General features: G+C 72.2%; 56 protein-coding genes and 1 pseudogene (1 of these 57 running past the window's edge). 25 read left to right on the top strand and 32 right to left on the bottom strand.

Features of this window, described 5'->3' with window-relative positions; all coding sequences use genetic code 11:
• Together ACWC5O_RS08005 and ACWC5O_RS08000 are read right to left on the bottom strand one after the other, a co-directional pair.
• Window positions 1-1272, bottom strand: partial view of an NPCBM/NEW2 domain-containing protein gene (locus ACWC5O_RS08005; protein ID WP_450585919.1) — the 5' portion only. It extends 753 nt beyond the left edge of the window; the window shows 1272 of its 2025 coding nt (coding positions 1-1272); it begins with the start codon at window positions 1270-1272; its stop codon lies beyond the left edge, outside the window.
• Window positions 1273-1481: 209 nt separating this feature from the next.
• Entirely contained in the window at window positions 1482-1835 is a 354-nt protein-coding gene (locus tag ACWC5O_RS08000) for a hypothetical protein (protein WP_450585921.1), read from the bottom strand.
• Window positions 1836-2110: 275 nt separating this feature from the next.
• On the opposite strand from ACWC5O_RS08000, the gene ACWC5O_RS07995 reads away from it, so the two are divergent.
• Together ACWC5O_RS07995 and ACWC5O_RS07990 are read left to right on the top strand one after the other, a co-directional pair.
• Window positions 2111-2302 (top strand): hypothetical protein, encoded by a 192-nt coding sequence (locus ACWC5O_RS07995; RefSeq protein WP_450585923.1) that lies wholly within the window; start codon window positions 2111-2113, stop codon window positions 2300-2302.
• Between the two features lie 143 nt (window positions 2303-2445).
• Window positions 2446-3501 carry an NUDIX hydrolase gene (locus tag ACWC5O_RS07990; protein ID WP_450585924.1) on the top strand — a complete coding sequence of 352 codons (1056 nt, stop codon included), beginning with the start codon at window positions 2446-2448 and terminating at the stop codon, window positions 3499-3501.
• A gap of 150 nt (window positions 3502-3651) precedes the next feature.
• On the opposite strand, the gene ACWC5O_RS07985 is transcribed toward ACWC5O_RS07990, so the two are convergent.
• The 3 genes from ACWC5O_RS07985 to ACWC5O_RS07975 all read right to left on the bottom strand — a co-directional run bounded on the left by ACWC5O_RS07985 (window position 3652) and on the right by ACWC5O_RS07975 (window position 7108).
• Window positions 3652-4698, bottom strand: coding sequence for a protein kinase family protein (locus ACWC5O_RS07985; protein ID WP_450585925.1), 1047 nt, complete (start codon window positions 4696-4698; stop codon window positions 3652-3654).
• A 10-nt stretch (window positions 4699-4708) separates the two neighbouring features.
• Window positions 4709-5425 (bottom strand): MBL fold metallo-hydrolase, encoded by a 717-nt coding sequence (locus ACWC5O_RS07980; RefSeq protein ID WP_450585927.1) that lies wholly within the window; start codon window positions 5423-5425, stop codon window positions 4709-4711.
• Between the two features lie 327 nt (window positions 5426-5752).
• Window positions 5753-7108 carry a M20/M25/M40 family metallo-hydrolase gene (locus ACWC5O_RS07975; RefSeq protein ID WP_450585929.1) on the bottom strand — a complete coding sequence of 452 codons (1356 nt, stop codon included), beginning with the start codon at window positions 7106-7108 and terminating at the stop codon, window positions 5753-5755.
• A 131-nt stretch (window positions 7109-7239) separates the two neighbouring features.
• On the opposite strand from ACWC5O_RS07975, the gene ACWC5O_RS07970 reads away from it, so the two are divergent.
• On the top strand, window positions 7240-8481 hold the full coding sequence (locus ACWC5O_RS07970) for a geranylgeranyl reductase family protein (protein WP_450585930.1): 1242 nt from the start codon (window positions 7240-7242) through the stop codon (window positions 8479-8481).
• On the opposite strand, the gene ACWC5O_RS07965 is transcribed toward ACWC5O_RS07970, so the two are convergent.
• Window positions 8471-8926 (bottom strand): nitroreductase family deazaflavin-dependent oxidoreductase, encoded by a 456-nt coding sequence (locus tag ACWC5O_RS07965; protein ID WP_450585932.1) that lies wholly within the window; start codon window positions 8924-8926, stop codon window positions 8471-8473. The genes ACWC5O_RS07970 and ACWC5O_RS07965 overlap by 11 nt on opposite strands.
• A gap of 149 nt (window positions 8927-9075) precedes the next feature.
• Here ACWC5O_RS07965 and ACWC5O_RS07960 point away from each other — a divergent pair, with 149 nt between their 5' ends.
• Window positions 9076-9765 (top strand): TetR/AcrR family transcriptional regulator, encoded by a 690-nt coding sequence (locus ACWC5O_RS07960; RefSeq protein WP_450585934.1) that lies wholly within the window; start codon window positions 9076-9078, stop codon window positions 9763-9765.
• Between the two features lie 33 nt (window positions 9766-9798).
• On the opposite strand, the gene ACWC5O_RS07955 is transcribed toward ACWC5O_RS07960, so the two are convergent.
• Complete coding sequence (locus ACWC5O_RS07955) at window positions 9799-10836, bottom strand: medium chain dehydrogenase/reductase family protein (RefSeq protein WP_450585936.1); 1038 nt, start codon at window positions 10834-10836, stop codon at window positions 9799-9801.
• A gap of 182 nt (window positions 10837-11018) precedes the next feature.
• Between ACWC5O_RS07955 and ACWC5O_RS07950 the strand changes: the two genes are divergently transcribed.
• The 3 genes from ACWC5O_RS07950 (at window position 11019) to ACWC5O_RS07940 (ending at window position 13635) form a co-directional block, all read left to right on the top strand.
• Window positions 11019-11669, top strand: coding sequence for a TetR/AcrR family transcriptional regulator (locus tag ACWC5O_RS07950; protein WP_450585938.1), 651 nt, complete (start codon window positions 11019-11021; stop codon window positions 11667-11669).
• An 83-nt stretch (window positions 11670-11752) separates the two neighbouring features.
• A complete protein-coding gene (locus ACWC5O_RS07945) occupies window positions 11753-12973 on the top strand; it encodes a sensor histidine kinase (RefSeq protein WP_450585940.1) in 1221 nt (406 codons plus the stop codon).
• Window positions 12970-13635: a response regulator gene (locus tag ACWC5O_RS07940; protein ID WP_450585941.1), complete on the top strand. Its 666-nt coding sequence runs from the start codon at window positions 12970-12972 to the stop codon at window positions 13633-13635. The genes ACWC5O_RS07945 and ACWC5O_RS07940 overlap by 4 nt, the downstream gene beginning before the upstream one ends.
• Here the strand turns inward: ACWC5O_RS07940 and ACWC5O_RS07935 are convergent.
• Together ACWC5O_RS07935 and ACWC5O_RS07930 are read right to left on the bottom strand one after the other, a co-directional pair.
• Window positions 13596-13880 (bottom strand): DUF6332 family protein, encoded by a 285-nt coding sequence (locus ACWC5O_RS07935; RefSeq protein WP_450585943.1) that lies wholly within the window; start codon window positions 13878-13880, stop codon window positions 13596-13598. The two genes, ACWC5O_RS07940 and ACWC5O_RS07935, sit on opposite strands and share 40 nt — an antisense overlap.
• 73 nt (window positions 13881-13953) lie before the next feature.
• The gene (locus ACWC5O_RS07930; RefSeq protein ID WP_450585945.1) at window positions 13954-15444 is read right to left on the bottom strand and encodes an MFS transporter; all 1491 of its coding nucleotides are present in this window, start codon (window positions 15442-15444) and stop codon (window positions 13954-13956) included.
• Between the two features lie 85 nt (window positions 15445-15529).
• Between ACWC5O_RS07930 and ACWC5O_RS07925 the strand changes: the two genes are divergently transcribed.
• Window positions 15530-15928 carry a MarR family winged helix-turn-helix transcriptional regulator gene (locus ACWC5O_RS07925; RefSeq protein WP_450585946.1) on the top strand — a complete coding sequence of 133 codons (399 nt, stop codon included), beginning with the start codon at window positions 15530-15532 and terminating at the stop codon, window positions 15926-15928.
• Window positions 15929-16277: 349 nt separating this feature from the next.
• Here ACWC5O_RS07925 and ACWC5O_RS07920 read toward each other — a convergent pair whose 3' ends face one another.
• Window positions 16278-16502 (bottom strand): hypothetical protein, encoded by a 225-nt coding sequence (locus ACWC5O_RS07920; protein ID WP_450585948.1) that lies wholly within the window; start codon window positions 16500-16502, stop codon window positions 16278-16280.
• 402 nt (window positions 16503-16904) lie between these two features.
• Here ACWC5O_RS07920 and ACWC5O_RS07915 point away from each other — a divergent pair.
• Window positions 16905-17111: pseudogene (locus ACWC5O_RS07915) on the top strand (IS5 family transposase); the annotation flags it as partial.
• Window positions 17011-17355: a hypothetical protein gene (locus ACWC5O_RS07910; RefSeq protein WP_450780941.1), complete on the top strand. Its 345-nt coding sequence runs from the start codon at window positions 17011-17013 to the stop codon at window positions 17353-17355. The pseudogene ACWC5O_RS07915 and the gene ACWC5O_RS07910, both read left to right, overlap by 101 nt.
• A gap of 75 nt (window positions 17356-17430) precedes the next feature.
• Here ACWC5O_RS07910 and ACWC5O_RS07905 read toward each other — a convergent pair whose 3' ends face one another.
• From ACWC5O_RS07905 to helR, 4 genes are all read right to left on the bottom strand, one after another.
• Window positions 17431-17562, bottom strand: coding sequence for a hypothetical protein (locus ACWC5O_RS07905; protein ID WP_450585950.1), 132 nt, complete (start codon window positions 17560-17562; stop codon window positions 17431-17433).
• A gap of 95 nt (window positions 17563-17657) precedes the next feature.
• Window positions 17658-17900: a hypothetical protein gene (locus ACWC5O_RS07900; RefSeq protein ID WP_450585951.1), complete on the bottom strand. Its 243-nt coding sequence runs from the start codon at window positions 17898-17900 to the stop codon at window positions 17658-17660.
• Window positions 17901-18090: 190 nt separating this feature from the next.
• Window positions 18091-18333, bottom strand: coding sequence for a S1 RNA-binding domain-containing protein (locus ACWC5O_RS07895; RefSeq protein WP_450585952.1), 243 nt, complete (start codon window positions 18331-18333; stop codon window positions 18091-18093).
• Window positions 18334-18663: 330 nt separating this feature from the next.
• Entirely contained in the window at window positions 18664-20868 is a 2205-nt protein-coding gene (gene helR / locus ACWC5O_RS07890) for an RNA polymerase recycling motor ATPase HelR (protein ID WP_450585954.1), read from the bottom strand.
• A gap of 254 nt (window positions 20869-21122) precedes the next feature.
• Here helR and ACWC5O_RS07885 point away from each other — a divergent pair, with 254 nt between their 5' ends.
• The gene (locus ACWC5O_RS07885; RefSeq protein WP_450585956.1) at window positions 21123-21839 is read left to right on the top strand and encodes a DUF899 domain-containing protein; all 717 of its coding nucleotides are present in this window, start codon (window positions 21123-21125) and stop codon (window positions 21837-21839) included.
• Window positions 21840-22093: 254 nt separating this feature from the next.
• A complete protein-coding gene (locus ACWC5O_RS07880; RefSeq protein ID WP_450585958.1) occupies window positions 22094-22489 on the top strand; it encodes a luciferase domain-containing protein in 396 nt (131 codons plus the stop codon).
• Between the two features lies 1 nt (window position 22490).
• Here ACWC5O_RS07880 and ACWC5O_RS07875 read toward each other — a convergent pair whose 3' ends face one another.
• Window positions 22491-23270: a DeoR/GlpR family DNA-binding transcription regulator gene (locus ACWC5O_RS07875; RefSeq protein WP_450585960.1), complete on the bottom strand. Its 780-nt coding sequence runs from the start codon at window positions 23268-23270 to the stop codon at window positions 22491-22493.
• A gap of 123 nt (window positions 23271-23393) precedes the next feature.
• Between ACWC5O_RS07875 and ACWC5O_RS07870 the strand changes: the two genes are divergently transcribed.
• Entirely contained in the window at window positions 23394-24275 is an 882-nt protein-coding gene (locus ACWC5O_RS07870; RefSeq protein WP_450585962.1) for an SIS domain-containing protein, read from the top strand.
• A 26-nt stretch (window positions 24276-24301) separates the two neighbouring features.
• Window positions 24302-25198 carry a class II fructose-bisphosphate aldolase gene (locus tag ACWC5O_RS07865; RefSeq protein WP_450585963.1) on the top strand — a complete coding sequence of 299 codons (897 nt, stop codon included), beginning with the start codon at window positions 24302-24304 and terminating at the stop codon, window positions 25196-25198.
• Here ACWC5O_RS07865 and ACWC5O_RS07860 read toward each other — a convergent pair.
• Window positions 25185-26321, bottom strand: coding sequence for a methyltransferase (locus tag ACWC5O_RS07860; RefSeq protein ID WP_450586014.1), 1137 nt, complete (start codon window positions 26319-26321; stop codon window positions 25185-25187). The two genes, ACWC5O_RS07865 and ACWC5O_RS07860, sit on opposite strands and share 14 nt — an antisense overlap.
• A 78-nt stretch (window positions 26322-26399) precedes the next feature.
• On the opposite strand from ACWC5O_RS07860, the gene ACWC5O_RS07855 reads away from it, so the two are divergent.
• Window positions 26400-27050 carry an alpha-ketoglutarate-dependent dioxygenase AlkB family protein gene (locus ACWC5O_RS07855; RefSeq protein ID WP_450585964.1) on the top strand — a complete coding sequence of 217 codons (651 nt, stop codon included), beginning with the start codon at window positions 26400-26402 and terminating at the stop codon, window positions 27048-27050.
• A gap of 47 nt (window positions 27051-27097) precedes the next feature.
• Complete coding sequence (locus ACWC5O_RS07850) at window positions 27098-28345, top strand: ROK family protein (protein ID WP_450585966.1); 1248 nt, start codon at window positions 27098-27100, stop codon at window positions 28343-28345.
• A gap of 17 nt (window positions 28346-28362) precedes the next feature.
• Here ACWC5O_RS07850 and ACWC5O_RS07845 read toward each other — a convergent pair whose 3' ends face one another.
• Window positions 28363-29028, bottom strand: coding sequence for a serine/arginine repetitive matrix protein 2 (locus tag ACWC5O_RS07845; RefSeq protein WP_450585967.1), 666 nt, complete (start codon window positions 29026-29028; stop codon window positions 28363-28365).
• A 187-nt stretch (window positions 29029-29215) separates the two neighbouring features.
• Between ACWC5O_RS07845 and ACWC5O_RS07840 the strand changes: the two genes are divergently transcribed.
• Complete coding sequence (locus tag ACWC5O_RS07840; protein ID WP_450585969.1) at window positions 29216-30511, top strand: phosphatase PAP2 family protein; 1296 nt, start codon at window positions 29216-29218, stop codon at window positions 30509-30511.
• Between the two features lie 10 nt (window positions 30512-30521).
• Here the strand turns inward: ACWC5O_RS07840 and ACWC5O_RS07835 are convergent, their stop codons facing one another.
• The 5 genes from ACWC5O_RS07835 to ACWC5O_RS07815 form a co-directional block, all read right to left on the bottom strand.
• Complete coding sequence (locus tag ACWC5O_RS07835; RefSeq protein WP_450585971.1) at window positions 30522-30716, bottom strand: DUF1272 domain-containing protein; 195 nt, start codon at window positions 30714-30716, stop codon at window positions 30522-30524.
• A gap of 109 nt (window positions 30717-30825) precedes the next feature.
• The gene (locus tag ACWC5O_RS07830; RefSeq protein ID WP_450585972.1) at window positions 30826-31734 is read right to left on the bottom strand and encodes a phosphotriesterase family protein; all 909 of its coding nucleotides are present in this window, start codon (window positions 31732-31734) and stop codon (window positions 30826-30828) included.
• Complete coding sequence (locus ACWC5O_RS07825; RefSeq protein ID WP_450585974.1) at window positions 31731-32315, bottom strand: DUF4865 family protein; 585 nt, start codon at window positions 32313-32315, stop codon at window positions 31731-31733. Before ACWC5O_RS07825 ends, ACWC5O_RS07830 begins: the two co-directional genes overlap by 4 nt.
• A 40-nt stretch (window positions 32316-32355) precedes the next feature.
• A complete protein-coding gene (locus ACWC5O_RS07820) occupies window positions 32356-32745 on the bottom strand; it encodes a (R)-mandelonitrile lyase (protein WP_450585976.1) in 390 nt (129 codons plus the stop codon).
• 17 nt (window positions 32746-32762) lie between these two features.
• Window positions 32763-33326, bottom strand: coding sequence for a TetR/AcrR family transcriptional regulator (locus ACWC5O_RS07815; RefSeq protein ID WP_389177918.1), 564 nt, complete (start codon window positions 33324-33326; stop codon window positions 32763-32765).
• A 180-nt stretch (window positions 33327-33506) separates the two neighbouring features.
• Here ACWC5O_RS07815 and ACWC5O_RS07810 point away from each other — a divergent pair, with 180 nt between their 5' ends.
• From ACWC5O_RS07810 to ACWC5O_RS07800, 3 genes are read left to right on the top strand one after another with little or no spacing between them, the layout of a single operon-like run.
• On the top strand, window positions 33507-33797 hold the full coding sequence (locus ACWC5O_RS07810; protein WP_450585978.1) for an SHOCT domain-containing protein: 291 nt from the start codon (window positions 33507-33509) through the stop codon (window positions 33795-33797).
• Window positions 33794-34540 carry an ABC transporter ATP-binding protein gene (locus ACWC5O_RS07805; protein WP_450585980.1) on the top strand — a complete coding sequence of 249 codons (747 nt, stop codon included), beginning with the start codon at window positions 33794-33796 and terminating at the stop codon, window positions 34538-34540. Before ACWC5O_RS07810 ends, ACWC5O_RS07805 begins: the two co-directional genes overlap by 4 nt.
• A complete protein-coding gene (locus ACWC5O_RS07800) occupies window positions 34537-37098 on the top strand; it encodes an ABC transporter permease (protein ID WP_450585982.1) in 2562 nt (853 codons plus the stop codon). Before ACWC5O_RS07805 ends, ACWC5O_RS07800 begins: the two co-directional genes overlap by 4 nt.
• 71 nt (window positions 37099-37169) lie before the next feature.
• On the opposite strand, the gene ACWC5O_RS07795 is transcribed toward ACWC5O_RS07800, so the two are convergent.
• Together ACWC5O_RS07795 and ACWC5O_RS07790 are read right to left on the bottom strand one after the other, a co-directional pair.
• Window positions 37170-37748: an ATP-binding protein gene (locus ACWC5O_RS07795; protein ID WP_450585984.1), complete on the bottom strand. Its 579-nt coding sequence runs from the start codon at window positions 37746-37748 to the stop codon at window positions 37170-37172.
• Between the two features lie 227 nt (window positions 37749-37975).
• A complete protein-coding gene (locus ACWC5O_RS07790) occupies window positions 37976-38299 on the bottom strand; it encodes a hypothetical protein (RefSeq protein WP_145880253.1) in 324 nt (107 codons plus the stop codon).
• Between the two features lie 375 nt (window positions 38300-38674).
• Here ACWC5O_RS07790 and ACWC5O_RS07785 point away from each other — a divergent pair, with 375 nt between their 5' ends.
• Window positions 38675-39799, top strand: a complete 1125-nt coding sequence (locus tag ACWC5O_RS07785; protein ID WP_450585986.1) for a PLP-dependent cysteine synthase family protein — start codon at window positions 38675-38677, stop codon at window positions 39797-39799.
• A gap of 20 nt (window positions 39800-39819) precedes the next feature.
• Here ACWC5O_RS07785 and ACWC5O_RS07780 read toward each other — a convergent pair whose 3' ends face one another.
• The 3 genes from ACWC5O_RS07780 to ACWC5O_RS07770 all read right to left on the bottom strand — a co-directional run bounded on the left by ACWC5O_RS07780 (window position 39820) and on the right by ACWC5O_RS07770 (window position 42321).
• Window positions 39820-40794, bottom strand: a complete 975-nt coding sequence (locus ACWC5O_RS07780) for an alpha/beta hydrolase (protein WP_450585988.1) — start codon at window positions 40792-40794, stop codon at window positions 39820-39822.
• Window positions 40795-40948: 154 nt separating this feature from the next.
• On the bottom strand, window positions 40949-41413 hold the full coding sequence (locus ACWC5O_RS07775; protein ID WP_450585989.1) for an SRPBCC family protein: 465 nt from the start codon (window positions 41411-41413) through the stop codon (window positions 40949-40951).
• A 71-nt stretch (window positions 41414-41484) separates the two neighbouring features.
• On the bottom strand, window positions 41485-42321 hold the full coding sequence (locus tag ACWC5O_RS07770; protein WP_450585990.1) for a DeoR/GlpR family DNA-binding transcription regulator: 837 nt from the start codon (window positions 42319-42321) through the stop codon (window positions 41485-41487).
• Window positions 42322-42625: 304 nt separating this feature from the next.
• Here ACWC5O_RS07770 and ACWC5O_RS07765 point away from each other — a divergent pair, with 304 nt between their 5' ends.
• Window positions 42626-44959, top strand: coding sequence for a hypothetical protein (locus tag ACWC5O_RS07765; protein WP_450585991.1), 2334 nt, complete (start codon window positions 42626-42628; stop codon window positions 44957-44959).
• Between the two features lie 4 nt (window positions 44960-44963).
• On the opposite strand, the gene ACWC5O_RS07760 is transcribed toward ACWC5O_RS07765, so the two are convergent.
• The 4 genes from ACWC5O_RS07760 to ACWC5O_RS07745 all read right to left on the bottom strand — a co-directional run bounded on the left by ACWC5O_RS07760 (window position 44964) and on the right by ACWC5O_RS07745 (window position 49592).
• Window positions 44964-47402 (bottom strand): right-handed parallel beta-helix repeat-containing protein, encoded by a 2439-nt coding sequence (locus tag ACWC5O_RS07760; protein WP_450585993.1) that lies wholly within the window; start codon window positions 47400-47402, stop codon window positions 44964-44966.
• A gap of 112 nt (window positions 47403-47514) precedes the next feature.
• Window positions 47515-48120, bottom strand: a complete 606-nt coding sequence (locus ACWC5O_RS07755) for an Rv1733c family protein (RefSeq protein ID WP_450585994.1) — start codon at window positions 48118-48120, stop codon at window positions 47515-47517.
• Between the two features lie 169 nt (window positions 48121-48289).
• Window positions 48290-49114, bottom strand: coding sequence for an MOSC domain-containing protein (locus ACWC5O_RS07750; protein WP_450585996.1), 825 nt, complete (start codon window positions 49112-49114; stop codon window positions 48290-48292).
• 43 nt (window positions 49115-49157) lie between these two features.
• Window positions 49158-49592, bottom strand: coding sequence for a DUF6643 family protein (locus ACWC5O_RS07745; RefSeq protein ID WP_450585998.1), 435 nt, complete (start codon window positions 49590-49592; stop codon window positions 49158-49160).
• A gap of 296 nt (window positions 49593-49888) precedes the next feature.
• On the opposite strand from ACWC5O_RS07745, the gene ACWC5O_RS07740 reads away from it, so the two are divergent.
• Entirely contained in the window at window positions 49889-51184 is a 1296-nt protein-coding gene (locus ACWC5O_RS07740; RefSeq protein ID WP_450586000.1) for a TerD family protein, read from the top strand.
• Between the two features lie 8 nt (window positions 51185-51192).
• Here ACWC5O_RS07740 and ACWC5O_RS07735 read toward each other — a convergent pair whose 3' ends face one another.
• On the bottom strand, window positions 51193-52368 hold the full coding sequence (locus tag ACWC5O_RS07735) for a glycosyltransferase (protein ID WP_450586001.1): 1176 nt from the start codon (window positions 52366-52368) through the stop codon (window positions 51193-51195).
• A 57-nt stretch (window positions 52369-52425) separates the two neighbouring features.
• On the opposite strand from ACWC5O_RS07735, the gene ACWC5O_RS07730 reads away from it, so the two are divergent.
• Entirely contained in the window at window positions 52426-53220 is a 795-nt protein-coding gene (locus ACWC5O_RS07730) for a glutamate racemase (RefSeq protein ID WP_450586003.1), read from the top strand.
• Window positions 53221-53314: 94 nt separating this feature from the next.
• On the top strand, window positions 53315-53860 hold the full coding sequence (locus tag ACWC5O_RS07725; RefSeq protein ID WP_450586005.1) for a hypothetical protein: 546 nt from the start codon (window positions 53315-53317) through the stop codon (window positions 53858-53860).
• The last annotated feature ends 379 nt before the right edge of the window (window positions 53861-54239 follow it).

The following is a 54239-nucleotide window of genomic DNA, read 5'->3' as shown; positions in this document are numbered from 1 at the left end:
GTCCAGGCCGAGTTCCACGGCGGGCGGGTTGGCGGCCCAGTCGGGGTCGGCCGCCACCCGCAGCAGGACCGTGCCGTGGGCCGGGACGGTGGCCGCGAGGGTGCCCACGGTGTTGTAGCTGCGGTGCTGCCACAGGTCGCGCAGGGTGTAGGCGGGGGCGTCGGGCAGGCCGACGGCGGCCGCGGTGGTGGCGATCCGCTGGGCGGAGCCGGACTCGTTGAACAGAGCGACCGCCCGGCTGCCGTCCTTCATCTCCTTGGCGATCACCCAGCGTCCGCCCGTGGAGGAGACGACCGTGCCCTGCTTGCCCAGCGGGTCCTGGTCGACGGCGATGACCTCCTTGTTGTCCAGGATGCCGAAGGTCGATGGCGAGGCCTTGCGCAGGTCGGTGCCGATGAGCAGGGGTGCGGCCATGACGGACCAGAGGGAGAAGTGCGAGCGGTACTCGGTGTCCGTCATTCCGCCGTTGCCGACCTCCAGCATGTCGGGATCGTTCCAGTGGCCGGGCCCGGCGTACGGCGCGAGCGGCAGGTTCTGCTTGAGGATCGACACCATCGAACCCCAGCTGTCGCTGATGTCACCGGTGGTCCGCCACAGGTGGCCGACGTCCGACGCCCACTCCCAGGGCTTGTTCTCGCCCCATTCGCAGATGCTGTAGACGATGGGCCGGCCGGTGGCCTTGAGGGCGTCACGCATGGTCCGGTAGCGCAGCTTGGCGTCGACGCCCAGGTTGTTGCAGTTGTCGTACTTGAGGTAGTCGACGCCCCAGTCGGCGAACTGCCGCGCGTCGCTGTACTCGTGGCCGAGCGCACCCGGAAAGCCCGCGCTGTTGCAGGTCTTGATGCCGGCGCTGGTGTAGATGCCGAGCTTGAGTCCCTTGCCGTGGACGTAGTCGGCGACGGCCTTGATCCCGTTCGGGAAGCGGGCCGGGTCCGGCACCAGCTTGCCGTTGGCGTCCCGGTTCGGCAGGGCCCAGCAGTCGTCGAGGTTCACGTACCGGTAGCCCGCGTCCTTCAGGCCCTTGTCCACGAAGAGGTCCGCGATCCCCTTGACCATGGCCTCGTTGAAGTCGGCACGGCAGTGCGTGGAGTTCCAGTTGTTGAAGCCCATGGGCGGGGTGAGGGCGAGGCCGTCGGCCAGGGAGGGTGCGGCGACGGGGTGCCGGGCGGGGGCCGCGACGGCGGGGGTGGCCAGGCCCGCCGTGCACAGCAGCCCTGCGGTGAGCGCTCCGGCCACTCTTCGGCGGGTGGTGCGGGTGTGAGGGTGACGCATCGTTGACGTTCCTCCGACTCGCGCAAGGTGGAATGACGGCATGTACGTGTCATCGGTGCGCGCTTACGGTAGGACGTGTCGGACTGTGTTGGAAGAGGTGCGCCGAAGTTGTTCGATACTCCGTCACCCCCCTTGACTGCAGGGCATTTTGAGGGATGGTGGAGAGGTCGGACGTTCGGTTCTGTTGGTTCGCCCGGCCTTCCGCGGCGTCACCGGAACTCGTGCACGACCTCGATCCGGCCCACGATGTGGGCGTTGAACTCGTCCAGCTCCTCGGCGGGCACCCACAGCTCCAGGATCGTCTCGCCGCCGGCCTGTCGGACGGGATGGCGGCCGAGGAACTCCGTGTCGACCTCGAAGCGCGTGACGAACCCGGCGCCGTCGTGCTTGACGTTCCAGTCCCGGGCGATCCTGATCGCGTAGTCCTCGTTGAGAACCGGGTAGAAGATCGGCTGCTCGGGCAGCCGCGGCGGCCAGGCCCTCCAGGCCAGCTCCCGGACCAGATCCAGCTCCTTGGGGCCGGTGGGGCGCCAGAGGGTGGTCGTCGGGCGGGGGCTGGTCATGGCCGTCGTTCTCCTGGTCGTGGTCCGCCTGCCTCCGGCGGGCCGGGACACGGACGATACCGGCGCAGTGATCACCGCGGCCACGGGTTTCCGCCGGGACCGCCGCTCCCGGCCCCTTGGCGCATGGGGTTCACCGGCTTCGTGACCTTGCCGGGGCTGGTGTTCCGGGACGACGAGGAGGACCGGTCGCAGCCGCGCCGGAGCACCGTCGATCCACGCAACGGATTCGCCGTGATTTGCGTGACCCCCGGGCGGTTGAGTAGTTGTTCCAGGTCATGAAGAAGCGCAGCATGCTCGCCCTCGCCACTCTCGCCACCGGATTCGTCGTGGCCGCCGTCACCCCCTCGCACGCCACGGACAAGGGACCGCTCGGTGACCTCAACGTCTCCGGCACCCTCGACCACGTGGACCACATCGTCAGCCAGGACAGCTTCGCCGTGGACGACCACGCGCAAGGGCAGGAGTAGCCCGGCCCGGTGCCCGGACCCTGTGCCGGTGTCCCGACGCGAGGGGCACCGGCACGCGCGTGTGCGCGCCCTCAACTGGATGTGGTTTCCGTGGCAGGGTGGAGCGGGCAAGCCACAGGGGGCCAACAGAAGAGGGGGAGTCCGTGACCGTCGTCTGGATCAACGGCGCGTTCGGTGCGGGGAAGACCACCACCGCACGGGAACTGATCGAACTGATCCCGAACAGCGCGCTCTTCGACCCCGAGGTCATCGGTGGAGCGCTCTCGCACCTGCTGCCGCCCAAGCGCCTCTCCGAGGTCGGCGACTTCCAGGACCTGCCGATCTGGCGCCGGCTCGTGATCGACACGGCGGCCGCGATGCTCGCCGAGCTGGGCGGGACCCTGGTGGTCCCGATGACCCTGCTGCGCCAGGAGTACCGCGACGAGATCTTCGGCGGCCTCGCCGCCCGCCGGATCCCCGTACGCCATCTGCTCCTCGCCCCGGCGGAAACGATCCTGCGCGAGCGGATAGCCGGGCGGGAGATCCCGCCGGACCTGCCCGACGGCGAGATACGGCAGCGGCAGTGGGCGTACGACCACATCGAGCCCTACCGGGCCGCCCTCGCCGCCTGGCTCACCGCCGACGCCCACCTCGTGGACACCAGCACCCTCACCCCGTACGAGACCGCCGTGCGCATCGCCGATGCCGTCGGCAGCGGCGCCGTACCCCCCTGTGACATCGTGCAGACCCCCGAACCCACCGCCGAGACCCTCGCCGCCGGAGTGCTCCTCTTCGACGAGCAGGACCGGGTGCTGCTCGTCGACCCCACCTACAAGCCCGGCTGGGAGTTCCCCGGGGGGGTCGTCGAGCGTGGTGAGGCCCCCGCCCGCGCCGGCATGCGCGAGGTCGCCGAGGAGACCGGCATACGGCTGCGCGAGGTGCCCCGGCTGCTCGTCGTGGACTGGGAGCGGCCCGTGCCCCCCGGCTTCGGCGGGCTGCGCCTGCTCTTCGACGGCGGCCGGCTGGACTCCGCCGCGGCGGCCCGGGTGCTGCTGCCGGGGCCGGAGCTGCGCGCCTGGCGCTTCGCGACCGAACAGGAGGCCGCCGACATGCTGCCGCCGGTCCGCTACGAACGGCTGCGCTGGGCGCTGCGGGCCCGTGAGCGCGGCGACGCGCTCTATCTGGAGGCCGGCGTGCCGGTCGCCGGACAGGCCGCCTGACCCGCGCGCCGAGCGGCTGCCGCTTCCGCACCCGCTGCCGCACCGCTGCCCCAAGATCGCCGGCCGGCTCACCGAGAGCGAGCGCACGGCCTGTGTGGCGGAGGTGCCGGCCCTCGCCGACCGGGGTGGCGGGAACCCGGTGGCCTGCCACTACGCCGAGAGCATCGAATTGTTGTAGGCGCGGCGCAGCTCCGCGTCCGGGTACGGGGTCAGCCGGCTCTCCCGCACGAGTGGCCGGCTGAAGTCGCCCATGGCGGCGGCGACGGGCGCGTACCGGGTCAGCAGCTCGGCGGCGGCGCGGGGGATGCCCTCGGGCCGGGCACCGGCGGCCAGCGCCCGGATGTACTCCTCGCGCTCCTCCCGGCCGTACCCGTACAGCGCGGTGACGAGCCAGATCACCAGGTGGTAGGCGGTGTAGACGCGGTCGTAGTGCCGGTGCCGGGCGAGGAACTCCCGCTCGTCGGCGTCCAGTTGGAACGAGGAGCCGAGCGAGAGGCCGAAGTCGGTGAGGTACAGCCTGCGGCCGTCGGTCAGGATGTTGCGGAAGTGGGCGTCGAAGTGCAGGAGCCGGTACGACTCCAGCGCGTCGGTCAGCTCCGTCAGACCCTCCGCCACCCAGGTGCACGCCGAATCGGCGCGGTCCGTGCGCAGTTCGGCGTCCAGCCAGTCGTGCAGGGTGTGCGGGACGTGCTCCAGGAAAAGGGTCAGGCTCGCGGAGGCCGTCCGCATTGCCTCGAGGCGCTCCCGCACGCCCGCGCCCCAGTAGGCCACGGCGCGCTCCACGTCGGCGAGTTCGCCGGGAAGGGACTGGGGTTCGTCGGGCAGGACCCGCCAGTGGTGCAGCAGCGGGAAGCCCGGGAAGCCTCCGGCCAGCGCCCCCTCCGTGGTCAGCATGTGCGCGGCCAGTTCCCGCCAGGCGGTGTATCCCGGGCTGCCGATGCCGTAGTGGCAGTACGGCGGCAGGCCGAACAGGTTGGCTGTCGACCGTTCGTTCCCGGGCAGCCGTTCCAGGTCCGTCAGCGGTACCCGCTTGACGAACACCGGCCGGCCGTCGACCAGGAGGCGTACGGCTCTGCCGCCGATGCCCGTGCCGAGCGGCTCGCCCGCCGTGACCAGCTCAACCAGCTCCCGGTCGTCCAGCGGGGCGAGGGAACGGGCGATGCGGGTGTGCGCGGCGAGGCGTTCGGCGGAGGTCATGCCCCCATGATCAGCCGGTGGGCGGGTGGCTGTCCGCCGCTCTCCGAAGTGCGGCCGAAGCCCTGCCCACCACCGGGTCACCGTGCCCGAAGCAGGCCACGTCCGCGTCGAGGGCGGCCAACCGACCGAGAGAGCGACGGAGTTGGGACCCGTCGAGGTTGAACACGCCCGGCATCACCGCCCCGTCGACCGGCGAGGCCGCCACCGTGTCACCCGCGAACAGCACGCCCTCGTCGGGAAGGAACAGCGCGATGCTGCCGTCCGTGTGCCCCGGCACATGGACCACCCGCGCACCGCCGCCGAAGTCGAGCACGTCACCGTCGGACACGGGAGTGACGCTCCGCGGGCGCACGGGCTCGCCCTGGGGAAGGTGCCGGGACACCTCCGCGTGGACCGGCAGCTCCCAGCCCTCGAACCGCGGCGGCGGGCCCGGGAGTTCACCCCGGACGAACGGTGCGTCCAGGTCGTGGGCCAGTACCTCGGCGCCGCTGAGCGCGGTGAACTCGCCCGCTCCGCCCGCGTGGTCCTCGTGGAAATGGGTCAGCACGATCCGTCGTACGTCCCCGGGGGCGCGGCCCAGCGCGGTGAGCGCGTCGGCGATCGCGGGGCCCGCGCCGATCGCCCCCGTGTCGATCAGCGTGGACTCCGCGCCGTCGTGCCAGAGGTAGGCCTGGCCGACCGGGAAGCGCAGGAGGTGGAGGCGGGGGAGCAGTTCGATGACGTCCATGTGCCGACGCTAGGCAGCGCCCCCGCCGTCGGGCGAGGGCGCTCTGCCGTCGGCAGAAGCAGGCCCTGTTGTCGAGTTCCCGCGCCGGCGGCGTCTGGCACGCACTCCGCCACGCTCGGCTTCGCTCGCGCGGGGACCCCCATGCCGAGTTGCCGAACCGCCCAGGTGGCTCTTCCCCCACTCTCGACTTCGCTTCGAGCGGGGGCACCCCCATCGAGGGCGCTCCGGCGCCTTGCGATCGCACGCTCCCCCACGCTCGCGCGGGGGCACCCATCGCCGCCGCCGGGCCCGCCCTGCGGGCGGACGACGGGAATCTGACGACAGAGCCTAGCCCGCCGCGTAGTTGCGCAGGAACAGCGCCTCGGCGACCGACAGCCGCTCCAGTTCCTCGGGGGACACGCTCTCGTTGACCGCGTGGATCTGTGCCTCCGGCTCGCTCAGGCCGATCAGCAGGATCTCCGCCTCGGGGTAGAGGTAGGCGAGGGTGTTGCACAGCGGGATGGTGCCGCCCTGGCCGGCGTACTGCATGGTCTCGCCCGGGTAGGAGACCGCCATGGCGTCGGCCATGGCTCGGTAGGCCGGGCTGGAGGGGTCGGCGCGGAACGGCTGGCCCTGGCCGATCTGCTCGGTGCTCACCCGGGCGCCCCACGGCGTGTGGGCCTCGATGTGGGCCTGGAGCAGCTTGGTGGCCTCGGCGGAGTCGACGCCCGGCGGCACCCGCAGGCTGATCAGGGCGCGGGCGCTCGACTGCACCGACGGGGTGGCGCCCACCACCGGCGGGCAGTCGATGCCGAGGACGGTGACGGCCGGGCGGGCCCAGATGCGGTCGGCGACCGAGCCGTCACCGATCAGACCGACCCCGTCCAGCACCTTGGCGTCCTTGCGGAACTGCTCCTCGGTGTACTCGAGACCGCCCCACTGCGCCGCGGCGTCGAGGCCGTCGATGGTGGTCGAGCCGTCCTCGGCCCGCAGCGAGTCCAGGACGCGGATCAGGGCGCCCAGCGCGTCCGGGGCGGCGCCGCCGAACTGGCCCGAGTGCAGGTTGCCGGCGAGGGTGTCGATCTGGACCCGCACCAGCGTCATGCCGCGCAGGGTGGTGGTCACCGTCGGCAGGCCCACGCGGAAGTTGCCCGCGTCGCCGATGACGATCGCGTCCGCCTTCAGCAGCTCGGGGTGCTGCTCGGCGTACCGCTCCAGGCCGCCCGTGCCCTGCTCCTCGGAGCCCTCGACGATCACCTTCACGTGCACGGGGATGCCGCCGTTCGCCTTCAGGGCGCGCAGCGCGAGCAGGTGCATGATCGCACCGCCCTTGCAGTCGGCGCTCCCGCGGCCGTACCAGCGGCCGTCCCGCTCGGTCAGCTCGAACGGCGGGGTATCCCAGCCGGCCTCGTCCAGCGGCGGCTGCACGTCGTAGTGCGCGTAGAGCAGAACCGTTTTGGCGCCCTCGGGCCCCGGCAGGTAGCCGTACACCGACTGCGTGCCGTCCGGGGTGTCGAGGACGGCCACGTCCACGAAGTCCTCGGCGCGCAGCGCGTCGGCGATCCAGTTCGCGGCGCCCTCGCTCTCGCTCTTCGGGAACTGCGCGAAGTCCGCCACCGACTTGAAGGCGACCAGTTCGGTCAGTTCCGCCTTCGCCCGGGGCAGCAGCGAGGCGACGGTTTCGGCGACCGGATTCGACGACATGGGCACGCTCCTCGTGGGTGCGACGTTGTACGGCTGGATAGACCGATCCTCCCACAGTGGCCTGCGACGACGGTCGCCGTAGGATGCGGGGGACAGGTGCGGCAGCGGCTTGATCGGAGCAGTAGACCATCGTGAGCGGCGAGAACTCTTCGGCGGACGACGTGCAGCGGGTGTGGGACGTCGTCGTGGTGGGCGCGGGACCCGCGGGGGCCTCGGCCGCCTACGCGGCAGCGGTCGCGGGGCGGCGCGTGCTGTTGCTGGAGAAGGCCGAGCTGCCGCGTTACAAGACCTGCGGCGGCGGCATCATCGGCCCCTCGCGCGACGCGCTGCCGCCCGGCTTCGAGCTGCCCTTCCAGGACCGTGTGCACGCGGTGACGTTCTCGAACAACGGGCGCTTCACCCGCACCCGCCGCTCCAAGCAGATGCTGTTCGGGCTGATCAACCGGCCCGAGTTCGACCAGCAGCTGGTCGAGCACGCCCAGAAGGCGGGCGCCGAACTGCGGACGGGCGTGACGGTGCAGCGCGTCGAGCAGCACGGCTCCGCGGTGCCGGACCGGCGGACGGTCGCCGTGGTGCTCCAGGGCGGGGAGACGGTCCTGGCCCGCGCGGTCGTCGGCGCCGACGGCAGCGCCAGCCGCATAGGGGCGCACGTCGGGGTGAAGCTGGACCAGGTCGACCTCGGCCTGGAGGCGGAGATCCCGGTCCCGGAGACGGTCGCCGAGGACTGGAAGGGGCGGGTGCTCATCGACTGGGGCCCCATGCCGGGCAGTTACGGCTGGGTCTTCCCGAAGGGCGACACCCTGACGGTCGGTGTGATCTCGGCGCGCGGCGAAGGCGCCGCCACCAAGCGGTACTTGGAGGACTTCGTCGCCCGGCTCGGGCTGGCCGGCTTCGAGCCGAGCATCTCCTCCGGGCATCTGACGCGCTGCCGTGCCGACGACTCGCCGCTCTCCCGCGGCCGGGTGCTGGTCTGCGGGGACGCGGCGGGCCTGCTGGAGCCGTGGACCCGCGAGGGCATCTCCTTCGCGCTGCGCTCGGGCCGGCTGGCGGGGGAGTGGGCGGTCCGGATCGCCGAGGCGCACGACGCCGTCGACACCCGTCGCCAGGCCCTGAACTACGCGTTCGCGATCAAGGCCGGGCTCGGCGTGGAGATGAGTGTCGGCAAGCGCATGCTGGCCGCGTTCGAGCGCCGTCCCGGCATCTTCCACGCGGCCCTCACCGGCTTCCGCCCCGCCTGGCGGGCCTTCAAGGACATCACACAGGGCTCGACGTCCCTGGGCGAGCTGGTCCGGGCGCACCCGATCGCCCAGCGTGCCCTGACCGCGCTGGACCGGGGGCCGGCGATCGAGGCGGAGGACCCCGTCACTTCGTGACGGTGATCCGGAAGACCGGGTGGTCGGGGGCGATCCCGAGGATCTCGTCGTCGGTCGACTTGGCCGTGACTCCCGCGAAGTAGTCCTTGACCTCCCAGCCCCACTTCTCCAGGTAGGCGCGCAGGATCGGGAGCTTCTCCTCGTCGGGAAGCTCCAGCGCGGTGAACCCGCGCACCTTGCGGCCCACCCGCAGCTCCCCGCCGTTCGCGGCCCGCATGTTGCGCACCCACTGGGAGTGGCCGCGCGCCGAGACCAGGTACTGCTCGCCCTCGTAGGTGTGCGGGTTGACCGGGACGCGCTGCATAGCGCCGCTCTTGCGGCCGCGCACCGACAGCTCGGCGGAGCCCGCGATGCTGAGCCCGTGCCGGGCGAGCCAGGCGACGATCCTGTTCATGCGCACGGTCAGCGGGCTGCTCTTCAGGTAGTACGGCGAAGACGACGACATGGTGACGGACCCCCACTGTTGGGAGAGCGGTGCTCTCGCTTGACTCCAGTGTGGGGGAGACGGGCACGCCAATGCAAGAGCACCGCTCTCGTTTTTGTTCGGCGCTCTCGTTTGTGTGCACCGCTCTGCCCTCGTGGCACACTGCTGGCATGAGCACCGCACAGGGCGCCCGCGCGCGGGCCAGGATCGAAGTCACCGCCGCCATCAAGGACGAGGCGCGCAGGCAGCTCGCGGCGGAAGGTGCGGCCAAGCTCTCGCTGCGGGCTGTGGCTCGCGCACTGGGCATGGTCTCCTCGGCGCTCTACCGCTACTTCCCCAGCCGCGACGAGCTGCTGACCGCGCTGATCATCGACGCCTACGACTCCCTCGGCGAGGTGGCGGAGGCGGCCCACGGGGCGGTCGCCGACGCGGACCACGTGCGGCGCTGGACGGCCGTGTGCGAGGCGGTGCGCACCTGGGCCCTCGCCCATCCGCACGAGTACGCCCTGATCTACGGATCGCCCGTCCCCGGCTACGCCGCCCCCGAGACCACCGTCCCGGCGGCCTCCCGCGTCGGCCTGCTCCTCATCGGCGTCGTCCGTGACGCCCACGGGGGTCCCGGCCTCGCCGACCTGCCCCTGCCGGCCGAGGTACGCCCCGAGGCCGAGCGCATGGCGGCGGACCTGGCACCCGACCTGCCTCCCGAGGCGGCCGTGGCGCTGGTGGCGGCCTGGGCCCAGCTGTTCGGTCTGGTCGGGTTCGAGCTGTTCGGGCAGTTCCACCGGGTCGTGGAGGACCGGGAGACCTTCTTCCGGTACGCGGCCGCCCGGCTCGCCCACGGTGTGGGACTCCGCTCCTGACAGTCGTGGTCCGAGCCCTGCTCCCGGCCTCACCTATGCCCCGGGAATCAGGACGACCTTCCCGGTCACCGTGCCGGACTCCGCCAGTCGCATCGCCTGCGCGACCTCGGTGAGCGGCAGCCGGGCGGCGATCCGCGCGGTGACCTCGCCGCGCTCCAGGGCGTGGAACACCTGGGTGAGGTCGGTGCGCAGCCGGCTCCGGAAGCGCTCCTTGTTCAGGGCGCGACCCGCCCAGACGTTGAAGAAGTACGCGTGGCGGCCGTTCGGCAGCGCGTTCCACCACCACACCCGGCCGAGGATCTTCAGGACGGGCCACTGCTTGGAGCCCGTGTCGTCCCGGGTGGTGGCGCTGCCGTAGGCGACGAGGGTCCCGCCGGGGGCGAGCAGCCGCCAGGAGTCTGTGACGCTGCGCCCGCCGAGGTGGTCGAAGACGGCGTCGACCCCGCCGGGGGCGAGTTCCCGGACCCGTGCCGGAACGTTCTCGGTGCGGTAGTCGACGGGGGTGACTCCCAGCTCGCGCAGGGCCTCGTGGTGGCGTGCGGAGGCCGTGCCGATCACCTTCAGGCCCGCCGCGCGCGCCAGTTGGACCAGGACCGTGCCGACACCCCCGTTGGCGCCGTGGACGAGGACCGTCCCGCCGCTGCGCACCCGGGCCTTGCGGTGCAGCATCTGCCACGCGGTGATCCCGTTGACCACCAGTGTCTCGGCCTCCGCCGCGCCGATCCCGGCCGGCACCTCCACCGCGTCGCCCGCGTCGAGCACCACGTGGCTGGTCCAGCCGCCCACCTTGACCAGTGCCGCCACCCGCTTGCCGACGAGTCCCGGCGCGACGCCGGTGCCGGCGGTGAGGACCGTCCCGACCAGGTCGTAGCCGGGCACGAACGGGAACGGCGGCTGGTCGTAGTAGCGGCCACGGCGCATCTGCTGCTCCGCGAAGGACACCCCGGTGGCCTCCACCCGCACCACGATCTGCCCGGCACCCGGCAGCGGGATGTCCCGGCGTCGGAGCTGCAGCTCCTCGGGTTCCACCGTGCCCGGCAGGACGACCTCGACGAGTTCCTTGCTTTCCATGGTGACGCCTTCCATGACGACCTCCGGACGGGAGAAGGGGTGCTAGAGCGCTTCGCTTGAGTTAGAAGCTATAACTAAAATGACGCTCCCTTTCTCCGGTGTCAAGCTCTCGCCCACATGTTCGTTACGCCCTCTCTCGTCAGTGATAGGTTGAAACCCCGAAGACGAGGAGCGTGAGGGCGATGGCGGCAGGCGCGGCAAGTCCCCGGGAGCGGTACCGCAGCCAGGTGCGGGCGGAGATCAAGGCGCGGGCCTGGGAGCAGATCGCCACGGCGGGGGCGTCGGGGCTGTCCCTCAACGCCATCGCCAAGGAGCTGGGCATGAGCGGCCCGGCGCTCTACCGGTACTTCGGCGGCCGGGACGACCTGATCACCGAGCTGGTCCGGGACGCCTACCGCAGCCTGGCGGACACCTTCCGCGCCGCGGCCGGCACGGGCTCGGGGCTGCCCGGCCTGGCCCGGGCGCTGCGCCGCTGGGCGCTGGAGGACCCCCAGCGCTACTTCCTCGTCTACGGCACACCGGTCCCCGGCTACCAGGCGCCGGACGACACCACCGCGATCGCCCGGGAGATCATGGCGGCCCTGCTCGACGCGTGCGCGGCCGAGGAGCCCGGGACCGCGTCACCCGACGTGCTCGAGACCCACCTCGCCGACCACCGCCAGTGGGCCGGCGACCACCCTGCCCCGCCGCACGTCCTGCGCCGGGCCCTGGCCTTCTGGACGCGTCTGCACGGGATGCTCTCCCTGGAACTCGCCGGCCACTTCACGGGCATGGGCTTCGACCCCGAGCTGCTGTTCACCGCCGAGGTGGAGGGGCTGGCCGGCGGGCGCTGAGCGGTCGTACTCCCCGGGGAGTATCCGTGATCACCTCGCCCGGCTGACGTCCGCACGGGCCGCCGGCGTCTAGCGTGGCGGGCATGGAAGAGCAGCGCGGAGGCGGTCCCTCGCACTGGTGGCGGTACGGGCCCCCGTGGGGGAACAGGCCCGACGAACCGGAGTCGCACCCCGCCCGCCTGCCCTGGCGCTCCACGGCGCTGGTCACCGCGTTCGTCCTCGTCGGCTCGAACTTCGCCGCACACTCGCAGCCCCACCGGGAGCAGCTCGACGGGTACGCGCGCGTGCTGCTGCTCGTGGCCTCGCTCCTGCTGCTGTGGCGGCACCGCCATCCCGTGGCCGTCGTCTTCGGTACGGCGGCGGCGGCCCTGGTCTACCTGGGTGCGGGCTACCCCTACGGCCCGGTCTTCCTGACAGTCGCGGTCAGCTGCTTCAGCGCCGTCGTCGCCGGGCACCGGCGGGCCGCCTGGGCGGCCGTCGGCCTGCTGTGGGCCGGGCACGCCCTGGTCGCGCTCTGGCTCTACCGCCGGCTTCCGCCCGAGGGCGACACGGCGGCGAGCGTGGGGCAGGAGCTCGTCGTCGCCACCTGGGTGCTGGCCATCGTCGCGCTCTCCGAACTCGCCCGGGTACGGCGCGAGCAGTGGGCGCGCGAGCGCGCGGACCGCGCCCAGGCCGCCAAGCGGCGCGCCGACGAGGAGCGGCTGCGGATCGCCCGCGAGCTGCACGACGTACTCGCGCACAGCATCTCCGTCATCAACGTCCAGGCGGGCATGGGCCTCGCGCTGCTGGACAGCGACCCCGAACAGGCGCGCGCCGCGCTCACCACGATCAAGGCGGCCAGCAAGGAGGCCCTCGGCGAGGTGCGCCAGGTGCTCGACACCCTGCGTGCACCGGGCGCCGCGCCGCGCGCCCCCGCGCCCGGCCTCGACCGGCTGCCGGAACTGGTCGAACAGGCGGCGGCCGCCGGACTGACGGTCGACGTCCAGGGTGAGGCTCCGCACCTGCCGCCCGGCGCCGGCCTCGCGGTCTTCCGTATCGTGCAGGAGGCCCTGACCAACGTCGTACGGCACTCCGGATCGAGGCACGCGCGGGTGCGGTTCGAGCACGACGGCGGCGAACTCCGGCTGCGCATCGACGACGACGGGCCCGCGACCGGAGCCGACGCCGGCGGCAGCGGGAACGGGCTGGCCGGCATGCGGGAGCGGGCGGCCGCGCTGGGCGGCACCATCGAGGCGGGCCCGCGCGCCGACGGCGGCTTCCGGGTGCTCGCCGTACTGCCCTTGCGCACCAGGGAGGACCAGTGATCCGGGTACTGCTCGCCGACGACCAGTCGCTCGTGCGGGCCGGTTTCAAGGCACTGCTCGACGCACAGCCGGACATCGAGGTCGCGGGGGAGGCGGCCGATGGCGAGGAGGCCCTGCGCCGGGTACGCGAACTGCGGCCCGACGTCGTCCTGATGGACATCCGCATGCCTAGACTGGACGGCCTGGCCACGACTCGCCGCATCTCCGGGGACGCGGAGCTGAAGGACGTGAAGGTGGTCATGCTCACCACCTTCGAACTCGACGAGTACGTCTTCGAGGCGATCCGTTCGGGCGCCTCCGGATTCCTGGTGAAGGACACCGAGCCGGACGAACTCGCGCGCGCCGTAAGGGCGGTGGTGGAGGGGGACGCGCTGCTGTCCCCGGGGGTCACCCGCCGGCTCATCGCCGAGTTCGCGGCCCGCTCCAAGGAGCCCGCGGCCGCGGACACGCTCGCCCAGCTCACCGAGCGGGAGCGGGAGGTGATGGCGCTGGTCGGCATCGGCCTGTCCAACGAGGAGATCGCCCGCCGCCTGGTGGTCAGTCCGCTCACGGCCAAGACCCACGTGAGCCGCACGATGGTCAAGCTGGGCGCCCGGGACCGCGCCCAACTCGTCGTCCTCGCCTACGAGTCGGGACTGGTACGGCCCGGCTGGCTCGGCTGACGCTCCCGCCGGAAGCGGACCAGCACACTCACCACCCGGGCCACGAAGACCACCGCAGCGACCGTCAGGCCGAGCCGTAGCAGGGCGGCACCGAGCAGCTGCGGAAGATCGAAGAGCAGCGCCGGCCCGGCGATGGCCCCGAACACCACGGCTGCCGCGAAGGTGGCACTGACCAGCGCGTATCCGATCTCCACCGTGGCCGCGTCCTGCTGGGCCTTGTTACGCCGTCCCCCGTATGTGTCCATCCGGCCAGTTTCACAGACGTGCGCCCGGCGGGACAACCAACTCCCGCCGGGCGCACGCTTGGAGGCGTTCCCCCTAGTCACGGACCGCCACGCGCTCCGCTTCCGCCTCCTTCACGGTGGATCCGGCGACCACGATCGACGGCTGGGCGCGACGGCTGCGCAGCCCGGTGAGGGTGATCAGCAGGCCGGCCACGGCGATGCCCGTGACGACCATGAAGCCCGGCCGGTAGCTGTCGAGGACGGCCTGCGGGGTGGCGTCGGCCGGCGCGGCCGCGGTCACCACGGCCGTCACGACGGCCAGGAAGATCGCCCCGCCCACCTGCACCGACGTGTTGAGCAGACCGGAGACCATGCCCTGCTCGTGGTCCTCCACCCCGTTGGTGGCCTGGATGTTGAGCGAGGGGAAGACCAGCGCGCAGGCCGCGCCGATCAGCAGCATCGACGGCAGGATGACGGCCGCGTACACCGGGTCCAGGTCGACGCGCAGGAACAGCGCGTACCCGGCGACCATCAGCGCGAAGCCGGTCGCGATCAGCCGCGGGGTGCCGAACCGGTCGACGATCGCGCCGACCTTCGTCGAGGACACCGCCACCAGCGCACCCGCCGGCAGGAAGGCGAGCGCCGTGTGCAGCGCGGACCAGCCGAGCAGGGACTGCATGTACAGGGTCGTCAGGAACTGGAACCCGACATACGAACCGAAGAAGGCCACCGCGCCGAGCTGGGCGCGCACCTGGCTGCCCGAGCGCAGCACCCCGAGCCGGACGAGCGGGCTCGGTGAGCGCCGCTCGACCAGGACGAACGCGGTCAGCAGGACGGCGACGGCCAGGAAGGACAGCAGCGTACGGGCGGAGGCCCAGCCGGCCTCGGGCGCCTGCACGACCGTGAAGACCAGCAGCAGCATCGACGCGGTGCCGATGACGGCGCCCGGGATGTCGTAGCCGGCGTGGGTCTTCTCGCGTGCGCTGCGCGGCAGCAGCTTGAGACCGGCGGCGAGCGCGATCAGCGCGATGGGCGCGGGCAGCAGCATCGTGAAGCGCCAGCTCGCCTCGGTGAGCAGGCCGGAGAGGACCAGGCCCATCGAGAAGCCGGTGGCGGCGCAGGTGGTGTAGATGGAGAGCGCGCGGTTGCGCAGCGGGCCCTCCGGGAACGTCGTGGTGATGATCGACAGGCCGGCCGGTGCCGTGAAGGCCGCGCTAAGGCCCTTGATGAAGCGGCTGGCGATCAGCAGCGGGCCCGAGTCCACGAGCCCGCCGAGCAGCGAGGCGAGCGCGAAGACACCGAGGGCCACCAGGAACACCTGGCGTCGGCCAAGCAGGTCGGCGGTGCGGCCGCCGAGGAGGAGCAGGCCTCCGTATCCCAGGATGTAGCCGCTGACGATCCATTGCAGCGTCGACGTGGACAGATGGAGATCGGAGCCGATGGACGGCAGCGCGACGCCGACCATCGACACGTCGAGCGCGTCCAGGAACATCGCGGCGCACAGCACCAGCAGGGTGCCCCACAGCCGGGGAGTCCAGCGAACCGTCGAGGACGGGGCCGCGGGGGTGGTGAGCGGAGAGGTCATGCCGACGACACTACATGCGTATGCATCGGATGCAAATGCATTTAATTCCAATGCAACAATCTTGATTCTCTGCTACGGTGCGCCCATGGCGGCGAACAGGGCTGAGCAGGCGCTCGTGGAGCGGTGGCGGGGCATCCTCGCGCTGCATGCCCGCACCCAGTGCGAGCTGGACCGGACGCTGCACGGACACGGCCTGTGCGCCAGTGACTTCGAGGTCCTCGACCTGCTCGCCGAGTGTGCGGCGGCGGACGGCGGCAGCGCCTACCGGGTCCAGGAGATCTCGGAACGGGTCCACCTGAGCCAGAGTGCCCTGTCCCGGCTGATCGGCCGCCTGGAGAAGGAGGGCCTCGTCGAGCGGGCCATGTGCCCGGAGGACCGGCGCGGGGTGCGCGTGATGCTGACGGGCAAAGGGCGCGCGCTGCACGGCGAGGTACGGCCGATACAGCGCGCGGTGCTGGCCCGGATGCTGGCCGAGGCCGACTGACGGCACGTCAGATTCCGGAACTTCTCCCGCCACGGCGCGGCACGGAGTACCCGGCTGGCCGTCCTACGCCGTTCCGGTGGCCGTTGACCTGTCCCTTGTCCGGGCTGTCCGGTCACGCCGTGATGTCCTGTTCGCCGTGGCCGTCGCTGTGTCCGTCAAGGTGGCGGGGGTCCTCACCTCTGAGTCGCTGGCCAGCGTCGATACGTGGGTGTCTGCAGGTCTGCATGCTGTGTTTCCGCTGACCCTGTACTGGATGCACAGGCCGGCGCACGCCCTGGTGACCGCTGAACGCCCGGCAGAGCCTGAGGGTGAGTCGTACCAGCGGCCACTCGCTCGGACGGCGGGCAGGTCAGCGGTTGTTCCCGTTCGAGTTGCAGTCCCAATAGCCCTGGTGCCAGTGGTGGTCACTGTCGTACCAGCCGCTGTGCCACGAGCAACCCGCGGGAACCGAGACGGTCGTCGTGGCGGGGGCGGCTGCTGCGGCCGTGCCCGCCACTCCGATTGCGGTGCCGCCGGCCAGCAGGAAGCCGGCCGCGACGCAGGCGAAGGCACGCTTGGCGCGATGTACTCGCATGGTTCTGCTCTTTCTTCCACGTTCTCGCGCTGTCCCAGCGCGAAAGGGATGCCCGCGGCCTCACGCCGAAGCGTGGGGTCCGGCGATGGCTGGATGGTGCCGCTCGAAGACCGATGCGGCGCTGTCGTCGAGGTCGCCACGTTAAAGCGAGGGACGCACGTCTACCGGCAGCAGGCCCAACGTTGCGGGAGCGCGTCGCGGGACGTGTCCTGAATCGCGACCTCACCTCTTTCGACGGTAGCGGCCTATCCGCTGACAGGCACCTCGAGCCCATAGCGCGAGAACCCCTCCGGCAGGTTCAGCTGCCGGAGTTGCTCTACCTGTCGTTTGGCCGATGGCCGTGGACCCTGCGCCCGGTCTTTGGCAGGACTTCGAGGACAGCGCGCCGGACGCCCTGATTACCCCGCCAACCGCAAGAAGCGCGGTTCGCACGGTGGCCTGCCGCCGAAGTTCGACAAGGTCGACTACAAAGAGCCCCACGCGGTGGATTGCGGAATCAATCGCCTCTATCGCCTCAAGCGCCACCGCGCGGTCGCCACGAGACACGACAAGCTCGCCGTCCGCTACGCGGCGTCCGTACTGGTCGCCGCCATCAACGAGTGGCTGTGACCAGCACTTTCGAAACCCTAGGTGCAGCTGGTCGGTAGGGCCCGCCAGTTGCAAGGGCGTCATCGCCACCGACCGCTGCCGCGGCTACCGGGACGTCATGCGTCGGCGCGGCCTTGCGGAGCGCATCCGGATCCTGTCCGGCTGCAACACCGAGCGGTCCGGGGAGCGCGCGGCCCGGCGCCTGCTCGACGAGGGCGAACTCCCCACCGCCGTCGTCGCCTTCAACGACCAGCAGGCGGTTTGACGGGGTGCGCTACCCGGCAAGCGTGTCTGTGCTGGCCGACGGCCCGACGGCGGCGGGGCGTCCGGCCGCGAGGTGTCAGCCACTGAGCCGGATCTCCCCGGCCAGGCACTTGACGGCCTTGGCCGTGGCGGCCAGGGCGACGGGCGTCAGGATGAGTTCGACCGCTTCGGATCCGAACCCGAGCGGCGACTTCCGTGACCCACGCATGGCGTCACGTCCTCATCAAGGCCGGCGCAGCTGACCAAGACAGATCGCCTCGCAGCGCTGCGCACACGGTGATGCCCGGGGGCGCATGGCGCGCATTACTCGACAGCCGGATCCTCCTGCGCATGCCGCACCGCGCACTTCACCGCCTGTTCCACGTCGTACCGGCTGGCCCCGGTCGCTTGGGCGTGCGTGGTGATCGCCGCCTGTACGGCCTCCGATGCCGTGCGCCAGCGGCGCCACTGCTCGTCGTACTCGTCGCCGGTCAGGCCGGCGAGTCTGGCCCGCTCCTCTTCGGCGGAACGTTCCAGCTTGATCAATTCATCCGGTATGTCTGCCATGACCGGATCCTAAGCGTGCTTTGCGGTGTGTTCTCGCTGGGCATCCGGGTTTTGTTTGTTCACGACATAAACGCAGACTGGGTGGGGTGCCGGTCCGTGGTCGGGAAGAGGACCCGGCACCCCTTGTGCCACAGGAGTCAGCAGGAGTCAGCAGTGTTCGGCACCACCTGCCGCTACTGCCCCGTCTGCCTCACCGGCGACGGCCCCGCCATCCAGAACGAGCATGGTGGCCCCTGGCAGACATCCTGGTGCAACGGCGCGCGAGATCGACATCGATGATCTTCACAGTGAGGGCGTCACCGACCGCGATGACGACCTCGGGCGATTCATCCAGCTCGCCGGTGTGCACCAGCCCCTCGAAGCCGTCCTGCCTGTCTTCGATGCGGACGAAGACGCCGAACGGCACGATCTTGGTGACGGGCCCGGTGACCACATGTCCGATCTACTGCGCTACGTGGGGCCACGGGTCTTCCTGCACTGCTCGGAGCGACAGCGGCAGCTCCGGAATGTTGATCACCGCGGTGAAGCCGCCGATGTCAACGAGGTGGGCCCAGCGGAAATTCTCTGGGAGGACGAGGACGGGCGAACCACCAGCACGGTCGTGGACGAACAGCGTCGCTTTCGCCGGGAGGGCGACGGATCTCCGCCGCCACCCGCTTCTGCGACAACAGCCTCCTCTCGCTGTTCGGGCTGCCCCGAACCCTGCACGACGAGGTCGTGCCGTTCGGGTCGTTGAACGGCACGACTTCCTCGGCGGCCGACGTCAGGAGCTCGTGAGGACGACGAGTCGCTGCGTCGCCCGGGTCATCGCGACGTAGCGGTCGACCGCTCCTTCGATGTCCTCGCCGAACTTCTCCGGGTCGATGAGGACGACCAGGTCGAACTCGAGCCCCTTCGACAGCTCCGGGGTGAGCGACCGGACGCGGGACGTCGCCCGGAACGTGGGATCGCCGATGACGCAGGCGATCCCGTCGGCGCGCTCAGCGAGCCAGGCGTCGAGGACCGAGTCCAGGTCCGCGACGGATCCATGGACGACGGGGACGCCGGTGCTGCGTACGGAGGTCGGCACGTTGGCGTCCGGAAGCGCGGCCCGGATGACCGGCTCGGCCTCCGTCATGACCTCTTCCGGCGTCCGGTAGTTGATGCTCAGCGAGGCCACGTCGATCCGGTCGAGTCCGATGCGCTGGAGCCGTTCCCGCCACGACTCCGTGAACCCGTGCCTGGCCTGCGCGCGGTCCCCGACGATGGTGAAGCTCCGGGACGGGCAGCGCAGCAGCAGCATCTGCCACTCCGCGTCGGTCAGTTCCTGGGCCTCGTCCACCACGATGTGCGCGAACGGTCCTGCGAGCAGGTCCGGGTCGAGCGTGGGCAGCTCGGACTCGTCGACCAGATTGCGCTGGAAGTCCTCTCGGCGCAGCTGGGTCATGAGGCCCTCGCCGTCGTCGTCGGCCGCGATCAGGTTGTCGACGACCTGGGCCATACGTTCGCGCTGGGCGGCGAGAGCGGCTTCCTGGCGGCGCTTGCGCCGCGCTGCCTCCGGGTCCCCGAGCCGCTGCCGTGCGGCGTCCAGGAGCGGCAGGTCGGAGACCGTCCAGGCCTGGGGCGCGTCCTTGCGCTGCAGCTTGCGTACGTCGTCGGGGCCGAGCCAGGGCGCGCACCTGCGCAGGTAGGCGGGGACCGACCACAAGTCCCCGACCAGGTCGGCCGCTTCGAGCAGCGGCCAGGCCCGGTGGAGGGCGGTGACCAGCTCCTCGTCGCGCCGCAGCGCCGTGCGGAGCCGGTCGGGCGTGACGTCCTCACGGCCGAGTTTGTCGAGCAGGATCGAGACCAGCTCGTCGAAGATCTGCTCACGCGCCTCGTTGTGCGGCGCACCCGCTCCTCCTGCTTCGAACGCCTCCGCCCAGTCGTCCGCGCTCAGCCGGACGTCGGCCCAGTCGGTCGTGACCGTCATCCCCTCGCCGGGCGGCTCCTCGTAGAACCTGACGGCCGTCTCCACGGCCTCCACCATGCCCGCGGTCGACTTCAGCCGCGCCACGTCCGGATCGCTCTCGACCGCCGCCCCGGCTCCCTCGGTGACCAGGTCCCGCAGGGTGCAGGTCCGCACGCCCTCCTCGCCGAGGCTGGGGAGGACGTCGGCGACGTAGTTCAGGTACGGCTGGTGCGGACCGACGAACAGCACGCCGCCCCGACGGTGACCGAGGCGAGGGTCGGAGTAGAGGAGGTGTGCCGTGCGGTGCAGAGCGACCACGGTCTTTCCCGTACCCGGACCGCCGTCGACGACGAGAGCGCCGCGGGAGCCCGCCCGGATGATCGCGTCCTGGTCGGCCTGGATGGTGGCGAGCACGTCCCGCATCCGGGCCGACCGGGTGCTGCCCAGGCTGGCGATGAAGGCGGACTGGTCGTCGAGCGCGGCACGCCCTTCGAGCCCGTCGGTGACGAACACCTCGTCCCAGTAGTCGCTGACCCGGCCGCCGGTCCAGCGATACCTGCGACGGCTCGCCAGACCCATCGGGTTGGCGTGGGTCGCCGCGAAGAACGGCTCGGCCGCGGGGGAGCGCCAGTCGAGCAACAGCCGACGGCCCGCGCTGTCGGTGAGTCCGAGTCGTCCGATGTACACGGGCTCTGGGTCGCCCGCGCTGACGATGTGTCCGAGGCACAGGTCCAGGCCGAAGCGGCGCAGGGTGCGCAGGCGAGCGGTCAGCCGGTGGATCTCCAGGTCCCGGTCCAGTGCCTGCCGGCCCTTGCCACCGGGCGCCTTGCGCAAGTCGTCGAGCCGGTCGGACAGTTCGGCGATCGCCTGCTCAAGACTCTCCGTGACGGCCGCGAAGTGCCGCTCGTCGCCGGCGATCAACGCCGGGTCGGCCTTCGGGGCGAGCCGGTCGGGAAGGCCGAACGCGCTGGTGGTCAGGGGGTTCGTGATACCAGCTCCGACCTCGGCGTCAGGCCCGGCCTCGGCAAAAGCACGCATACTTTGTGAGTCTCCCGTTTCCGCAGGTTGTGACCTCGGCCAGCGATTCTGCGCCACGACCAGGGCCTTGCCGCAAGCCCCCCAGTGCGCTATACGTTGAGAGTGGCGAGGAGTGGGTATTCCTCTTTGCCTGCGAATCTTCCTTCGAAATTCCCTCACCTTGCCGGAGATGCGAACGCGTCGGTGGCGTTCGACCCTGGAGACACGGGGCCCGCAGTGGCGCCCGGGTCATTCCCTGGAAGGTGAACGCCGTCATGAAGGCACCTCCGATCGTCTCGCCGGAAGAGTGGGAGGCTGCGCGCCTGCAGCTGCTGGTGGAAGAGAAGCAGCTGACCCATGCCCGGGACGCACTGGCCGCCAAGCGCCGGCGGATGCCGTGGCTGGCCGTGGAGAAGAAGTACGAGTTCGACGGACCCGACGGCAAGGTGAGTCTGCTCGGCCTGTTCGCCGGCCGTCGTCAGCTGATCGTCTACCGCGCGTTCTTCGAGCCCGGCGTGTTCGGCTGGCCGGACCACGCCTGCCGCGGCTGCTCCATGGTGGCCGACCACGTGGGCAACCTGGCTCATCTGAATGCCCGCGACACCACCCTCGTCTTCGCCTCTCGCGCGCCGCAGCCGGACATCGAGCGGGTGAAGGCGCGGATGGGCTGGACGATTCCCTGGTACTCGCTGACCGACGACTTCGACGCCGACTTCGGTGTGGACGAGTGGCACGGCACGAACGCGTTCATCCACGCCGGTGAAAACGTGTTCCGCACCTATTTCATCAACTCCCGTGGTGACGAGGCGATGGGGAGCACCTGGAGCTATCTCGACATGACCGCCCTCGGACGGCAGGAGACCTGGGAGGACTCGCCCGAGGGCTATCCCCAGACCCCGCCCTACGAATGGTGGAACTGGCACGACAACTACAGCGACGCCGAGCAGGCGCCGGAGTGGCTGGCCATCACCCGCCGAGGCTCCGAAGAATGAGAACAGGCGCGCGGGTTGTCACACGTGAGGCTGTTCGTCATACCGAGTTCGATAGGTGGAGTGTGCCCCTGAAGCGCCTCTGACCAGGGAGGATTTCCGGCTCCTCGTGCGGTCCGACGTGGTCAACGGGGCGTCGGGCAGGCCCAGTTCGCGATGGGACACGCCTGGGGGCGTCCGAAACGGTCATGGACACGGCTCGGTTAATGCTTGCTCACGACCTGGTTGCGGACGGGTGAGCAGGCCATGATGGGCCCATGACGTTGGCCTCGCGCGCGCTCGCGCAACTGGCGACCTGGCCGGACCTGAGACCGGCCGACCCGAGCTGCGGCCTGGGACAGGCCGTGTGTTCGGCCCAGGGCGAGATCGCCCACTTCCACTCCGACCGTGATGTCGATCTACGGCTGACCGACCGGGCCATCCGGCGGTTCGCCAGGGACCTCAAGCACACGGGCGCCATCCGGATCGTGCCGGGCTCGCAGTGGGTGACCCTCAGGCTCGACGCCGCGAGCGACGTCGACCTGCTGCTGACCCTCGTGAGCGTGGCGCTCCAGGCCCAGCAGGCCTGGCCCGACCCGGTCGACCGGGCGGTGGCCGGCTGCAACGACCAGCGCGGCGCGGGGTTCGTGAGCGCCGACCGCAGCGGCTTCTGACTCACACCGCGAGGACGCGGATGCCCGCCTCCTCGAAGCGGCGCACGGTGTCCTGCGCCACCGCCGTGTCGGTGACGAGCGTGTCGACCAGTTCCGTCGCGCAGATACGGGCGAACGCCCGCTGGCCGAGCTTGCTGGAGTCCGCGGCCACGATCACCCGCTCGGCGCGCTCGCACAGCAGCCGGTTGATCGCCGCCTCCGCCTCGTCGTGTGCCGCCGCGCCGTGCGTGACGTCGAACGCGACCACGCCGAGGACGGCGACGTCGAGCGTGATCTGGCCGAGCACGCCGTCCGCGAGCGGACCGATGAGTTCGTACGACTGCGGGCGCGCGACCCCGCCCGTCACCACGATCTTGAACTGCGGACGTACCGCAAGCTCGTTGGCGATGTTCAGGGCGTTCGTGACGATGGTCAGCGCCGGCGAGCCGGTGCCGAGGTCCCCACGTACGGCCAGCGCGCGGGCCACCTCCGTGGTGGTCGTGCCGCCGGTCAGCCCGACCGCCTCGCCCGGTGCCACGAGATCCGCCACCGCCTTGGCGATCCGCTGCTTCTCGGAGGCGCGGCGGGCCGTCTTGTAGCGCAGGGGCAGTTCGTACGACACCCCGTGCACCACCGCCCCGCCCCGGGTGCGCACCAGCATCTGCTGCTCGGCGAGCTGGTCGAAGTCCCGGCGGATCGTCGCCGCCGACACCTCCAGTTCGGCCGCCGCCTCCTCGACCTCCAGCCGGCCGCGCTCGACGAGCAGTTCCAGCAGCGCCTTCCAGCGGGCGTCCCGGGACATCCGCAGCCTCCGTTCTCCGTCTCTCCGGCGACCCTAGCGCACCGCCGCCTGCCCGCGGATGCTTGATTGTGCTCGAAAGCTCGCTATATCTTGCAGGAACAATCAGTAAGCGGAGGGTGCGGCATGAGCCATGTCGAGGACGAGCTGAACAGCCAGCCCGAGTGCTGGATGCGGGCGGCCGAGGAGGCGGGACGGCACGCCGACGCGCTGCCGGGTGCGGGGGAGCGGGTCGCGATCGTCGGGTGCGGGACCTCGTACTTCATGGCGCAGGCCGTGGCCGCTCTGCGTGAGGCCGCGGGGCAGGGGGAGACGGACGCGTTCGCCGCCTCCGAGTTCCCGCGCGGGCGGTCGTACGACCGGGTCGTCGCTCTCACCCGCTCCGGCACCACCACCGAAGTGCTGGACCTGCTCAAGCAGTTGAGGGGTGGCACGCGGACGACGGCCCTGACCGCCGATCCCGCCACCCCCGTGATGACGGCCGCCGACGACCTCGTCGTGCTGGACTTCGCCGACGAACGCTCCGTCGTCCAGACCCGGTTCGCGACGACCGCCCTCACCCTCCTGCGCGCACACCTCGGCCTGCACACCGACGCCGTCGTCGCCGACGCCCGCACGGCCCTCGCCTCTCCCTTGCCCGAAGGGCTCGTGGACCGCACCCAGTTCACCTTCCTGGGCCGCGGCTGGACCGTCGGTCTCGCCAGCGAGGCCGGCCTGAAGATGCGGGAGGCCTCGCTGTCCTGGACCGAGGCCTACCCGGCGATGGAGTACCGGCACGGACCGATCAGCGTCACCACCGGGGGCACCGCGACCTGGATGCTCGGCGAAGCGCCCGCCGGACTCGCCGAACAGGTGCGGACCACGGGAGCCCTGTGGGTCGAGGGAACACTCGACCCGCTCGCCGAACTCGTCCGCGTCCAGCGCCTCGCGGTCGCCGTCGCCGCCCACCGCGGCCTCGACCCCGACCAGCCGCGCCACCTCACCCGCTCGGTGATCCTCGCCGACTGACCCGCGCCCCGGAAGGGAGCCAAGCCGTGCCCCTCGTGACCACCGGCGAGCTGGTCGGCGGTGCCGCCGAAGCCCGCTCCGCCGTAGCCGCTTTCAACATCATCACTCTGGAACATGTCGAGGCCGTCATCGCGGGCGCAGAGTCCGCCGGCGCACCCGTGGTCCTCCAGGTCAGCGAGAACGCCGTCAAGTTCCGCTACGGACGGCTTCTGCCTCTCGCCCGCGCCGCCGTCGCCGCCGCCGAACGCGCCGACGTACCCGTCGCGCTGCACCTCGACCACGTGCAGAGCGACGACCTGCTGCGCCAGGCGCCCGACGCCGGGTTCAGCTCTGTGATGTACGACGCCGCCCGCCTGCCCTACGCCGAGAACCTCGCCGCGACCCGGGCCGCCGCCGACTGGGCGCATGCCCAAGGGCTGTGGATCGAGGCCGAGTTGGGTCAGATCGGTGGCAAGGCCGGGCAGGGTGGGTGGGGGAGATCCGGCCGGCCCTCGTTGGACGCCCACGCGCCCGGCGCCCGTACCGATCCCGGCCAGGCGCGCGACTTCGTCGCCGACACCGAGGTCGACGCCCTCGCCGTGGCCGTCGGCAGCGTGCACGCCATGACCACCCGCACCGCCGCCCTCGACCACGGCCTCCTCGAACGGCTGTCCGCCGCGCTGACCGTCCCGCTCGTCCTGCACGGGTCCTCCGGCGTGCCGGACGACGGCCTGGTCGCCGCCGTCGCGGGCGGCATCGCCAAGGTCAACGTGGGCACCGCCCTCAACGCGGCCATGACCAGCGCCATCCGCGCCTTCCTCGCCGCCCACCCGGAGGCCGTCGACTCACGCAAGTACCTCAGCGTGGGCCGGGAGGCGATGGCCCGGGAGGTCACCCGCATCATCGGCGTCCTCGGCCGAGAACCCGGTACTAGCCCCGCTTGACGGCCTTCAGCACCACGAACTTCGGGTCGCTCGCCACCAGTTGGCTGTTCCCGAACAGCCGCTTCAGCTTGACGTGGTACCCCAGGTGCCGGTTGCCGATCACCCACAGCTCGCCGCCGGGGCGCAGCGCACGCTTCGCCCCGGTGAACATCCGCCACGCCGTCGCGTCCGTCGTCGCCTGGTGGGAGTGGAACGGCGGGTTGTTCAGCACGACGTCCACACTGCCGGACGCCACCCCGGCCAGCCCGTCCCCGACCCGGAACTCGGCGTGCCCGGGCACCCCGTTGGCCTTGTACGTCGCCTCCGCCGAGGCCACGGCCTGGAACGACTCGTCCACGAACAGCACTTCGGCCTGCGGATCGGCCAGCGCCACCGCCGTACCGACGACGCCGTTGCCGCAGCCGAGGTCCACCACGCGCCCGCCGCCCGTCCCGCCCGGCAGATGCTCCAGGAAGAACCGGGTGCCGATGTCGAGCCGGTCGGCACAGAAGACGCCCGCGTGGTTGACGACCGTCCGCCCGGAGACCGCGCCGACACCGTCCGGGAGCGCGTAGCTGTACGGCCACGGGTTGGCGGGCCGCTCCAGGGACGGGTCCGGGGTGCAGAAGATCAGCCGGGCCTTCTGCTGCGCGAGAGAGGTCCGGGTCGGCCCGAGGATCTGCTCGAACAGCTGCAGCGTGGAGGTGTGGATCTCCTTCACCATCCCGGTGCCGACGACCACCGTCCCCGCGTGCACGGCGGGAGCGAGCCGCAGCAACTGGTCCTCCAGCAGGGCCAGGCTCTTCGGCACGCGCACCAGCAGCACGTCCACCCGCTCCGGCGGGGGGTCCTGGGTGGTGAGCAGGCCCACGGCACCGGGCTCGACCCCGGCTCGCGCCAGGTTCGCCCGGGTCGCCTCCTGGCTCAGGAAGGAGTCGGTGATCTGCGTCGGCCGGTGCCGTGCGAGCGCCGTCACCAGCGCGCCCCAGCGGTCGCCGACCACCACGACCGTGCCCGTGAGCGGCACCCCCTCCTCGGCCAGGTACCGCAGCAGGTACGCGTCGGAGGCGTCCCAGGCACGCAGCCGGTCGCGGGGATCCTCGGGGAAACGGGACAGCTCGAACTCGCCCCACGGAGTCGTCATACGGTCGTTCATCGTCCCCCAGGCTAGCCGAGCCGCAGCTCAGGGCCGGTCGGACGGGCCTCGGGCAGGATGGAGCGCATGGACGTGGAACTGTTTCCGCGGGAGCGGGCCGAGGTCGCACCGGGCGCCGTGCACGTCCCGCACTGGCTCGACGCCGAGCGGCAGCGCGCGCTCCTGGCCGCCTGCCGCGACTGGGCGCGCCCCCCTGCCGGGCTGCGCACGGTCCGCACGCCCGGCGGCGGCACGATGACCGCCCGGCAGGTCTGCCTCGGCTGGCACTGGTACCCGTACGCCTACGCCCGCACGGCTGTCGACGGCGACGGCGCCCCCGTGAAGCCCTTCCCGGCCTGGCTGGAAGAGCTGGGCCGCAGCGCGGTGACCGACGCGCTCGGCCCGCAGGCGGTCCCGGCCGAGCCGTACGACATCGCGCTGGTCAACTTCTACGACGGCACCGCCCGCATGGGCATGCACCGCGACGCCGACGAGAGGTCGGACGCGCCGGTGGTGTCGCTGAGCCTCGGGGACACCTGCGTCTTCCGCTTCGGCAACACGCAGACCCGTACGAAGCCGTACACCGACGTGGACCTGCGCAGCGGTGACCTGTTCGTCTTCGGCGGACCCTCCCGGCTCGCCCACCACGGCGTGCCCCGCGTGCACCCCGGTACGGCGCCGCCGGAACTGGCTCTCGCCGGGCGGCTGAACATCACCCTGCGGGTGAGCGGGCTCTAGATCGCCGCACGGCCACGACAGCTGCGGATCATGGGAGACTCACCCTCATGAGCGGCAAGGCGGACCCCCGGAAGACGGGGGAAGGGACCACCTCGAGGGTGCGGCTGGACCGGGGGCGCGGAGCGCTCGGACCCGCGCTGGAGCTCGTGCACACGGGGCGGGCGCCGACCCGGGCCGTGCTCACCGCCGAACTCGGGGTCACCCGGGCGACGGCCGGAGCCGTGGCCGCGGAGCTGGAGGCGCTCGGGCTGATCCGGGTCGACGCCCGGCCGGGCGCGGCAGCCGGTGGCCAGGGGCGCCCCTCGCACCGGCTGGAGGTCGCCGAGGACGGCCCGGTCGCGCTGGCCGCGCAGGTCCACGCCGACGGGTTCCGGGCCGCGCTGGTCGGCATCGGCGGGCGGATCGTGGCGACGGCGCCCGGCTGCGAGACCGTCGACGCCGACCCGGCGAAGGTGCTGGGCTCCGTGGTGGAGGCCGGCGCGGAACTCCTCCGTACCACGGGCCGCCGCTGCGTCGGCGCCGGACTCGCCGTCCCCTCCGCCGTCGCCGAACCCGACGGCCTGGCCCTCAACCCCCTCCACCTGGCCTGGCCGGTGGGCGCACCGGTCCGCCGGATCTTCGCCGAGTGCGTACGCGACGCGGGCATCACCGGCCCTGCCTTCGCGGGCAACGACGTCAACCTCGCCGCGCTCGCCGAACACCGGCACGGCGCGGGCCGGGGCGCGCGGGACCTGCTGTGCGTGGCCACCGGGCACCGGGGCGTCGGCGGGGCCCTGGTCCTCGATGGCCGCCTCCACACGGGCAGTTCGGGCCTCGCTCTGGAGGTCGGTCACCTCACCGTCAACCCGGAGGGCCGCCCCTGCCACTGCGGCGGCCGGGGCTGCCTGGACGTCGAGGCGGACCCGCTGGCCCTCCTCATCGAGGCGGGCCGTGAGCCGGGCCCCGAGGTCTCCCTGCTCCAGCAGGCCAACGACCTGCTGCGCACCCAGTACGCCGACCCGACCGTCCGCACCGCCGTCGAGGCTCTGATCGACCGCCTCGGCCTGGGCCTCGCCGGTCTGGTCAACATCCTCAACCCCGACCGCATCATCCTCGGCGGCCTGCACCGCACCCTGCTCGACGCCGACCCCGAACGCCTGCGCGCGGTCGTCGCCGACCGCAGCCTGTGGGGCCAGAGCGGCGGCGTCCCCATCCTGCCCTGCACCCTGGACCACAACAGCCTGGTCGGCGCGGCGGAGTTGGCCTGGCAGCCGGTACTGGACGATCCGCTGGGGGCGCTGGCCGGGGGTGCCTAGACGCGGCACCGTCCGACTCAAACAGTGGGCGGTGGCCCCGGGTTGGGGCCGTAGGGCGGCGCGCCCCACTGCGGCGGCGGAGCCCACATGGCGGTGAGCCGTCGACGGTGGCGGCTGCGGCGGACGGCGGTGACGACGACGATGGTCACGGTGGTGGCGAACGCGGCGAGGAAGCACACGACCCCCGCGGCGATGCTGCCGATCGTCGCTCCCACCCGGGGCTTGTCTCCCACCGCGAACTCGGCCGGCAGCTCCGAGGTGCACGTGACCGTGTAGTCGCCGCTGCTTGCGGGCTTCACCTCGAAGACGCGCTCCCAGGTGCGGGACCCGATGGTGATGTGGAAGGTGCTGTCCGGCTGGGTCATCGAGCCGGACTCCAGGCCCGGGATCCGGCAGTTGACCTGACCTTTCCCGGACTGGGAGACGTAGATCGCCTTGGTCTTGCCCTGGACGAGGTGGATGGTCCGGGAGTCGCCGCTGGAGAAGCTCCGGGCGGTGTCGATCAAGTCAACCGTGTTCTTCACCGTCACCGCGATGAAGGCGATGCCGACACCGGCCAGTACGAGCCCGAGCAGTGCAGCGACCAGGTACCAGATGCGCCTAGGCCGCAAGTCCTTTGCCGGGATGTTCGGCAGCGGCTGCGGGCTGCCGTACGGTGCTCCCCAGGGATTCTGTATTGCCACGACAGCGCATCGTACGGGATTTGCCGTGACCCGTGACCAGCGAAACTCACCCGCGCCGATAACATGTTCGAACTCACGGTGATCGCCCTTGTCGCCTGTTTAAATAAAACCTAACAAATCGGCCAAATAATTGATATCCAGACAGAATCGCAGAATTGAGTCCACGGCGTGGCGTCAACCACGGGCGATGCTGTGGGCCGCGGCGGGTGTGGCAGTCCTCGGATTCCTCATCACGCTGGAGATCGCCGCACGTCGCTACGGCCTGCCGGGGCCGATCACCACCCAGGTGCAAGAGGTGGTGTACCGCCCCAAGTCGGGGCCGCTGTTGTACGCCAGTCTGGCGTTGATGACGGTGGTGCTCACCCGGCGGCAACGGTTCATCGCGGCTGGTGCCGCGATCGGCATCGACGTCGTCTTCTTTCTGGTGCGGTGGGCCGTCGGCGACAAGGCGACCGACGGCCACCCCTTCGGCAACGGTGCGTTGTGGGTGATTCTGGGCTGTGCGGTCATCGCTGTCACGCGCCGTACCGGCCGGGAACGTGTCCTGCTGCTGAAGGGCGTCGGACTGGCCCTGCTGCTGGTGGCCGGCCGCAAGACCGGTGACACCTGGCTGCTCATCACGTCGAAGACCCGCCCTTTGGTGCTCGACCAGTACGTGGCAACCGCCGATCACGCGCTGGGCGACCCGTCGTGGCTGGCAGGCCGGATCGTCAGGGCCACCGGCCCGGTCGGCGCCCATGTTCTCGACTTCGTCTACATCCAGCTTGCGGTGGCCGCGGTCGTCGTCACGCTGTACCAGCTGCGCAACGTGGCGGCCGAACGCCGCTTCCCGCGCCATCATCTGGTGCGCACGTTTCTGGCGATCGGCCTCCTCGGGCCGGCCATCTACATGATCTTCCCGGTGGTCGGACCGGTCTTCGCCTACGGTCCCGGCGCCTTCGGCACCGGCGGCGCGCACTGGGCGGTGGCCGACCTGTGGCCGGACACGCCGCCGGTGGCCGCGCCGCACCCGATGACGTTCGACCAGATCACCCCCCGCAACTGCATGCCGAGCCTGCACACGGCGTGGGCCACCGCGATCTTCATCCATTCCCGCAAGGGCCCACGGATTCTGCAGTTCGCAGGCGCCTTCTGGCTCATCGGGACGCTCGGCGCGACGCTGGGCTTCGGCTACCACTACGGCGCGGACATCCTTGCCGGTGTGGTGTTCACGCTCACGATCGAGGCGGCTCTGCGCTCGCACGACCGTGGCTGGGAGCGGTCGGGAATCCAGCTGGTCGCCTACGGCGCGACGGTCTTCGCCGCCCTCCTGGTGTCGTACCGCTGTCTGCCGGTACAGATGGCCCGTCATCCGTGGGCGTTCGGACCGCTTCTCGTTCTGGCGATGACCTCGGTGGTCTACGGCTACGTACGAACCACCAGACCGTGGGAACCGAAGGCCGCACCGGCGCCGCGACCGGAACCGCAACCCGAAATGGTGTGAGACGCGCGGCTCACAGTCGCCGGGCGACGGCAACCCGCCGGGGCCTCGCCACCAGTTCCCCGCCGCAGTTGGGACAGACCTGGCCCATCGCCTCGCCGCACGCCACGCAGAACGTGCACTCGTAGGAGCAGATGCGGGCAGGGCCGTCCGCGGGCAGATCGGTGGTCTCGCAGCGCTCGCAACGGTCGCGCATCTCCAGGGCCATGGCGGTCTCATCTCCTCGGGCAGGGGGCGCCGACTCCCATCCTCCGGGCTGCCGCCGGCGCCGGAACCGTCCCGAGGGCCAGGGACCGACATGATCGGGCCACGCGCGGTCACTTCCAGTCGACCGCGAACGCCCGCCCCGGATGCTCGCTGAGGATGCGCTCCACCAGCTCCGCACCCACCGCCTGCGCCAACCGCGGCCGCACCCGGCTCAGCAGGTACGGCATCCCGGGCCCGCCGTCCACCGACCGTGCCCCGGAGACCACCGTGTCGCCTCCGAGCAGCAGCCGGTCCCCGTACCCGGCCTCCGCGAGGGCACGGACCGCCTCCGGCATCCGCCAGTCGGTGGTGTGGTGGGCGCGGGAGGGCCCGTCGAAGGCCAGCCAGCAGCCCGACTCGGCGGCCTGCCGCTGCACCACCGGGTCGGGGAAGCGGTTGAGGTGTCCGAGGATCACCCGGTGCCCGGGCACGCCCGACGCGCCGCACAGCAGGTCGAGCACGTCCAGTGCGCCGGTGCCCAGTTCCAGGTGGACGGCGATCGGCGCACCGGTGGCGTGGTGGGCCTCGGCCGCCGCGGTCATCGTCCGGCGGGCGTGCCCGTCGAGGCCGTGGAAGCCGCCCGCCACCTTGATCAGCCCGGCCCGGACCCCCGAGGTGCCGATGCCCTCCGTCAGCTCGGTGACGAACAGCCCGGACAGTCCGCCGCGCAGCCCGTCGAGCGACTCCGGGGCGTAGTGCGCCGCTTGGTGCAGTCCTGTCGCGCAGACCACGTGCACACCTGTGGCCCGGGACAGCCCCGGCAGGTCCGCCGTCCGCCGGCCCATGCCGTACGGCGTCCACTGCACGACCGCCCCTCCGCCCGCCGCCCGGAACGCCGTCAGCTCGGCCCGCGCGGCGGACACGTCGTCCAGCTCCCGCCCCGGCAACCGCGGGCTGCGCAGGAAGAGATGGTCGTGCGCGTCGCACACGCCCAGTTCCTCGGGGCCGATGTCACCGAGGACCGTACGGACCGTACTCACCACTGCCGCCCGCGCGGCAGGTCACCCCGCCCGGGCGCCGACAGATGCAGCACCTCGAACACGTCGCCCTCGGCCTTGGGTGCGGCGTGCTCCCAGAGCGAGAAGTGGACCACCTCCCACGCGCGTGTGTCCACGGCGGCCGCCGCCAGCACCGCCCCGTCCGTCGCGGCCAGCCGCCCGGTCTCGCGCGCCGCGTGCGCCATGAACGCGGCCAACTCCACGCCGTCCGGAACCGGTTGGCGCCGCCGCACGGCGAACGCGGCGGGGGAGCCGGCGGCCGTGCCCTCCTCGAAGGCCAGGCCCGTCCACTGCCGTGTCTCCGGCCGCCCGAAGTCGTCGACCGGCCCCTGGAAGGCGCCTCCCCAGAGGAAGCGGTTCATGCCCTCCATGGTGTTCCAGAGGTAGAAGGGCCCGTACTGGTTCACCGGCGAGCCGTGCACCCCGCGCTCGCGCAGCACGTACGTCTTGATGCCGAGGCCGTCCCAGTCGTCCAGGCGATGCGCGACACGGGCGACGCGGGAGCGGATGATGCTCATGTCGTAGTCCGCGGGCAGGGTGAACTCGTACTGCATGGCGTGCATGTCGTGGTTCCCTTCTCGGGCCGGGAGTCGGTCGCCTGTCTCAGGCGGGGTAGTCCTTCACGTGCTCGTGCCACTCGGTCGTCGTGCCGTCCGCCGCGGCCTCCACGACCGCGAGGTGGCTCATGAAGGTGCGCGGCGCGGCACCGTGCCAGTGCCACTCGCCCGGCTCGATCCACACCGTGTCGCCCGCCCGGATCTCCTCCACCTCACCGCCACCGCGCTGCACCAGCCCCTCGCCCTCCAGGACGTGCAGCACTTGGCCGTGCGGATGCCGGTGCCAGGCGGTGTGCGCGCCGGGCGCGAAGTGGACGTTGAACATGCGCAGGTGGGAGGGGGCGGCGGGGGCGGCTATCTCGTCCAGCCACACCGAGCCGGTGAAGTTCTCCGCCGGACCCTGCAGGCTCTCGGGACGCCGTCTGGTGATGTGCACGGAAATCTGTTCTCCAGTCAGGGAGTTCGGGGTGCGAGCAGGGAGAGCAGGCCACGGACGCCGGTGTCGAACGCGGCGGGGGAGCCGGAGGCGCGGGCGAGCACGTAGCCGCCCTGCACGGTCGCGAGGACGGCCGCGCCGATCTCCTCGCCGTCCAGTCCGGGCGCGAACTGCCCCTGCCGCTTGCCCTCTTCGACGATCCCGGCGATCCGCCCGCGGATCCACGCGATCGTCTCGTCCACCGGCGCACGCAGTTCGTCGCTCGCGATCACGTCCGGATCCATGGTCAGCCGGCCGATCGGACAACCGCGCAGCACATCACGCTCGCGCAGCAGGTACGCCTCGATGCGCTCGTACGGCGTGCCCGGCCCGTCGAGTACGCCCTCGGCGGTGGCCCGCAGCTCCTCGGCGGTCCGCCGGATCGCCGCCAGCGCCAGGTCCGGCTTGCCCTTGAAGTGGTGGTACATGCTGCCCTGGCCGGCCCCGGCGCGCTCCAGGATCGCCTTGGGGCTCGTGCCCACGTAGCCACGCTCCCACAGCAGCTCGCGGGTGGACTCGATCAGTCGTTCCGAGGTGCTCATGAGATGACTGTACATACTAGTAGTTACAATCCGCCAGTCCCCAGGGAGCAGCCGTGTGCCACGGTCGTACTCCCGCGGAGGTACGCGCACTGCCGCCGGCCGCACGACGACCCGGCCCCCTGACGGAGGGAGTCTCGTGGCATCACCCCGAGACCCTGCCGACAAGGGAGTTGAACCGAGATGCAGACCCTGGCGAACTGGGACGGCGGACCCGGCCCATGGATCCTGTTCTTCCCGCTCATCTGGGCGGTCGTCGTGATCGGCGCCGTCACCTTCCTGCGCCGCACCGTCTGGCGCGGCCGCGGCGGCCCCTGGCGGCCCATGGACGGCTCGCGCCCGGCGGGCGACTCGCCGCTCGCGGTCCTGGGCCGTCGCTTCGCCGCCGGCGAGATCGACGAGGACGAGTACTGGCGCCGGCTCTCCGTCCTGGAGGAGCAGTTCGGCCGTATCGGCAAGGGCGGAGCGGCATGACCACGACCGCCCTCGGTACGGCGGCCCGCGTGGTGGGCGCGGTGAAGGTGTACGGCGGTGGCGACACCGCCGTACACGCCCTGGACGGGGTGGACGTCGACTTCCCCGCCGGCCGCTTCACCGCGATCATGGGCCCCTCGGGCTCCGGCAAGTCCACCCTGATGCACTGCGCGGCCGGTCTCGACACGCTCACCTCGGGCGCCGCCTACATCGGCGACACCGAGCTGGGTGCGCTGGACGACCGCCGCCTGACCCTGCTGCGCCGGGACCGGGTCGGCTTCGTCTTCCAGGCGTTCAACCTGGTGCCGACGCTGACCGTCGCGGAGAACATCACCCTGCCCCTGGACCTCGCCGGGAAGCGGGGCGACCGGGAGTGGATCGACGCGCTCGTGGACGTCGTCGGGCTGCGTGACCGGCTGCACCACCGGCCCTCCGAGCTGTCCGGCGGACAGCAGCAACGCGTCGCCGTGGCACGGGCGTTCGCGGGCCGCCCGGACGTCGTCTTCGCCGACGAGCCGACCGGCAACCTCGACTCCCGCTCCGGCGGTGAGGTCCTCGCCCTCCTGGGCCGCGCCGTGCGGCAGACGGCACGCACGGTCGTCATGGTCACCCACGACCCTGTCGCCGCCGCCCACGCCGACGAGGTCCTCTTCCTCGCCGACGGCCGGCTGGTCGACCGGATGGCGTCCCCGACCGCCGACAAGGTCCTGGACCGCATGAAGGCCTTCGAGGTGCGCTCATGAACGCGTCGCTCCGGCTCAGTCTCACCTCGCTGCGCGCGCACCGGCGACGCTTCGCCGGCACGTTCCTCGCGGTGTTCCTCGGTGTCGCCTTCCTGGCCGGCACCCTGGTCATGGGCGACACGCTCCGCGCGAGCTTCGGCTCCATGTTCGGCGAGGCCACCAGCGGCACGGACGCCGTCGTACGCGGCGCCGACGCCATCACCACGCCCGGTGAGGCCCAGGGCGTACGACGGCCCGTCGACACCTCGCTGGTCGGGACCGTCGAGCGGGTCCCCGGAGTGGCGGCCGCCGCGCCGAACATCCAGGGTGCCGGTCAACTCGTCGGCGCCGACGGCAAACCCGTCGGCGGCCAGGGCCCGCCGACCCTCGCCGGAAACTGGATCGCCGACCCGAAGCTCAACCCGTACCAGCTCGCCGAGGGCCGCCTCCCCGCGCGCTCCGGGGAGGTCGTGGTCAACCGGGGAGCCGCGAAGAAGGGCGGCCTGAGGATCGGTGACACCACCACCCTGCGCACCCCGGACCCGGTCCGGGTGACCATCGTCGGCCTCGCGACCTTCGGCGGCCAGGACGGCATGGCTCAGGTGACCTTCACCGGCATGACCCGGGCCGATGCCGAGAAGTACCTCACCGCGCGGCCGGGCCAGGCGGCGAGCATCCAGGTGCGGGCCGGCCCCGGAGTGAGCCAGCGGGAACTGGTCCGGCGGCTGACTCCCGTACTGCCCGAGGGAGTCGAGGACATCACCGGCCAGGACTCGGCGCGGGAGAACAACGACATGATCGCCAGCCAGTTCCTGACGATCTTCACGACCTTCCTGCTCGTCTTCTCCGGCGTCGCCCTGCTCGTCGCCACCTTCTCCATCCACAACACCTTCGCGATCGTGGTCGCCCAACGCACCTGCGAGAACGCCCTGTTGCGCGCCCTCGGAGCCTCCCGCCGTCAGGTGTCAGCCGCGGCGCTCACGGAGGCCTGCGTCGTCGCCGTCACGGCCTCCGCCGCCGGGCTCGCGGGCGGGATCGGCATCGCCGCCGGGCTCCAGGCGCTGTTCCCGGCGATCGGATTCCCCTTCCCCGACGGCGACCTGGTGATCAAGCCGCTGTCGATGGCCCTGCCGCTCGCCGTCGGAATCGTGGTCTGCCTGGGCTCCGCGCTGCTGCCCGCCCTGCGCGCCGGCCGCACCGCCCCGCTGGCCGCGCTGCGCGAGACCGCCGTCGACTCCTCCGGCGCGTCCCGCTTCCGCGCGCTCGCCGGAACGGTCCTCGGTGCAGCGGCTCTCGCGGCGGCCCTCACCGGTGTGCTCGTCTCACCGTCCGTGTGGCCGGCCGGACTCGGCGCGCTGCTGGCCCTGGCCTCCTTCGTGGTGCTGGGTCCGGTCGCCGCCACCACGGCCGTACGACTCCTCGGCGCACCCCTGGACCGGGTCCGCGGTGTCACCGGAGCCCTCGCCCGGCGCAACGCCCTGCGCACCCCGAAGCGGACGGCCACCACCGCGAGCGCCCTGATGATCGGCGTGGCCGTCGTGTCCCTGTTCACCGTGTTCGGCGCTTCGCTGAAGGCCACCATGGACCAGACGGTGTCCCGGTCCTTCGCGGGTGACGTCGCCGTCAGCACACCCTCGTTCGGCGCGGGCGGCAGCGGGCTCAGCCCCCGGATCGCCCCGGCCCTGCAGCGGCTGCCCGAGGTGGACACCGCCGTGGGACTCGGCCGCGGGGTCGCCGAAGTGGACGGCAAGGGGCGGGCGTTGACCGTGACCGACCCGGCCGCGCTCGCCCGTACCTTCGACCTCGGCACGGTCACCGGGTCCCTGCGCGACCTCGGCACCGACGGCATCGCGCTGACCCGTGCGGAGGCCGACCGCCGAGGCCTGCACACCGGCGACACGGCTCGGCTCACCTTCACCGACGGCAGGACACTGAACTTCACCGTCCGTGCCGTCTATGGCCGGTCCGAACTCGCCGGCGACTACGTCATCACCTGCGCCGCCTGGGCACCGCACCGCACCCAGGACGCCGACACGCTGATCGCCGTCACCTTCCGGCGCGGCGTGAGCGCGGACGCGGGCAAGGCGGCCGTGCAGAAGGTCGCCGCCGGGTACGGCAACCCCGAGGTGCAGACCCGGGAGGAGTACGCGCAGTCCTCCGCCGGCGGCATCGACATGATGCTCACGCTCGTCTACGCCCTGCTCGCCCTCGCGGTGGTCATCGCGCTGCTGGGCATCGCCAACACGCTGACCCTCGCGCTCCACGAACGCACCCGGGAACTGGGCCTGCTGCGGGCCGTCGGCCAGACCCGGGCCCAGCTGCGGGCCATGGTCCGCTGGGAGTCGGTCCTGGTCGCCGCCTTCGGCACGGCCGGTGGGCTCGCCCTGGGCGGCTTCCTGGGCTGGGTCCTGGTCAAGGCCTCGGACGGCGCGAGCGACACGGCCTTCGTCTTCGCCCTCCCGCCCGCCCGGCTCGCCGTGGTCGTCCTGGTCGGCCTTGCGGCAGGCGCCCTCGCGGGCCTGCGCCCGGCCCGCCGAGCCGCCCGCCTGGACGTACTGCGGGCGATCGCCACCGAGTGAGACGCCGTGTGGCGCTTCCCCACGGAAGTGCGGCGGAAGCCACCGCGGCAGGTGACCGGCTCACCGCCCGGTCAGCCGGGGACGGCCGACCGGGCGGGAGCGGGTGCCGCGGCCGAGGCGTGGGCCACCACGGGGGTCGGAGCAGCGGCGACCGGGGCCGGTGCCGACTGCACCTCGGTGAGCCGCGGTACCGGCTGCGGCTCGGCCACGGGGCGGGGCGAGCGGGCCGGCTGCCGCTGGGCCGTGGACGGGGCGGGCAGCGTGAACCACACGACCTTGCCGTTGTCGCCGTCCGGGCGTGCCCCCCAGCTCTCGCTCATCGCGGCCACCATCGCCAGGCCCCGCCCACAGGTCGCCAGGGGAGCGACGTCCGTCGCGTCGGCCACCACCGGCAGGCGCGGATCGTGATCGCGCACCGAGACCGTGAGCCGGTCGACCAGAAGTTCCAGCTCGACGGTGCACGACTTGTCGGGCCGGGCATGCCGGTGGACGTTGCTGAGCAATTCGGTCACACCGAGGGCGGCCCGGTCTATCAACGGGTCCAAATGCCAGTAGCGCAACTGTGCAGATACGATTCTGCGGACCTGACCGATCCGCGACGGCAGGGCTTGGAGCTCCACCATGCAGTGCCTGCTTGGGTGACTGATCACGGCTGCGACTCCCCGATGTGAGGTCCGGAGGAACCGGAGGAACACGGAGAACAACGGATCCAGCAGGGTGCTTGCGTCCAAACGTCCGCCTGCTGTCGTGGCCGGCGGGCTGGTTCGCAGCGTTATCGCCGGTAAACCCAGAGTGACGTGAGACCAGCGTGACGCAGCGAATGCGCTCCCGCAACTCGCAGCGACCGGGCGCAGGTCAGACGCAGGTCGGGTCAGGCTCAGGTGCCGCGTCCGGCCGCCCGGCGCACCGCCTCGATGAACCGTCGCGCCGCGGGTGGCCCCGGTTCGCCCGGAGCGGGGTCCTGTTCGCCCAGCGTCAGCAGGTACCGGTTGCCGTTGAGGTCCGCCAGTGCCCGGTCCTCCGGGGCGAACCACGGCTTGGAGGCGCGCACCGCCTGCACGGGTGCGCTGTCGATCTCGCTGCCGTAGCTGTTGAGCAACTCCACCCTGCCGTCGCTGATCCGGACCTTTCCGGCCCGGGTGAGCGAACGCATCCGCTTGCCTATCCGCACGCCCGTGGCTGTGAACTCCGGCTCCGCCATCCTTCGCCGCCCCCTTGTGCGTCGCTCGCCGGACACCGGCCCGCGTGGGTCCGGATCCGGCCCGTGTCCGGTCGTACCGCCCGGGGCCGTACCGGCTCTGCCGATCCCGTGCGCGCCCCTGTTCGGGACGATCGTCCCGTCCGGTGCAGTCTGCCCCGATGCGGCCTGGAGCACCAGTACGCACGGGGCACGCGTGACGGGTGCCGGAGCACTCGCGCCAATGCGCCCCCGACTGCCGCGCGCGGGTGTGCCCCAGCCTGTCTTTGGGTGGCTCAAAGATGCGTTTATGCAGGTGAGAAGCGGTGTGGAAGGTGCTTATGATCGAGGTGTCGGCCGCGCGAAGCGCTGTCGGTGCCCAGCCTAAGGAGCCCCGCCGTGAGCACCACCCCACAGACCCGGACCGGCGCCACCCTCGACGTCGACCGCAGCGACGCCGCCTACCGCGACTGGCTCAAAGAAGCCGTCCGCAAGGTCCAGGCCGACAACCAGCGCTCGGCCGACACGCACCTCCTCAAGTTCCCGCTCCCCGAGCAGTGGGGCATCGACCTGTACCTGAAGGACGAGTCGACGCATCCCACCGGCAGCCTCAAGCACCGGCTGGCCCGCTCCTTGTTCCTCTACGGTCTGTGCAATGGCTGGATCCGCCCGGGCCGCCCGGTGATCGAGGCGTCCAGCGGCTCGACGGCCGTCTCCGAGGCCTACTTCGCCAAGCTGATCGGTGTGCCCTTCATCGCGGTCATGCCGCGCACGACGAGCGCCGAGAAGTGCCGTCTGATCGAGTTCCACGGCGGACAGTGCCACTTCGTGGACGACTCCCGGAAGATGTACGAGGAGTCCGCCCGCCTCGCGGTGGAGACCGGCGGCCACTACATGGACCAGTTCACCTACGCCGAGCGGGCCACCGACTGGCGCGGGAACAACAACATCGCCGAATCCATCTTCCGTCAGCTGGAGTTGGAGCGGTTCCCGGAGCCGGCCTGGATCGTGGCCACGGCCGGAACCGGCGGCACCTCGGCGACCCTCGCGCGCTACGTCCACTACATGCAGTACGACACCCGCATCTGCGTCGCCGACCCGGACAACTCCTGTTTCTTCGAGGGCTGGACCACCGGTGACCCGGACGTCACCTGTGACTGCGGCTCCCGGATCGAGGGCATCGGCCGGCCGCGCATGGAGCCGAGCTTCGTGCCCGGCGCCATCGACCGGATGATGAAGGTCCCGGACGCGGCCAGCGTGGCCGCCGTACGCGCTCTGGAGCGGGCCATCGGCCGCAAGGCGGGCGGTTCGACGGGCACGGGCCTGTGGAGCGCACTGAAGATCGTCTCCGAGATGGTGGCCCAGGGGCGCACGGGCAGTGTGGTCACCCTGCTGTGCGACCCGGGGGACCGCTACCTCGACAAGTACTACTCGGACACCTGGCTCGAGGAGCAGGGCCTGGACATCGCCCCTTACACGGAGGCGATCGAGTCCCTGCTGGCCACGGGCGTGTGGCCGGACTGAGCAGCAGGCAGGCGCGCGCTCTACGCCTCGTCGGTGCCGAGGGCCTCGCGCAGCACCGCGACGGCCTGGGCCACGGCGGCGCGCGCGGCGCGCGTGCCGCTGAGCGGGTTCAACATCATGAAGTCGTGCGTGATCCCGGCGTAGCGGACCGTCGTGACCGGCACGCCCGCGGCCCGGAGCCTGGCCGCGTAGGCCTCGCCCTCGTCGCGCAGCACATCGGCCTCGTCGACGACCACGTACGCCGGCGGCAGCCCGGCCAGTTGCTCCAGGCTCGCCCGCAGCGGTGAGACCGTGATGGCCGAGCGCTGGGAGGGCTCCGGCAGGTAGGCGTCCCAGAACCACTCCATCGACTTGGCGGTGAGGAAGTAGCCCTGGGCGAACTGCCGGTAGGAGGGCGTGTCCATCCCGGCGTCGGTGACGGGGTAGTAGAGCGACTGGTGGACGATGCGGAAGTCGCGCCGCTCCTTGGCCAGCAGGGCCAGGGCCGCGGCCATGTTCCCGCCGACCGAGTCGCCCGCCACCGCCAGCCGGGAGGGGTCGAGCGCGTGCGCGGGGCCGTGGTGGACGATCCACTGGGCGGTCGCGTAACCCTGCTCCAGGGCCACCGGGTACTGCGCCTCGGGCGAGCGCGTGTACTCGACGAAGACGACGGCGGCCCGGGCTCCGACCGCGAGTTCGCGCACCAGCCGGTCGTGGGTGTCCGCGTTGCCGAGGATCCAGCCGCCCCCGTGCATGTACAGCACCACCGGCAGCGGCTCTGCCACGCCCGGCGGCCGTACGATGCGCGCCCGCACGCCTTCGACGTCGAAGGGCACGGTGACCCACTCCTCGTCGACGGGGAGCTTCTCGATCGGTTGCGCCTGGAGGTCGTCGAGCACCTTGCGGGCCTTCTCCACGCCGATCTCGTACAGGAACGGCGGCTGGGAGGTGGCGTCGGCCAGTTCCTGGGAGGCGGGCTCCAGAACGACGTCGCCGATGGCGGGCTGGGCAGTCATGAAGGAATCCCTCGCGTTTGTCCGGATTGCTCGGCCCTCTCCAGCATGAGTGCGGCCCGCGTCGGTCGCATCCGAGGACTGCCGGGCCGGGGCGCGGCGAACCGGTCACGCTCCGCGCCGATCGCGAGGCGCGGGGGAGGTCAGGAGGTGCTGGTCACCGGCCCAGCCGTCGGTCCAGCGCGGTGACGGCGTCGCGGAACGCGCGGCCCACCCCCGGGCGGGCGAGGCGGCACACGAGGCGGAACGCGGCCGTACCGTCCAGGGCGAAGGCCATCCGGATCCGGGTCCCGGTGCCGGCCGGGGTGAGCCGCCACTCCTCGATCCAGGCGCGGGCCCCCGGGGTGTTGGTCACGTCGACGCGGTAGGCGTACACCTCGGGCGACTTCGCCACGAGCACCGACTCCTCGAAACGGATGCCGCCCCGGAGCCGTACCTCGCGCCCGCCCTCGGCCGGCCGGGCCGAGGACACCGCCGAGAACCACTCCGGCCAGCCGGGCACGTCCTCGGCGAGCGCGTGGAAGACCGCGTCGGGAGCGGCCGCGACGTCCCGGGTGAACACGAGCCGTACGGGGGCGGTCTCGACGAAATCGATCTCCACCGGGCGCAGACGGTGAGCCATGGCGACGAACCCCCTGGTGAAGTCCCTCGGGAAAGCGGGGTGTTGCACCGGGCAGCCTAGCTGACGCCCTGTCAGATGTCCTCGTCCTCGTCCTCTTCCGCTTCGCCCGCCACCACCAGCCGCCGTAGGTGCTCGGAGATCTCCGTCCGCGCCTCGGTGGGCAGGCCCGCGTCGGTGACCAGCGTGTCCACCTGCTCCAGTGCGGCGAACGAACTGAGGCCCACCGTGCCCCACTTGGTGTGGTCGGCCACCACCACGACCCGGCGCGCCGACTGCACCAGCCGCCGGTTGGTCTCGGCCTCCGCCAGGTTGGGCGTGGACAGGCCCGCCTCGACCGATATCCCGTGCACCCCGAGGAAGAGCAGGTCGAAGTGGAGCGCGGCGATCGCCTGGTCGGCCACCGGGCCCACCAGCGAGTCGGACGGGGTGCGCACCCCGCCGGTCAGTACCACCGTGGCCGCGCCCTGCCGCTGCCCCGAGGTGCGCTGCGCCGCGTGGAAGACGTCCGCGACCCGCACCGAGTTCGTCACCACGGTCAGATCGGGCACCTCCAGCAGGTGCTGCGCGAGCGCGTAGGTCGTCGTACCGCCGGACAGGGCGATCGCCGTACCCGGGGTGACCAGCCGGGCGGCGGCCCGCGCGATGTCCTCCTTGGCGGACAGCTCCAGACCCGACTTGGCCTCGAAGCCCGGCTCATGGGTGCTCGCCTCGACCACCGGGACCGCGCCGCCGTGCACCTTCTCCAGCACGCCCTGGCGGGCCAGCGCGTCGAGATCGCGGCGCACGGTCATGTCCGACACACCGAGCTTGCGGGTCAGCTCATTGACGCGCACACCGCCCCGGCGCCGGACCTCGTCCACGATCAGGGCGCGGCGCTGCTCCGCGAGGAGGTTCTGATTCTCGCTCACGTACGCTCCGGTCCTTTCGCCGCAATCCGTCCGACAGGCCCGCCGCACCTGCTCCGACCTGGACGTTCCATTCGTCTTAGGTGCGCGGCGGTCCCATCTTTTCACGGGAGGGCACCGGTTGCGCCACTACCGGTTACGACGCGCTCATGCCATTCGGGCACATCCGGGCATCACGTCTCCCGCCCGTAGTCACACGGATCGGGGAGATTCCGTGACGAGAGGTGTAGGACGCCCCCGAAACGGAGATCCTGATGCGCGCACGGACACATGCGATGAGGCGCGTCACGGGGGAAGTGCGAGAACAGTGGAACGTGCGAAGGAACGCATTGCCGCGCGGGAGACGGACCATTCCACCGCGCAGGCCACGGAGGCGGGGCCCGAGCTGGAACTCCTGGTGCACGGAGTCGGCGGCACCACCCCGGAGAAGATGCTCGGTGACCCGCGCACCGTCCGGATCACCGGCGACGACACCGCGGCGGTCTTCCGGCGCGCCGATCACACCGCGGACTCCCCGGCCGGGCAAGCGCCGCCCAGTGAGCCGGTGCAGGAGGCGTACGTCTGGTGCAACCTCACCTCCGGGGACGGCAGCCGCGCCTTATGGCTCCTGTTACTGCCCTTCATGGTGGTCAACCTCGCCCACTGGATGCGCCCCGCCGCCGACGGCCGCGGACGCACCGTCCGGCTCTACGGCCTCCTCGTGCGCCTGGTCGCCCTCACTCTCACGGTGCTGCTGGTGGCCGCGGCCTGCGAGGTCGCCCTCGACCTGGTCGCCTGGCAGTGCGCGGGCGTCACCGCCTGCGCAGGCCGCCACTCCTGGCTGGGCTTCCTCTCACCCGCCGCCTCCGGTGACGGGTGGTGGAGTCTGCCCGGCCGCCGGCTCGCCCTGGCCGCGTCGGTCCCGGCCGCGCTCACGGCCCTGCTGTGGTACCTCTCGCACCGCACCTGGAGCGCCTACGAGTCCCACCGGCCGATGTCCCGCGACCCCGAGCCGGAGACCGACGGCAGCGCCCTGGCCCGGCCCGGCTTCTGGTACGGCCGGCGCCTGGTCGCCCGGCTGCGCGCGGCCCACACCGCGGCGGGCCTGCTCACCGTCGCCGCTGCCGTCCTCACGCCCGCGGCCCGCTTCGACCACCGCTCCGGCGGCCCCGCGGCCCTGGACGTCCTCGGCTGGATCCTTCCCGCGGCCCTGCTCGGCTGCGCGGCCGCCGCGGTGGGCGTGGTCTGCCGCCGGGGCCGCAGCGAGAACCGCCTCGACCAGCAGCTCGACCGCCACCTCGTACGCCGCCTGCCGCTCGGCGCCCTCGGCCTGCTGCTGCTCACAGCGGTGTACGCCGGCTGGTCCCGCCCCGGCTGGCGGTCCGCCGGGCGGCTGCCCGGGGACCCGGCCTTCGGCGCCCTCATGCCGGCCCAGGGCCTGCTCGTCGTCGTCCTCGCCGTCGTCGCCCACGACCTGTACCGACGGCACCCGGACCCGCGCGCCGGGATGCGCGGCCTCGGCGGGCCGGCGGTCGCGCTGCTCGCCTGCGCACTGGGCGGCGTGATGTCCGGCGGTGTCGCGCAGCGGGTCGCCGACTGGCTGGACGGCACCCGGGCTCTGCTCGACGGGCCCCCGGTGCTGCTGACCTGGCAGGCGTCCGCGATCCCGCCGATCCTCGCGGTGCTGCTCGCCGTCGCCGCCCACCTGGCACTGCGCACCGCACGGCTCGCCCGCGCCGAACGCGACCGGGTACGCGAGGAGCACCCCGGCGAGCCCGAGGACCCGTCCCGCACCCGCGCCATCGCCCGGGCCCGCGCCCTGGCCACCCTCACCGACCGGGCACCGCTGGTCGTCGCCGTGCTCGCCGCCACCACCCTGCTGATCGGCGCCGCCGCGCTGGCCGGCGCCCTGGCCACCGGAGAGCCACCCGAGGGCGCGGCCCGACGGACCTACGACATCGTCCAGGCCGTGGCCGAGACCTCGCAGGCGCTCGGCTCCTGGCTGGTCGGAGTCGGCTTCCTCCTGTTCGTCACTTGGGCCCGGCGCGCCTACCGGGACGCCTCCGCCCGCCGCACCGTCGGCATCCTGTGGGACGTCGGCACCTTCTGGCCGCGCGCCGCCCATCCCTTCGCCCCGCCCTGCTACGCCGAGCGCGCCGTGCCGGACCTGACCTGGCGGATGGCGACCTGGACCCGGCACACCGGCGGCCGCCTGGTCCTCTCCGGCCACTCCCAGGGCAGCGTCCTGGCCGCGGCCGCTGCCTGGCAGCTGACCCCGTCCGTACGCAAGCGGGTCGCCCTGCTCACCTACGGCTCCCCGCTGGAGCGCCTGTACGGCCGCTGGTTCCCGGCCCACTTCGGCCCGCGGGCCCTGGCCGCCCTGCACGGAGACGTCGCCTGCTGGCGCAACCTCCACCGCCGCACCGACCCCATCGGCGGCCCGGTCCGCCTCCCCGGCGGCTGCGGCCCGGAGGTCGATCACCAGCCCCTGAGGGACCCGCTCGCCTACGGCCGTACGCCCCAGCAGCCGCTGCCGGCCCCGATCCTCGGCCACTGCGACTACCAGGCGGACCCGGCCTTCGCGCGGGAGAGGGCCCGGCTGCTGGCCCGTCTGCACCCGGACCTCCCGGGGCAGCGCCTGGTGCCGGGGGCGCCGGAGTGAGCCCTCAGGGCAGCTCCGGCAGGTCCTCCGCGTACAGCAGGGTCAGGTCGTCGGTGCTGGGGTCCTCCAGCTGCGCGACACGGCTCGCGTGCCGTTCCACCATCGCCTCGAAGGTCTGGCGCGCTGTACGGCCGTTGCCGAACGCGGCGCCCTTCGGGATCGCCGTGAAGTACTTCAGCAGGGCCTCCGAAGCGCCCGGCGCCAGCCGGTACTCGTGCTCGTCGGCCTGCTGCTCCACGATCCTGAGCAGCTCCTCGGGGCCGTAGTCGCTGAAGGTGATGGTCCGGGAGAAGCGGGAGGCGACACCGGGGTTGACGGAAAGGAAGCGCTCCATCTCGGCCGTGTAGCCGGCGACGATCACCACCACCGCGTCCCGGTGGTCCTCCATCAGCTTCACCAGCGTGTCGATGGCCTCCTTGCCGAAGTCCCGCCCGGCGTCCTCCGGGGACAGCGCGTACGCCTCGTCGATGAACAGCACACCGCCGCGCGCCCGTTCGAAGGCCTCCTGGGTGCGGATCGCGGTGGAGCCGATGTGCTCGCCGACCAGGTCGACCCGGGACACCTCGACCAGGTGGCCCTTCTCCAGCACCCCCAGGGAGGCGAGGATCTCGCCGTACAGCCGGGCGACCGTCGTCTTTCCGGTGCCGGGGGAGCCGGTGAAGACCAGGTGCCGCTTGACCGAGGCCGCCTTCAGACCGGCCTCCTGCCGGCGCCGGCCCACCTCGATCATGTCGGTCAGCGCCCGCACCTCGCGCTTGACGCTCTCCAGGCCCACCAGAGCGTCCAGTTCACCGAGCACGTCCTTCGACGTCCGGGCCGGCCTCTCCGGCTCGACCGCGGCGACGAGCGGCTCCTGCTCCGTGGCGCGTTGCCCGGGGATCGCGCCGAGCAGCCCGGGCGAGGGGGAGGAGGTCTGTACGGCCGTCTCGCGGACCGACGGCGGCCTCAGGCTGCCGCTCTCGTCGCTGGTGCAGTCCTCCACGAGCGGGCCCGTCCCGGCCCCCGCGTCCGGCCCCGCGTCGGCGAACTCGTAACCGCCGCGCGCACACCGCTCCGTACGGCACTTCCGCAGCGTCGTACGGCAGCCGTCGATCACGTGGAAGCCGTAGCCGCCGCTGCCGCTGACCCGGCAGTTCAGGAAGCTGCCCCGGCCGCCGGCGGACACGTAGAAACCCGCCTCGGCGGGCGAGTCGACCGTGCAGCGCTCGATGGTCGGGTCGGCGCCCTTGGTGACGATCACACCGGTCTGCGTGCCGTCCACGGTGCAGTTGTTGAGCGTTCCGCCGCTGCCGTGGTCGCGGAACCAGGCGCCGGTGGCCGCCTCCCGGATCCGGCAGTCGTCGAGCTGCGCGGTGGCGCCGTCGCTCACCGACACGGCCGTGTTGCGCACCTGGGACAGGTCGCTGTCCACGACGTCCGCGCGCGAGCCGCGGTCCAGCACGAACAGCGCGTCCGGCACGTCGTGCACCCGGCAGGACTCGAGTACCGCGGTGGCACCGTCGCTCACCCACACCGCCGGATAGTCGCCGGTGCTGTCGAAGATCTCGCACTGGTTGGCGTCCACCCGGGTGCCCGGGTCCCACACCGACAGGCCGTTGCGCCCGAACTGACGCACCGTTGTCCGGGTCAGCGTGAGCACCGAACGGGAGCGCAGATCGACCGCGTTCTCCGGGATGTCGTGGATCCGGCAGTCCGCGAGCGTGAGCACCGCGTCCGTGTCGAGCGTGACACCGTCGGCCGTGGTGCGGTGCACGTCGCAGTCGGTCAGGTGCGCCGTGGCCCGCTGGGTGACCTGCACCCCGGAGCCTCGGACCTCGTACACCTCACAACCGACGGCCTCCAGTGCGGAGTTCTCCCCGGTCGCGGTCAGCCCGGTGCCGGAGGCGTGGTGCACCCGGCACCGCTCCAGGCGGGGATGGGCGCCGCCACGCACCGCCACGCCGGCCTGCCCGGCCGCGACGACCTCGCACTCCTCGAACACCCCGCCACCGCCGTCGAGAACGGCGATGCCGATGCCGGCCGGGTTGTCGACGGTGCAGCGCCGCACGGTCGGACGCGCCCCGCCCCGCACCTCGATGCCCGCGGCGGACCGCGTGACGATCCGCACGTCCATCAGCTCGGGCGTGCCGTCCTCCACCAACAGGGCGGGCGCTGCCACGTCCTGACCCTCCACGTGCAGGTCCTGCACCACCGCGGAGGCCCGCACGGTCAGCGGCACCCCGTCCACGGGCGCGATCCGCACCGAGCCCGGCGAGCCCTCCGGCCCGCGCAGGGTCACCGACCGCTGGACGACGAGGTTCTCCCGGTAGGTGCCGGGGGCGATGGTGAGGACGTCACCATCGGCGGCGGCCTCCAGGGCGGCGGCGAGCGAAGCGTACTCACCCGTGCGGCGCCGCCACCGCGATGTACCGGTGTGCGTCACCTGGACCGTGCCCTGTGCCATGGCGTTGCTGTGCCCCCACCTCGTAGTACGCGGGTTTTGATGCCGAAGGCGAGTCGGCCGGTCCACCGTAGCGTGCGCGCGGGTGGTGGGTTGACCAGAGCCGGAAAGGCCGTCAGCTGCCGGTGCCCGCCTTGCCCCAGTCCGGGCCCGCCCGGTCCCAGGCCTGGTCCCAACGCGCGTACCGGCGGCGGACCATGCGCCAGACGACCAGTCGCCGGCCGCTCTCGACCAGGCCCACGGCCAGCAGGGCCGCGCCGAATCCGGCCAGCACCGCGTGCGTCGTCGCCGTGGGGGAGTCCAGCGGGCGGCTCGTTATTCGGCCGTGCGGATCCGTCCAGAGCCTGAAGCGGTCGCCCGGGTGCGGGGACTTGAGGTTCGCCAGGGCCGGTCCGTGCTGCCGGGTGCCGTCCGGTGCCGTCCAGTCGGCGAGGACGCGGCTGCGGACGTCGTGTGCGGCGCTGGTGTCGGGGTCGGTCTCCATCGGGGCGCTGCCCAGGCCGCGGACCACGGTGGCCGTGACGAGGTGGCGGGAGTGCTGCTGCTCCCGCGCGGAGCGCTGCAGGGAGTCCTGGGCGGCCACGCCGACCAGGGAGCCGATCACGGGCGCGGCCACCGTGACCAGCACCAGCGCCACGAGGGCCACCCAGGCCTCGGCCAGGTCGGTCGTGCGGCGCAGCGGATTGCGCCGCCAGCGCCACAGGCCGCGGATTGCTCGCACGTCCCCCCACCCCCTTCCGCTCCGTGATAACCCCCGACGGAGCTGCCCACCCCCGGCCCGGACCAAGAGAGAGCGAGCTCACTCCAGGCCCGGGGCCTCTCACGAAATTCTCACGTCGGCTCAACGACCGGGCCCCGCCCCAGGGTTCCCCGCCCGCCGAGCCGATTCGCTACGTCAGTACCCGCACCGGGTCCCCGACCCGGATCGTGCCGGGCGTGAGGGCCACCAGGTTCTGGCCGAAGAGCAGCCGCGTGCCGACCCTGCGGTGCCGCGCGAGCGTGCGCAGGGGCTCGCGGCCGCGTACGGCGGTGTCCTGGTCGGTCGTGGTCACGACGCAGCGCCCGGACGCCTTGGCGACCCGGAAGACCACCTCGCCGACGGCGATCCGCGACCAGTCGTCCTCGGCCCAGGCCTCGGTGCCCGCGACGACCACGTTGGGCCGGAAACGGTTCATCGGCAGCGGGCCCTCGGCGGGGTCATCGCCCTGGGCTATGAGGGAGTTCAGAGCGTCGAGGGAGGCGACGGTGGTGACCAGCAGGGGGTAGCCGTCGGCGAAGCTCACCGTCTCGCCCGGCAGCGCGTACTCGGGATCGACCGGACGCCGGGTGGCCGGATCGTCCATGTGGACCAGACGGACATCGGCACCGAGATGGGCAGAACACCAGTCATGAGCCGATTCGGAGGCCAGGACCGCCTCCACCTTCGTGCCGAAGACGTGTGTCGGCACCGTCGCCCCCGGCTCCGGGACGAGGACCGTGAGCGGCTCCTGACCGGGCGCGGACAGACGAACGCCGCCGCCGGGCATCGGCTCGGCGGCGGCCAGCGCGAGACGCGGCTCCTCGCGCTGTGTGACGACCTTTCCCCCGTCGTCGATCAGAGCCCAGCGTCGGTCTCCGGCCAGCCCCCAGGGCTCCACCACGGCTTCCCGGGGCGCGACACCCCGGAACGCCTTGACCGGATGGACGTGGATCGACTGCAGTTCGGCGTTCCCCATGACGCCATCGTGCCAGGTGGCACCGACAGCCGGGGCGCGCCGGTCAGTAGCCGCGGTACTGCTGGTTGTTGTACGGGTCCTGGTAAGGAGCCGGTGCGGGCCGCGGCGCGGCGGGGCGCATGGCCTCGTAGCCCGTGCCGGCCGCCATCGGACGCGGCGGCTGCGGGGCCTGCGGGCCGGGATAGCCGCGGGGCGCGCTCGCCTGCTGCGGGATGTACGCCGTGGGCGCCTGCTGCAGCGGGGCGGGCTGGACCTGCGGATAGCCGTAGGCGGGGACGTGCGGGGACGGGGCCGCCGGGAGGGCGGGCAGCGCCGAGGGCAGCGCGGGCAGGCTGCTGCCCGTGTCGTACGCGGCGGGGACCCGGATCGGGGCGATCTGCGGGGTGCCCCGCTCGGCCACGAGCGAGTCGTAGATCGGGGTGTCCGGGAAGGAGGCGGAGTAGTAGCCGCCGCCATAGGTGGAGCGGGGGGAGGTCATGGCACATAAGTTAAGCCCACGATGTGCTGGTTGGGGAGACCGATAAGAGGGTTGTTTTCCGTGTCGGCAGTGACTCGGGATCCCCAATCCGAGCGAACTTGGCAAAAATGGACGCCGTTCAACGTTTGGATCCTGTAAATGCCGAGTTCCTGTCGGGTTACCGGCGGTTGACCGGCGATCTTCCTGTGCCGCTCGTGGGAGTTCCCCGCGCCCGGGAATAGGTTGGGCGGGTAGGGATGATCCCGGGAGCCCGGGCACGTCCGGGACGCCGACACGCGATGGGGGCGGACATGTCAATGCCGAAAGGATCGAATGCGCCGGTGCCGACCACGGCCCTGCGCGTCGAATTGGGCTGGCGCTCCGGACCCGGGGTGCCCGACGCGGATGCCTCGGCGCTGTTGCTCGCGGCCGGAAAGGTCCGCTCCGACGGGGACTTCGTCTTCTACAACCAGCCCGCGCACCCCTCCGGCGCGGTCCGTCACGAGGGCAAGCGGACCGCCGGCGGGCGCGTCACCGACACCCTTTCCGTGGACCTCGCGCGCGTGGAGAGCGGGATCGAGCGGGTCGTCCTCGCGGCCTCCGCGGACGGCGGGACGTTCGGGCAGGTCCCGGACCTCTACATCGAAGTGACCGACACCGCCGGTGACGCGGTCGCCCGCTTCGACAGCCCCGGCGCGACCGTGGAGACGGCCTTCGTGCTCGGCGAGTTCTACCGTCGCCAGGGCGGCTGGAAGTTCCGCGCCGTCGGCCAGGGCTACAGCAGCGGACTCGAAGGCCTGGCAACGGACTTCGGCATCACCGTCGACGAACCGCAGCACAGCACGCCGCCTCGCACGGCCGCCGCGCCGCCTCCCGCGCCCCCCGCCGCACCACCGGTCCCGCCTGCGGCGACCCCGCCGCCGCCGACCACCGCTCCCGTGCCCCTCCCGCCGCCTGCGGCGGCAAGCCCTGCGGCCGCACCGGTCCGCCTCTCCAAGGTCACCCTCACCAAGGCGGCCCCCTCTGTCTCCCTGGCCAAGCAGGGCGGCACCTCCGGTGCCATGCGGGTCAACCTCAACTGGCAGGTGCGCAAGCAGTTCCCGGGCTGGGGCGGCCGATGGGGCGGCGGCCAGGGGAACCTCGACCTCGACCTGTGCGCCCTGTACGAGCTCGCCGACGGCCGCAAGGGCGTCGTACAGGCACTCGGCAACGCCTTCGGGTCCCTGAACCGGCCGCCGTACATCCACCTCGACGGCGACGACCGTACGGGCGCCGTGACGAGCGGGGAGAACCTCACCGTCAATCTCGACCACAAACAGGACTTCCGGCGCATCCTGGTCTTCGTCACCGTCTACGAGGGCGCGGCCTCCTTCGCCGACCTGCACGCCACGGTCACCCTCCAGCCCCAGCACGGCGCCCCGATCGACTTCTCACTGGACGAGTGCACGGTCCCCTCCACGGTGTGCGCGCTCGCCCTGATCACCAACACCGGCGGCGACCTCGTCGTCCAGCGCGAGGCGCGCTACCTGGTGCCGGAGCGGGGAGTGAGCCCGCAGCGGACCATAGACCGCGCCTACGGGTGGGGCATGAACTGGACGCCAGGGCGCAAGTAGCCCCCAGGTCAGCCCTCGTCGGGCACGGCGTCCGGACGGGCGTACGTGCGGCCCTTCCAGGCCGCCCCGCGCCCCCGGTAGTGCTGCACGGCCGAGTCGACCGTCATGAGGAGGTAGAGGAACGCGGTGCAGGGCAGCAGCGGTGCGAGCCACAGCGGCTGCCGGTAGTAGCGGAGCATCGGCACGTACGTCCCCGTCATCACCGCCCACGCGGCCGCGCCCACGACCGCGGTCGCCGCACTGCCCGTGATCGCGCCCGCCACCACGGCCGCGGGCGGCACCAGGTACACCAGGGCGAGCCCGGCGACCGTGCCGAGCAGCAGCAGCGGGTTGTGCCGCAACTGGGCGTACGCGCTGCGCGAGACCATCCGCCACAGGTCGTGCAGCCGCGGATAGGGACGCACGCTGTCCACCCGGTCGGCCAGCCCGAGCCAGATGTGACCGCCGGCGCCCTTGACCGCGCGCGCGAGGGCGACGTCGTCGATGACGGCGTGCCGGATGGCGTCCGGGATCCGCGCCTTCTCGGCCATGTCCGCGCGCAGCAGGACACAGCCGCCGGCGGCCGCCGCGGTCCGCGACCCCTGCAGGCCGATCCACCGGAAGGGGTACAGCTGCGCGAAGAAGTAGACGAACGCCGGGACCACGAGCCGTTCCCACAGGCTCTCCACGCGCAGCCGCGCCATCTGCGACACCACGTCCAACCCCTCGGTGCGGGCCGCCGCCACCAGCTCCCGCAGGCTGTCCGGCGCGTGCGCGATGTCCGCGTCCGTCAGGAGCAGATATTCGGGATCACGCGCGCGTGCGAGGCCGATGCCGTGCCGCACCGCCCACAGCTTGCCCGTCCAGCCCGCGGGCGGCTCACCGGGGGAGTCCATCGTGAGCGGCAGCCCGCCGTGCCGCCGCGACAGCTCGCGGGCCAGTTCCCCGGTGCCGTCCGTGCTCCCGTCGTCCACGAGGAAGACCTCCGCCCGCCCCGGATAGTCCTGCGCGAGCAGCGACGGCAGGCTCGCGGGCAGCACGCCGGCCTCGTCACGGGCCGGTACGACCACACAGACCGACGGCCACGCGGCTGGTTCCCGGCGCGGGGGCAGCCGGACGTCCGTGCGCCAGAAGAAGCCCTGGCACAGCAGCAGCCAGCACCAGGCGGCGAGGGATACGACGGTGGTCCACACGATCGCGCTCACGGGCGCAGTCTGCCCCACCGGACCAGTGGGCAAGGCCGCATCGTCTATCGTGGCCGGGTGAAGATCGCGCTCATGGACTCCGGAATCGGCCTGCTGGCGGCCACCGGCGCGGTACGGCGCCTGCGCCCCGACGCGGATCTCGTCCTCTCCCTGGACCCCGACGGCATGCCCTGGGGGCCGCGCACGCCTGAGGACCTCACCCGACGTGCCCTGGCCGTCGCCGAGGCCGCCGCGGCCCATCGGCCCGACGCCCTGATCATCGGCTGCAACACCGCCACCGTGCACGCCCTGCCCGCCCTGCGCGCGCGCCTGGAGCCCGGCGTCCCGGTGATCGGCACGGTCCCGGCGATCAAGCCGGCCGCCGCAGGCGGCGGCCCCGTCGCCATCTGGGCCACGCCCGCCACCACCGGCAGCCCCTATCAGCGCGGTCTCATCGAGGACTTCGCCGACGGCGTCCGGGTCACCGAGGTGCCCTGCTGGGGGCTCGCCGAGGCCGTGGAGCACGCGGACGAGGCGGCCATCGACGAGGCGATCACCGCCGCGGCCGCGCTGACCCCGGAGGACGTGACGACCGTGGTCCTGGGCTGCACCCACTACGAGCTGGTGGCGGAACGTATCCGCACCGCCGTCCAGCGCCCCGGTGCCGCTCCGCTCGCGCTGCACGGCTCCGCCGGCGCCGTGGCCGCGCAGGCCCTGCGGCGGCTCGGCGAACAGCCCGCCCCCGAGGCTCCGGCCGAGGGCACGCTGACGGTGCTCCTGAGCGGCCGCGAGGGCGCGCTGCCCGCGGCCGCGCTGCACTATGCCGAAGGACGGCTGCTGCCCGCCGCCGGTCCGCTCGCCGACCGGCGGTGACCTGGGGCGGCCGTCTCCACCGGGGGCGCCGCCCGGAACAGTGACCCTCCGCGAGCCGGTACCCGCGGAGCGAAACCTGAGTAACCTCGTAAACATGAGGGAGCACCGCGACGCCGAGGACACCTCGCACCCCGACGTCTGGACCGGGCGTGCCACCAACCGGGTGCAGTGGCTGCTGGCGCTGGGCGGCGCGGCCTGCATGGCGCTCGGCATCGAGCTGGCCGTGGACTCGGCCTGGAACTCCGGCGTCGCGCCGCTGGCGATGTCCGTCGTGGGCTGCATCGCCGCCGGTCTGCTGGTGCTCTTCGGCACACTCGCCTTCGTGCACGTCGACCTCAAGCTCGACAAGGACTGCGTCGAGGTGCGCTGCGGTCACATCGGCGTGCCGCGCCGCCGCATCCCGCTCTCCGAGGTCGCCGGCGCCGACTTCACCGCCCATGTCACCCCGCGCCACTGGGGCGGCTGGGGCTACCGCTGGCGCCCCGAGAAGGGCACCGCGGTCGTCGTTCGCCGGGGCGAGGGCGTCGTGCTGCGCCTGTGGGACGGCCACACCTTCACGATCACCGTGGACAACGCGGAGGCGGCGGTAGGGGCCATCAGGGACCGGCTGCGGACGATGACGCCTGGCGGCGCGAGCTGAGACGGCGGTCCGTCGGGCTCTTTCGGGAACGCAGGCTGTCTTGAGCGGACGCTGCCTTCGCGCCCCGGACGCCGCGCGCCCGCGCCGCGCCTGAGCGCGCGGCGGAGGCGGCGGTCCCGGCGGTCAGGGACCGGCTGGGCCGAGAACGGCGGGCCCTGGGCTCGTTCGGAAACCCGGGCCGCTTCGAGTCGGACGCTGCCTGCCCTCGCAGACGCCGGACGCTTGCCCTGGCGCGCGCCGGACGCTGCGCTCTCTCCTGCGCCTGAGCGCCACGTTCCCGCTCTGCGTCTAAGAGGTCATCTCATTTGGAGGAACCGGTAGCCTGGCTGTGTGTTGATGGTCGAACGTCTGGTGCCGGACGGGCTCTGGGAGTTGTTCC

This window comes from Streptomyces sp. NPDC001450, from assembly GCF_053597295.1.
This window is presented reverse-complemented; position numbering and strand designations above follow the sequence as displayed.

Excerpts from the sequence above, each read along its gene's own strand:
- ACWC5O_RS07825 (WP_450585974.1), bottom strand. The coding sequence starts at position 32,315 with ATGCACGCCATGCAGTACGAGTTCACCCTGCCCGCGGACTACGACATG.
- ACWC5O_RS07780 (WP_450585988.1), bottom strand. The coding sequence starts at position 40,794 with ATGACTGCCCAGCCCGCCATCGGCGACGTCGTTCTGGAGCCCGCCTCC.
- ACWC5O_RS07930 (WP_450585945.1), bottom strand. The coding sequence starts at position 15,444 with ATGACCTCTCCGCTCACCACCCCCGCGGCCCCGTCCTCGACGGTTCGC.
- ACWC5O_RS07850 (WP_450585966.1), top strand. The coding sequence starts at position 27,098 with ATGAGCGGCAAGGCGGACCCCCGGAAGACGGGGGAAGGGACCACCTCG.
- ACWC5O_RS07790 (WP_145880253.1), bottom strand. The coding sequence starts at position 38,299 with ATGGCGGAGCCGGAGTTCACAGCCACGGGCGTGCGGATAGGCAAGCGG.
- ACWC5O_RS07955 (WP_450585936.1), bottom strand. The coding sequence starts at position 10,836 with ATGGAAAGCAAGGAACTCGTCGAGGTCGTCCTGCCGGGCACGGTGGAA.
- ACWC5O_RS07900 (WP_450585951.1), bottom strand. The coding sequence starts at position 17,900 with ATGGCAGACATACCGGATGAATTGATCAAGCTGGAACGTTCCGCCGAA.
- ACWC5O_RS07860 (WP_450586014.1), bottom strand. The coding sequence starts at position 26,321 with ATGACGACTCCGTGGGGCGAGTTCGAGCTGTCCCGTTTCCCCGAGGAT.
- helR (WP_450585954.1), bottom strand. The coding sequence starts at position 20,868 with ATGCGTGCTTTTGCCGAGGCCGGGCCTGACGCCGAGGTCGGAGCTGGT.
- ACWC5O_RS07905 (WP_450585950.1), bottom strand. The coding sequence starts at position 17,562 with ATGCGTGGGTCACGGAAGTCGCCGCTCGGGTTCGGATCCGAAGCGGTC.
- ACWC5O_RS07980 (WP_450585927.1), bottom strand. The coding sequence starts at position 5,425 with ATGGACGTCATCGAACTGCTCCCCCGCCTCCACCTCCTGCGCTTCCCG.
- ACWC5O_RS07880 (WP_450585958.1), top strand. The coding sequence starts at position 22,094 with ATGACGTTGGCCTCGCGCGCGCTCGCGCAACTGGCGACCTGGCCGGAC.
- ACWC5O_RS07835 (WP_450585971.1), bottom strand. The coding sequence starts at position 30,716 with ATGGCCCTGGAGATGCGCGACCGTTGCGAGCGCTGCGAGACCACCGAT.
- ACWC5O_RS07725 (WP_450586005.1), top strand. The coding sequence starts at position 53,315 with ATGAGGGAGCACCGCGACGCCGAGGACACCTCGCACCCCGACGTCTGG.
- ACWC5O_RS07805 (WP_450585980.1), top strand. The coding sequence starts at position 33,794 with ATGACCACGACCGCCCTCGGTACGGCGGCCCGCGTGGTGGGCGCGGTG.
- ACWC5O_RS07935 (WP_450585943.1), bottom strand. The coding sequence starts at position 13,880 with ATGGACACATACGGGGGACGGCGTAACAAGGCCCAGCAGGACGCGGCC.
- ACWC5O_RS07750 (WP_450585996.1), bottom strand. The coding sequence starts at position 49,114 with ATGGGGAACGCCGAACTGCAGTCGATCCACGTCCATCCGGTCAAGGCG.
- ACWC5O_RS07810 (WP_450585978.1), top strand. The coding sequence starts at position 33,507 with ATGCAGACCCTGGCGAACTGGGACGGCGGACCCGGCCCATGGATCCTG.
- ACWC5O_RS07775 (WP_450585989.1), bottom strand. The coding sequence starts at position 41,413 with ATGGCTCACCGTCTGCGCCCGGTGGAGATCGATTTCGTCGAGACCGCC.
- ACWC5O_RS07975 (WP_450585929.1), bottom strand. The coding sequence starts at position 7,108 with ATGTCGTCGAATCCGGTCGCCGAAACCGTCGCCTCGCTGCTGCCCCGG.
- ACWC5O_RS07945 (WP_450585940.1), top strand. The coding sequence starts at position 11,753 with ATGGAAGAGCAGCGCGGAGGCGGTCCCTCGCACTGGTGGCGGTACGGG.
- ACWC5O_RS07815 (WP_389177918.1), bottom strand. The coding sequence starts at position 33,326 with ATGAGCACCTCGGAACGACTGATCGAGTCCACCCGCGAGCTGCTGTGG.
- ACWC5O_RS07960 (WP_450585934.1), top strand. The coding sequence starts at position 9,076 with ATGAGCACCGCACAGGGCGCCCGCGCGCGGGCCAGGATCGAAGTCACC.
- ACWC5O_RS07985 (WP_450585925.1), bottom strand. The coding sequence starts at position 4,698 with ATGACCTCCGCCGAACGCCTCGCCGCGCACACCCGCATCGCCCGTTCC.
- ACWC5O_RS07965 (WP_450585932.1), bottom strand. The coding sequence starts at position 8,926 with ATGTCGTCGTCTTCGCCGTACTACCTGAAGAGCAGCCCGCTGACCGTG.
- ACWC5O_RS07920 (WP_450585948.1), bottom strand. The coding sequence starts at position 16,502 with ATGCGAGTACATCGCGCCAAGCGTGCCTTCGCCTGCGTCGCGGCCGGC.
- ACWC5O_RS07870 (WP_450585962.1), top strand. The coding sequence starts at position 23,394 with ATGAGCCATGTCGAGGACGAGCTGAACAGCCAGCCCGAGTGCTGGATG.
- ACWC5O_RS07840 (WP_450585969.1), top strand. The coding sequence starts at position 29,216 with ATGCTGTGGGCCGCGGCGGGTGTGGCAGTCCTCGGATTCCTCATCACG.
- ACWC5O_RS07995 (WP_450585923.1), top strand. The coding sequence starts at position 2,111 with ATGAAGAAGCGCAGCATGCTCGCCCTCGCCACTCTCGCCACCGGATTC.
- ACWC5O_RS07925 (WP_450585946.1), top strand. The coding sequence starts at position 15,530 with ATGGCGGCGAACAGGGCTGAGCAGGCGCTCGTGGAGCGGTGGCGGGGC.
- ACWC5O_RS07855 (WP_450585964.1), top strand. The coding sequence starts at position 26,400 with ATGGACGTGGAACTGTTTCCGCGGGAGCGGGCCGAGGTCGCACCGGGC.
- ACWC5O_RS07760 (WP_450585993.1), bottom strand. The coding sequence starts at position 47,402 with ATGGCACAGGGCACGGTCCAGGTGACGCACACCGGTACATCGCGGTGG.
- ACWC5O_RS07875 (WP_450585960.1), bottom strand. The coding sequence starts at position 23,270 with ATGTCCCGGGACGCCCGCTGGAAGGCGCTGCTGGAACTGCTCGTCGAG.
- ACWC5O_RS07745 (WP_450585998.1), bottom strand. The coding sequence starts at position 49,592 with ATGACCTCCCCCCGCTCCACCTATGGCGGCGGCTACTACTCCGCCTCC.
- ACWC5O_RS08000 (WP_450585921.1), bottom strand. The coding sequence starts at position 1,835 with ATGACCAGCCCCCGCCCGACGACCACCCTCTGGCGCCCCACCGGCCCC.
- ACWC5O_RS07950 (WP_450585938.1), top strand. The coding sequence starts at position 11,019 with ATGGCGGCAGGCGCGGCAAGTCCCCGGGAGCGGTACCGCAGCCAGGTG.
- ACWC5O_RS07740 (WP_450586000.1), top strand. The coding sequence starts at position 49,889 with ATGCCGAAAGGATCGAATGCGCCGGTGCCGACCACGGCCCTGCGCGTC.
- ACWC5O_RS07885 (WP_450585956.1), top strand. The coding sequence starts at position 21,123 with ATGAAGGCACCTCCGATCGTCTCGCCGGAAGAGTGGGAGGCTGCGCGC.
- ACWC5O_RS07800 (WP_450585982.1), top strand. The coding sequence starts at position 34,537 with ATGAACGCGTCGCTCCGGCTCAGTCTCACCTCGCTGCGCGCGCACCGG.